32 protein-coding genes and 2 pseudogenes are annotated in these 43,438 nt (G+C 45.4%); 16 read left to right on the top strand and 18 right to left on the bottom strand.

Annotated elements, in window-relative coordinates; genetic code table 11:
* The coding region (gene srfAA, locus MOF34_RS16330; RefSeq protein ID WP_268400872.1) for a surfactin non-ribosomal peptide synthetase SrfAA at window positions 1-7,576 on the bottom strand (7,576 nt) is incomplete at its 3' end.
* Between the two features lie 582 nt (window positions 7,577-8,158).
* A complete protein-coding gene (gene hxlR, locus MOF34_RS16325) occupies window positions 8,159-8,521 on the bottom strand; it encodes a transcriptional activator HxlR (protein ID WP_019713283.1) in 363 nt (120 codons plus the stop codon).
* A gap of 232 nt (window positions 8,522-8,753) precedes the next feature.
* Here hxlR and hxlA point away from each other — a divergent pair, with 232 nt between their 5' ends.
* From hxlA to MOF34_RS16300, 5 genes are all read left to right on the top strand, one after another.
* Entirely contained in the window at window positions 8,754-9,386 is a 633-nt protein-coding gene (gene hxlA, locus MOF34_RS16320) for a 3-hexulose-6-phosphate synthase (protein ID WP_019713282.1), read from the top strand.
* Window positions 9,387-9,390: 4 nt separating this feature from the next.
* A complete protein-coding gene (gene hxlB / locus MOF34_RS16315; RefSeq protein ID WP_019713281.1) occupies window positions 9,391-9,948 on the top strand; it encodes a 6-phospho-3-hexuloisomerase in 558 nt (185 codons plus the stop codon).
* A 111-nt stretch (window positions 9,949-10,059) separates the two neighbouring features.
* Window positions 10,060-11,781 (top strand): methyl-accepting chemotaxis protein TlpC, encoded by a 1,722-nt coding sequence (gene tlpC / locus MOF34_RS16310; RefSeq protein WP_268400871.1) that lies wholly within the window; start codon window positions 10,060-10,062, stop codon window positions 11,779-11,781.
* 176 nt (window positions 11,782-11,957) lie between these two features.
* Entirely contained in the window at window positions 11,958-12,407 is a 450-nt protein-coding gene (nucA, locus tag MOF34_RS16305) for a DNA-entry nuclease (protein WP_019713279.1), read from the top strand.
* A gap of 22 nt (window positions 12,408-12,429) precedes the next feature.
* On the top strand, window positions 12,430-12,828 hold the full coding sequence (locus tag MOF34_RS16300; protein WP_019713278.1) for a competence protein ComJ: 399 nt from the start codon (window positions 12,430-12,432) through the stop codon (window positions 12,826-12,828).
* Window positions 12,829-12,864: 36 nt separating this feature from the next.
* Here the strand turns inward: MOF34_RS16300 and bglC are convergent, their stop codons facing one another.
* From bglC to MOF34_RS16270, 6 genes and pseudogenes are all read right to left on the bottom strand, one after another.
* On the bottom strand, window positions 12,865-14,298 hold the full coding sequence (gene bglC, locus MOF34_RS16295) for a 6-phospho-beta-glucosidase (RefSeq protein ID WP_268400868.1): 1,434 nt from the start codon (window positions 14,296-14,298) through the stop codon (window positions 12,865-12,867).
* Between the two features lie 72 nt (window positions 14,299-14,370).
* Window positions 14,371-15,098: pseudogene (locus MOF34_RS16290) on the bottom strand (ATP-binding cassette domain-containing protein).
* Between the two features lie 19 nt (window positions 15,099-15,117).
* The gene (locus tag MOF34_RS16285; RefSeq protein WP_268400867.1) at window positions 15,118-15,459 is read right to left on the bottom strand and encodes a DUF3147 family protein; all 342 of its coding nucleotides are present in this window, start codon (window positions 15,457-15,459) and stop codon (window positions 15,118-15,120) included.
* Window positions 15,447-15,869, bottom strand: coding sequence for a transcriptional regulator, SarA/Rot family (locus MOF34_RS16280; RefSeq protein ID WP_268400866.1), 423 nt, complete (start codon window positions 15,867-15,869; stop codon window positions 15,447-15,449). The genes MOF34_RS16285 and MOF34_RS16280 overlap by 13 nt, the downstream gene beginning before the upstream one ends.
* Before the next feature lie 130 nt (window positions 15,870-15,999).
* The gene (locus MOF34_RS16275) at window positions 16,000-16,332 is read right to left on the bottom strand and encodes a YckD family protein (protein ID WP_268400865.1); all 333 of its coding nucleotides are present in this window, start codon (window positions 16,330-16,332) and stop codon (window positions 16,000-16,002) included.
* A gap of 82 nt (window positions 16,333-16,414) precedes the next feature.
* A pseudogene (locus tag MOF34_RS16270) lies at window positions 16,415-16,522 on the bottom strand (RDD family protein); the annotation flags it as partial.
* A 181-nt stretch (window positions 16,523-16,703) separates the two neighbouring features.
* Here MOF34_RS16270 and MOF34_RS16265 point away from each other — a divergent pair.
* Together MOF34_RS16265 and MOF34_RS16260 are read left to right on the top strand one after the other, a co-directional pair.
* Window positions 16,704-17,567: a transporter substrate-binding domain-containing protein gene (locus tag MOF34_RS16265; protein WP_268400864.1), complete on the top strand. Its 864-nt coding sequence runs from the start codon at window positions 16,704-16,706 to the stop codon at window positions 17,565-17,567.
* A gap of 9 nt (window positions 17,568-17,576) precedes the next feature.
* On the top strand, window positions 17,577-18,257 hold the full coding sequence (locus MOF34_RS16260) for an amino acid ABC transporter permease (RefSeq protein WP_019713271.1): 681 nt from the start codon (window positions 17,577-17,579) through the stop codon (window positions 18,255-18,257).
* A gap of 48 nt (window positions 18,258-18,305) precedes the next feature.
* Here the strand turns inward: MOF34_RS16260 and zinU are convergent, their stop codons facing one another.
* On the bottom strand, window positions 18,306-19,499 hold the full coding sequence (gene zinU / locus MOF34_RS16255; protein ID WP_268400862.1) for a zinc metallochaperone ZinU: 1,194 nt from the start codon (window positions 19,497-19,499) through the stop codon (window positions 18,306-18,308).
* Between the two features lie 325 nt (window positions 19,500-19,824).
* Window positions 19,825-21,030, bottom strand: a complete 1,206-nt coding sequence (locus MOF34_RS16250; protein ID WP_268400860.1) for an MFS transporter — start codon at window positions 21,028-21,030, stop codon at window positions 19,825-19,827.
* A gap of 180 nt (window positions 21,031-21,210) precedes the next feature.
* Here MOF34_RS16250 and nirB point away from each other — a divergent pair, with 180 nt between their 5' ends.
* The 5 genes from nirB (at window position 21,211) to cobA (ending at window position 30,067) form a co-directional block, all read left to right on the top strand.
* Window positions 21,211-23,526, top strand: coding sequence for a nitrite reductase large subunit NirB (gene nirB / locus MOF34_RS16245; protein ID WP_268400859.1), 2,316 nt, complete (start codon window positions 21,211-21,213; stop codon window positions 23,524-23,526).
* Window positions 23,527-23,532: 6 nt separating this feature from the next.
* Window positions 23,533-25,665: an assimilatory nitrate reductase catalytic subunit NasC gene (gene nasC / locus MOF34_RS16240; RefSeq protein WP_268400857.1), complete on the top strand. Its 2,133-nt coding sequence runs from the start codon at window positions 23,533-23,535 to the stop codon at window positions 25,663-25,665.
* A gap of 120 nt (window positions 25,666-25,785) precedes the next feature.
* The gene (gene nasD, locus MOF34_RS16235; RefSeq protein WP_268400855.1) at window positions 25,786-28,203 is read left to right on the top strand and encodes an NADPH-nitrite reductase; all 2,418 of its coding nucleotides are present in this window, start codon (window positions 25,786-25,788) and stop codon (window positions 28,201-28,203) included.
* Window positions 28,204-28,235: 32 nt separating this feature from the next.
* On the top strand, window positions 28,236-28,556 hold the full coding sequence (nirD, locus tag MOF34_RS16230; protein ID WP_268400853.1) for a nitrite reductase small subunit NirD: 321 nt from the start codon (window positions 28,236-28,238) through the stop codon (window positions 28,554-28,556).
* Between the two features lie 59 nt (window positions 28,557-28,615).
* A complete protein-coding gene (cobA, locus tag MOF34_RS16225; protein WP_268400852.1) occupies window positions 28,616-30,067 on the top strand; it encodes a uroporphyrinogen-III C-methyltransferase in 1,452 nt (483 codons plus the stop codon).
* A gap of 30 nt (window positions 30,068-30,097) precedes the next feature.
* Here the strand turns inward: cobA and MOF34_RS16220 are convergent, their stop codons facing one another.
* Window positions 30,098-31,108, bottom strand: a complete 1,011-nt coding sequence (locus MOF34_RS16220; protein ID WP_268400850.1) for an NAD(P)/FAD-dependent oxidoreductase — start codon at window positions 31,106-31,108, stop codon at window positions 30,098-30,100.
* 161 nt (window positions 31,109-31,269) lie between these two features.
* Here MOF34_RS16220 and MOF34_RS16215 point away from each other — a divergent pair, with 161 nt between their 5' ends.
* The 3 genes from MOF34_RS16215 to MOF34_RS16205 all read left to right on the top strand — a co-directional run bounded on the left by MOF34_RS16215 (window position 31,270) and on the right by MOF34_RS16205 (window position 33,970).
* On the top strand, window positions 31,270-32,124 hold the full coding sequence (locus tag MOF34_RS16215; protein ID WP_268400849.1) for an alpha/beta fold hydrolase: 855 nt from the start codon (window positions 31,270-31,272) through the stop codon (window positions 32,122-32,124).
* 96 nt (window positions 32,125-32,220) lie between these two features.
* Window positions 32,221-33,108 (top strand): permease, encoded by an 888-nt coding sequence (locus MOF34_RS16210; protein WP_268400874.1) that lies wholly within the window; start codon window positions 32,221-32,223, stop codon window positions 33,106-33,108.
* Between the two features lie 4 nt (window positions 33,109-33,112).
* A complete protein-coding gene (locus tag MOF34_RS16205; RefSeq protein ID WP_019713259.1) occupies window positions 33,113-33,970 on the top strand; it encodes a TIGR03943 family putative permease subunit in 858 nt (285 codons plus the stop codon).
* Window positions 33,971-34,006: 36 nt separating this feature from the next.
* Here the strand turns inward: MOF34_RS16205 and putR are convergent, their stop codons facing one another.
* The 7 genes from putR to MOF34_RS16170 form a co-directional block, all read right to left on the bottom strand.
* Window positions 34,007-35,242: a proline utilization transcriptional regulator PutR gene (gene putR / locus MOF34_RS16200; RefSeq protein WP_268400847.1), complete on the bottom strand. Its 1,236-nt coding sequence runs from the start codon at window positions 35,240-35,242 to the stop codon at window positions 34,007-34,009.
* A 152-nt stretch (window positions 35,243-35,394) separates the two neighbouring features.
* Window positions 35,395-36,849 (bottom strand): sodium/proline symporter PutP, encoded by a 1,455-nt coding sequence (putP, locus tag MOF34_RS16195; RefSeq protein ID WP_419901035.1) that lies wholly within the window; start codon window positions 36,847-36,849, stop codon window positions 35,395-35,397.
* Between the two features lie 91 nt (window positions 36,850-36,940).
* Window positions 36,941-38,488, bottom strand: a complete 1,548-nt coding sequence (gene pruA, locus MOF34_RS16190) for an L-glutamate gamma-semialdehyde dehydrogenase (protein ID WP_019713256.1) — start codon at window positions 38,486-38,488, stop codon at window positions 36,941-36,943.
* Window positions 38,489-38,505: 17 nt separating this feature from the next.
* Window positions 38,506-39,417 carry a proline dehydrogenase PutB gene (gene putB / locus MOF34_RS16185; protein ID WP_080010228.1) on the bottom strand — a complete coding sequence of 304 codons (912 nt, stop codon included), beginning with the start codon at window positions 39,415-39,417 and terminating at the stop codon, window positions 38,506-38,508.
* A gap of 186 nt (window positions 39,418-39,603) precedes the next feature.
* The gene (locus MOF34_RS16180) at window positions 39,604-40,386 is read right to left on the bottom strand and encodes a nucleotidyltransferase domain-containing protein (protein WP_268400846.1); all 783 of its coding nucleotides are present in this window, start codon (window positions 40,384-40,386) and stop codon (window positions 39,604-39,606) included.
* Between the two features lie 83 nt (window positions 40,387-40,469).
* The gene (gene cah, locus MOF34_RS16175) at window positions 40,470-41,426 is read right to left on the bottom strand and encodes a cephalosporin C deacetylase (RefSeq protein ID WP_019713253.1); all 957 of its coding nucleotides are present in this window, start codon (window positions 41,424-41,426) and stop codon (window positions 40,470-40,472) included.
* Window positions 41,427-41,497: 71 nt separating this feature from the next.
* Window positions 41,498-42,472 (bottom strand): LysR family transcriptional regulator, encoded by a 975-nt coding sequence (locus tag MOF34_RS16170; protein WP_268400845.1) that lies wholly within the window; start codon window positions 42,470-42,472, stop codon window positions 41,498-41,500.
* A 116-nt stretch (window positions 42,473-42,588) separates the two neighbouring features.
* Between MOF34_RS16170 and MOF34_RS16165 the strand changes: the two genes are divergently transcribed.
* Entirely contained in the window at window positions 42,589-43,353 is a 765-nt protein-coding gene (locus MOF34_RS16165; RefSeq protein ID WP_268400844.1) for a class I SAM-dependent methyltransferase, read from the top strand.
* The last annotated feature ends 85 nt before the right edge of the window (window positions 43,354-43,438 follow it).

Raw genomic sequence — 43,438 nt, 5'->3', positions numbered from 1 at the left:
CTGGTTCAGTGACGAGTGACAGTCTGGAAAGCGGCTGGTTCGGATTTCCGGTAACTGCATCTAGGAATTGCACCCAGTATTGCTTCCATCGTTCGATTGTTTCAGGTTTAAACAGCGCAGTATTGTATTCAAGTACGAACGTAAGCCCTCCGTCCGTTTCGTCAGCCGTCAGCGTGATATCAAACTTAGCCGTTTTATGTTCAAAAGGATGCTGCTCCAGCTGAATTCCTTTCATCATTAGATCCTTGATGTTCGCATTTTGCATCGAAAATACAGCATCGAATAACGGGTTTCTGCTCGTGTCACGCTGAACCTGTACGTTTCCGATCAGGTCCTCAAGCGGATAATCCTGCGCATCAAAAGCATTGAGCGCGGTTTCTTTCACTTCGCTAAGATAGTCAGCAAATGTTTTTTCACCTTTTGGATACGTGCGCAGCGCCAACGTATTGACGAACATTCCGATGACGCGGCTGACGTCCGCTTGGGATCGTCCGGCTACCGGTGAACCGACGATGATATCGTTTTGCCCACTCAGTTTCGATAAAAACGCACTGTATGAAGCCAGAAGCACCATGTACAGTGTGGAATCCGTCTCTTTTGCAAGTCTGCGCAGAGCTTCAGCTTTGCCTGCTTCTAATGAAAAGGCAATACGGTCCCCTTCAAATGTTTGAACGGCAGGCCGGCTATAGTCAGTCGGTAGCGTCAGCACCGGCAGCTCTCCGTCCAGCTCCTTCAGCCAATGCTCCTCTTGTTTCTTGTAAAGTTCAGACTGAATAAACTGCTGCTGCCACACGGCATAATCCTTATATTGAATGCGGAGCGGCTCAAGGGTTTCTCCGTCGTACAGCTTCGAAAGTTCCTCAATCAGCACACCAACAGACGCACCATCAGAAATAATATGATGCATATCAAACAGCAGCACATGCTCAGTGTCTGAATGCTTGATCAGGCCCATTCTGAACAGCGGGAGCCGATCGATTTTGAAAGGCTTGATAAACTCAGAAACGATCCGCTCTGTCTCTTCTTCTGCGGCTTCGAAATATGCCATCTCACACTCAGCTTCTTCCCAGATCCGCTGCACAGTTTCTCCATCTTTTATTTCAAACGTGGTTCTAAAGGCTTCATGACGCTGCATTAACTGCTGCATGACGCTGTTAAGCCTTTTAACATCAAGCTCACCTGTAAGGCGCAGAACCGCTGGCATGTTATAGCTCGTTTGCGCTCCTTCAAGCTGCTGGAGCACATACATCCGTTTTTGCGGTGAGGAAACAGGATACGTATCTTGTTTCTTTGCCGGGCTGATACTGATGGCTGTCCCTTTTTCAGAGGAGGCAATTACCTGTGCTAAGCCCTCAACCGTAGGTGACTGGAAGAGATCTTTAAGTGACAGCTCAACACCCAGTTCCTGATGAACTAAGGCAAGCATCTTCATACCAGCTAATGAATGTCCGCCGATGTCAAAAAAGTGATCATAAACGCCAACCTGTTGAACCTGAAGCACCTGCGCCCAAATGTCTGCGAGTTTTTGTTCCGTTTCATTGCGAGGCGCAACATATGAAACACCTCTTGAGACGCTGGCATCAGGAAGCGGCAGCGCTCTCCTGTCGATTTTTCCGTTCCCGGTCAGCGGCAGCTCGTCCATTTGAATAAACACTGCGGGAATCATGTAAGCCGGCAGATCCTTTGCCGCATGTTCTCTCAGCTCTTGAGATGAGATTTCTCCCTCTCCAACAAAGTACGCGCAGAGCAGCTTGTCACCCGCTCCTTGATCAACAGCAAGCACGACAGTCTCCTGCACGCGGTCATGGGTTTGCAGCTGATGTTCGATTTCTCCAAGCTCGATGCGCTGTCCGCGGATTTTCACCTGGTGGTCGATCCGCCCGATAAATTCGATGTCGCCATTCGGCAGCCATCTGGCGAGGTCACCCGTTTTATACATGCGTTCGCCGGACGTAAACGGATGCGGAACGAACTTCTCTTCAGTCAGTTCTGGACGGTTGTAATAGCCTTTCACCAGTCCTTCGCCGCTCACGCAAAGCTCCCCGGCGATCCCGGCAGGCTGCACGTGTCCCGCCCGGTCAAGGATGTATACTTCCGTATTGCTGACCGGTTTTCCAATCGGAACAGTCAGTGTGTCCTCCTCCAATTCATCTACCGGATAATACGTTGCGAAAACCGTGCTTTCAGACGGCCCATACATGTGAAGGAGCTTGCCTTTTCCAACCGTTTGCAAAGCTTTTCTGACATGTTCAACCGAAGCCCGCTCCCCGCCGAACATAATCTTGCGCAGCGTTGATAAGCACGCCGGATTCAAGTCCACAAGCAGGTGGAATAAAGCAGTTGTAATCATTAGAATGCTGATGTTCTCCCGCTCAATAACACGAGACAGGCGAGCCATATCCAAAACTGTTTCTTTCGGTATCAGTACAAGCTTGGCACCGTTTAACAAAGAACCGAACATATCAAACATAAACGCGTCAAACACGTAATTGGAAAGGCCGAGAATCGTGTCCTGTTCCGTAATGCTGAGATAATTCGTTTCCTTCACCGTACGCAGAATATTGGCATGTGTCACGATATTTCCCTTTGGTGTTCCTGTTGTTCCGGAAGTATACGTCAGGTTGGCCATCGCCGAAGAATCAAGAGGCAGTGCGAGATTTTGCGCATCAGCATGATAGCTTTCTTCCTCATCTGCAAGCACGATAACGCCTTCGAACTCCGCTTCCTCTGCTAAAGCCTTTAATTTTTTCTGAGTGAGAAGCAATTTCGCTCCACTGTCACGGAAGAAATGCTGCATCCGCTGAATCGGATGTTCCGGATCAATCGGAACATACGCCGATCCAGCTTTTAAAACTGCGAGGATCGACACAATCATGTCCATTGACCGCTCGCACAAGACAGCAGCTGTTCTGCCTTCACCTGCCCCGAGAGAAAGAATGCCGCGCGCTAAACGATTGGCACGTTCATTCAACTCACGATAGGTAAGTGACTTGCCTTCATATTGAAGCGCCGGATGGTCTGGCGTCTTCGCCGCTTGTTCTTCAAACAGCTGAACAATCGTTTTTTCTTTCGGATAAGGTGTTCTGCCAGGGTTAAACTGCTGAATTTGCGAAGCAGCCTCCTCTTCAGCAAGAAGCTTGTAATCAGAAATCTGTTTCTCAGGCTCAGCCGCAGCATCTTCAAGCAAACGCGCAAAATGGTTGAGCAGCCTGTCAGCCGTGCTTTGCTTAAACAGCTTCGTGCTGTAGTCCAAATCAAGCTCAATGCCTTCATCGGTTTCTCTCGCCTGCATTGTCAAATCAAACTTTGCAATCTTGAAGTTGGTCTCATGAACAGACAAGACCAGATCACCGACAGCAGGAATACCCTCTGTCGCATTTTGAAGACTGAACATCGTGTCAAACAGCGGGTGTCTGCTTACATCACGAGGGATATTCAAATCTTCAACAAGCCATTCAAACGGATAGTCCTGATGAGAAAAGGCATCCAGCACATGTTTGCGGACACGCGAAATCAATTGTGTAAACGTCTCGTCCTGCTTCACTTCACTGCGAATCGCGAGTGTATTAACGAACATCCCCACAATCCCCTCTGTATCGGAGTGGTTTCTGCCCGCTGACGGCGTTCCGACAATGATGTCATCCTGTCCCGTATACTTTGACAAAAGCGTATAGTAAGCGGACAGCATCACCATATACAGCGTGGCGCCATTTTGTTCAGCCACACGATTTAAGCGATCCTTTAATCCCACATCCAGCTTGATTGACACCCGATCCCCTTCAAAATTTTGAACAGGTGGTCTCGGATAATCAGACAAGAGCTGAAGCACCGGAAGCTCTCCCGCAAAGACTTCCTTCCAATACGCCCGGTCCTTCTGGTACCCTTCAGCAGCCTGGCCGCCTTGCCACACAGCGTAATCCTTATACTGAAGAAGAAGCTCAGGAAGCTGTTCGCCTTTGTATATCCGTGCTAACTCCTCCAAAATAATGCCGATGGACACACCGTCAGAAATCAAATGATGCATGTCAAACAGAAGCATATGGCGGTTCTCTTCAAGCTTCATCAAGCCGATTCTGAACAGCGGTGCTTTTTCCAAATCAAATCTCCGAACGAATGAAGTCATAATTGCCTCATCTGAGCGGCCGCGTCTTTCAATCATCTCGATACTGAAATCGACGCTGTCATGAATTTTCTGTCTCGGCGTGCTGTTTTCAAGAATAAATGACGTTCTCAAAGACTCATGTCGGCGGATTAACCCTTGAAATGCGTGCTCCAGCTTTTGGATCTCTAAAGCCCCTTCCAAAATCGCTGCAGCCGGCATGTTGTATCCAACCCCCGCATCCTCAAACTGGCTGACGATATATGTTCGCTGCTGTGCCAAAGAAAGCGGGTAATGCTCCTGTTTTTCAGCAGGTTCAATCGCAGCAAATTCCCGGTTTTCTCTGTGTTTGGCTTTCTCTGCAAGTGCCGCAATCGTCGGATGCTCAAACAAGTATTGAAGCGAAATGTCAGCGCCTGTTTCCTTATGAATTTTTGTTAAAAGCGTCATAGCCTTTAATGAATGACCGCCCGTTTCAAAGAAATTGTCAAAGATCCCCGCCTTCTCAACATTCAGTACGTCCTGCCAAATGGATGCGATTGCTTTTTCCGTATCATTGCGCGGCGCCGTATAGGCTGTTCCGCTTACCGCCTTCACCTCTAGTGCAAACAGCTTCCGGCGGTCCACTTTACCGCTAGGCGTGAGCGGGATTTCTGTCACTTCTGTGTAGTAAGTCGGGACCATGTAGTCAGGAAGCTTTCTAGCCGCATGCTCCCGCAGGCTGGCCGGAGCAAAATTACTGCCAGACTTCTGTACAACATATGCGGAAACCTCCAAATTCCCCTGTTCGTCGGGACGAGCCAAAACAACGGCTTTCTCAACGTCCGGCGCCTGCTGAATCACAGCTTCAATTTCACCCAGCTCAATCCGATAGCCGCGGACTTTGACCTGGTCATCTTCTCTTCCTAAATATTCAATTGTTCCGTCTGAAAGCCAGCGAACCACATCTCCCGTCCGGTACATCCGATCGCCTGGCACGAATGGATCTTGTGAAAACTTTTCAGCCGTCAAATCAGGCAGATGCAAATAGCCGCGGCCAACACCATCGCCAGCGATATAAAGCTCGCCCGCCACGCCTTCAGGCTGCAACTGGCCTTTTTGGTCTAAAATATATAAACGGTTATTTCCCAACGCTTTCCCGATCGGCACATACGCTGAATGACCAGCACTCTCCGGAATAACCGGATGGACGGACGCGTCGACACACGTTTCAGTCGGACCATAAACATTGGTTAAATGCGGTACTGTCCCTGCTTCTTTAAACTTCTTCATTAGCTTGTCCACAACAACAGAAGAGAGGGCCTCTCCTCCGATCAGCATATGCTTCAGTTTGATGCCGTCGAGATCGCCCGCCGCTATTAGCATCTGCAGATGGGCAGGTGTCCCGTCCGTCGCCTCAATTGAGTACCTGCGATAATACGAAGCAAGGGCCGATCCGTTCGTCACTGTTTTCTTCGGCACGATATAAAGGGTTTGTCCCAAAAGAAGAGAAGCAAAGATCTGCTGTACTGACGCATCGAAGTGGAACGGCGCAAGCAATGCCATCCGCAGTGTTTGATTTCCACTTTGGTAAATCGTGTGCTGCAAAGATTCAACCAAGTGATGAACCTGGCGATGCTCGATCATCACACCTTTCGGACGCCCGGTTGTTCCCGATGTGTAAATAATGTAGGCAAGGTTCCGTGCGTTCACATCTACATTCAGGCTTTCGTCTGGACCTTCGGCAATCGCCTGATCAAAATCAATCAGCTCGGCATCAGCTGCAGGAGCTGCAACCTTCGATTCAGTTAGAATGAAGTCCGCGCCGCAGTCCTCCAAAATATATTGAATGCGCTCCGCCGGAAAAGCAGGATCAATCGGCACATAGGCTCCGCCGGCTTTTAAAATCCCCATGATAGACGTAATCATCCGTTCAGAGCGTTCAAGCAGAACCGCAACAGGACTGTCCGGGCCAACCCCTTTCTGTTTCAGCACATTGGCGATGCGTGCAGATTGTTCATGTAACGTTCGATAGGACAATGTGCGATCTTCAAATACAACCGCTGGATGATCAGAAAGCAGCTCAGCCTGTTCTTGGAACAGCTCTGGAATCGTCATATCCTTACGATAGCTGACTGATTCACCGCTGGCCCTCGCAAGCAGCTTCTCTTTCTCCGCTTCAGAAATCAGCGTTAATTCATCAATTGCATCATCTGGATGAGATAATGCACTCTCCAGCATCGTCATCATGCGTTCACAAATCATTTTGATTTCTTCACGTGAAAATAAATCAGTGCGGTAATCAAAATCAATGGTGAGTTTCCCTGTATCCCATCGATCCTTTACATGAATCGAGATATCATTTAACCCGCTGCCGCTGAAAATCGGCTCAGTCAAAAAGGAAAGATCCTTTTCTTTCTCCCACTGCATCACTTGATATTCAAGAGAAATCGTAAACAGCTGCGTCAGAGAGCTCTTTGTTTCACGCAAATCATTGATTAGAAGGTTATACGGATACTTTTGGTGACGCAGCGTCTTCATGAGATCCTTCATACGGTCTTTGACAAAATCTAAAAACGACTGACCGCCGTCTACGTTTGTCCGAAGCGGAACTGTCGAAACAAACATGCCAAGCATCTGCTTCTCTTTGGCATTTGTTCGGTTGCCCATAAAGGTTCCTGTCACGACATCATTCTGGCCGCTGACTCTGTACAAATAGGCAGCAAGCACCGATTGAAACACCGAAAGAACACTAACCTTGTTTGACTCACAAAACGATACGATCTGCTGATAAAGCGCTTCAGGCACATCTTTAGAGAACCTCTCAGCATCTAAACTTCCTCCTGCGGAAGCATCTCGTTTCAGGGAAACAAGCTCAGGCACTAATTCGAATTGCTTGTTCCAAAACGCCTTGTCCTTTTCAAACCGCTTTGATTGAGCATAGTCCTGTTCAGATAAAACATGATCGATAAATGAATGCGAGATGCCTTCTTTTGTTTCTGAGCCGCCGGCTAATTCTAAATAAATATGCATAATCGCATTTCCGAGAATATTCATAGAGATTCCATCAGAAATCACGTGATGAACATTTGCGTAAAACCACACTTCATTTTCCTTTATGGTGAACAAGGAAAAACGAAACAAATCACAATCGTAAAGCGGTAAAGGTTTTTTCGTTTCCTCCCGGCTCCATTGTGAAATAGACTCCATCGCATTCGGATCTCCAGTGGTGTCAGTATGTTTTATATCAACAGGCCGATACTCGCTTATATATTGAACAGGCTCCCCGTTTTCATCGAGCCGCAAACGAAGGCGCATGGCGTCATTTCTGCGGATAAACTCTTGAATCGCCTGCTCAACAAGCACCCAGTCAACCTTATCAGTTGAAACCAGCTTACCTATCCCCGCAAGATTCGAAATACTTGTGTGAGGATAAAATTTTTCTGTATACCAAATTCGTTTTTGTGCATTCGTTAAAGGATAAAAAGTTATTTCCATATTTTCATACCTCCCCTAATCTTCAATAACTAGTGAACATGTGCAGCGTGTTTTCCCTTTCTTATCCATACAAGCTTTTAAACCTTATGAACTAACAGATGAAAAAGCCAAAAGTACTACACTTGAAAAGCAGTGCATCCAAACAAACAAAACCATTCTGCCGCTATCAAAACCGGCTGCCATCATCATCATTGCGGTGTTTCACACAAACGGATAAAACCGCAATATCCCTTATCCCAACAGGAAACAATTTTGGCTATTTATTCATTGTTTTCAGTATATTTTTACATTACTACACTACCGTTCACTTTAAATGAAAAAAATGTTTTTATCACCGAAAAATGGGTGAAAAGTTTCATGCGGGATACCGAAAGATTCCACTTTATTCACTGGGATATTTTTGCGGGATACCGCAACAATTTCCACTAAATATTTTTTACAGAAAAATAAAAATTTTACAACTTGTCTATCTTATTTAATCCCCTTATTGTTGAAAGTCTTTACATTTCTTTACATGATATCTATTTACCGCGCAAAAACCGAAAAACAAGCAAAAAAAAAGACACCCTTACGAAGAGCGCCTTACAACGATTCCTTTATGACGTTTTTGTCAATATCAATCAGTTCCATATAGCCTTTCCCCCACTCATACATAGCATCAAGAATCGGCATGAGGCTTTCTCCTTGCGGGGTCAAGGAATATTCAACCTTCGGCGGGACAACCGGATACACTTCCCTGTGAACAATCATATCCTGTTCAAGCTCTCTCAGCTGATTCACGAGGATCTTCTGCGTAATATCAGGAATCAACGTTTTTAATTCATTGAACCGTTTTGTGCCTTCTTTTCCTAAATGCCACAAAATGAGCATTTTCCATTTACCGCCGATCACTGCAAGCGTTAATTCCTTCTCACAATTAAACCTTTTGTCGTCCATCCGGCTCAAAAGAATTCTCCCCCTTCGTGTACTTTTTGTATGTTAGATACGTATCATTATTTACTTACTTTTTTTACATACTCCTTTTTATTATACTCACTCATAAAACCAAGCGAAAGAAATCTGATTGCCTCTCCTCACAGTATCCTCCAAGTAACTAGTTGACTTCAAAGTGCCTACTTCTCATCAAAAGAGGGAAGCTATAGAATGAAAAATAATTCGAAAAAGGAGTGGATCAACAATGGAATTACAGCTAGCATTAGACCTCGTGAACATCCCCGAAGCCATCGAGCTCGTCAAAGAAGTGGAACAATATATCGACGTGGTTGAAATCGGAACACCGGTTGTCATTAATGAAGGACTCAGAGCCGTTAAAGAAATAAAAGAAACATTTCCGCAATTGAAGGTTCTAGCAGACCTGAAAATTATGGACGCCGGCGGATACGAAATCATGAAAGCATCGGAAGCGGGCGCTGACATCATCACCGTTTTAGGCGCTACAGACGACGCAACGATTAAAGGCGCAGTAGAAGAAGCCAAAAAACAGAAGAAGAAAATCTTAGTTGACATGATTAACGTGAAAGATATTGAATCCCGTGCGAAAGAAATTGACGCACTCGGTGTTGACTACATCTGCGTCCACACAGGATATGATCTTCAAGCAGAGGGCAAAAACTCTTTCGAAGAATTAACGACAATCAAAAATGCCGTAAAAAACGCAAAAACGGCTATTGCGGGGGGCATCAAACTTGATACTCTTCCTGAAGTGATCAAACAAAAGCCTGACCTTGTCATAGTTGGGGGCGGAATTACAAGCGCAGCCGATAAAGCAGAAACGGCTTCAAAAATGAAACAGCTGATTGCCCAAGGATAACGTTATGAAAACGACTGAATACGTAACGGAAATTCTCAATGAGTTACACCGTTCAGCGGCTTTTATTTCTGATGAAGAAGCTGATCAGCTTGCCGATCACATTCTCTCATCCAACCAAATTTTCACTGCGGGTGCGGGTCGGTCTGGCCTGATGGCAAAATCCTTCGCGATGCGATTGATGCACATGGGCTTCAACGCTCATATTGTTGGTGAGATTCTCACTCCGCCGCTCAGAGCAGGAGATCTCGTCATCATCGGCTCAGGATCAGGCGAGACAAAGAGCCTGATCCACACAGCAGTAAAAGCAAATAGCTTAGACGGGGTTGTTGCCGCTTTAACCATCAATCCCGAATCTAGCATCGGAAAACAGGCGGATCTCATCGTCAAAATGCCCGGTTCTCCTAAAGACCAGTCAAACGGAAGCTATAAAACCATACAGCCAATGGGATCATTATTTGAGCAAACTTTGCTGCTGTTTTATGATGCAGTCATTTTAAAACTCATGGAGAAACAAGGGCTCGATTCTGATACCATGTTCACCCAACACGCAAATCTTGAATAGTGTCACACAACCGGCCTGAACATCAGGCCGGTTTTATTATTTCTAAAATAAAACTTTAGACTTAAAAACCCGATAAGTAATATGACCTACAAATCATTAAAAGGAGGAATTATGGTGATAAAACAACTAAAGCTTAAGCTAGGAACAAAAATTCTCTGCCTCGTTTTCGTAATTGTTCTTTTGTTTTCGGTATCAACCGGCACTGTGATGCTTAAGGAAATTACAGACAGCATGAAACAAATGGCGACTGAAAAAGCGAAAGGCGATCTGGCTTTAAGCAGTGCTTATATTGATGATGTCATTTCAGGGGAGTGGCAGATAAAGAACAATAAGCTTTATAAAGGTCAAACACAAATCAACGAAAATGAGGATATCGTTGATCTGCTTGGCGAAAAAACAGGTGATACCGTTACGATTTTCCAAGGAGATACTCGTGTAGCAACCAATGTCATGAAGAATGGCGAAAGAGCTGTTGGCACTCAGGCTTCTCCAAAAATTACCGACACCGTTTTAAAGAAGGGAGAACCATTCAACGGACAAGCAGACGTGGCGGGCTCTTCTTATCAGACGGCATACATGCCTTTAAAGGATCAAAATGGGAATATCATCGGCATGTTGTATACCGGAGCCAATCAAAGCATTTTAGCATCACTTACGCAATCACTTTTCACTCAATTCGCTATCGTTCTTGTTATCGTCATTATTGCATCAGTCATCCTTGTCCTGCTTTTCACAAGAAGAATTAATAAGCGGCTGAACGCTTTAAAATGCGCCTTTGAAAGTGCCGGAAACGGAGATATGACAAAAGAGGTGTCAGACAAATCCGGTGACGAGCTATCAGAACTGAGCGTCTATTACAATAAGATGAGAATGAAACTGAACGATACCATCCAAACCGTACAGCAATCAGCCCTTCAGCTTGCGTCTGCCTCTCAGCAGCTCTCAGCCGGAGCAGAGGAAACAAATCAAGCTTCAGAAAAGATTACAGAAGCTGTACAGCAGATTTCAAATGGAGCCCAGCATCAGATCACGCGAATTGAGACCAGTGAAAGTTCATTAAGACAAGCTTCAGCAGATATCCGGGATATTTCTTCAAATACTGCTGCTATTGCCGACAAAGGGCAGCTTGCGCAATCCAAAGCCTCCATTGGCCAAAAGGAAATTTCTAATGTGCAGGCACAAATGGATGCAATTCACAATTCGATCCAGAAAAGCGGGGAAATCATACACCAGCTGGACGGCCGCTCTAAACAAATTGAGCAAATTTTATCCGTCATCACCAAAATTGCCGATCAAACAAACCTGCTCGCGCTGAATGCAGCGATTGAAGCTGCCAGAGCCGGTGAGCAAGGCAAAGGTTTTGCTGTTGTTGCCGATGAAGTGCGTAAATTAGCGGAAGAATCTCAACAGTCTGCGGGACAGATTTCAAAACTGATCACAGAAATCCAAAAAGATATGAGCCAATCTGCAAGCTCTATTGAGCATGTGAAAACGGAGGCTGCAGAAGGCGTCACGATGATCCAGCGCACTAGAGATGCATTTAAGGAAATTGCAGCTGCAACAGGTGAAATCAGCGCTGAGATTAGTGATTTATCAGCATCTGTATCAAACATTTCAACTACTGCACATAACATAAACGAATCCTTTGCAGCCAATACGGCTGATATTAAAAATGCTACAGAAAATACCCGGCAGGCGGCTGCACTAACAGAAGAACAATTTGCTGCAATGGAAGAGATTACCGCAGCTTCTGAAACGCTGTCTCAATTAGCTGAGGAGCTTACCGGTATCATAAGCCAATTTAAAATGATTGATCAACCCAAAAACGGCTGATGACTTACTATTATTATTGTAAATTGGCAAACGTATTTTACTGAAAACAAATATTTCGACCTGCTAAAATTACGTTTTCAGCAATAAACTGATTGAAAAATTAAAAATTTTGACCTTTACACCAAACGCTTTCTGGATTACTCTTGGAGCAGTTTTAAAGTTGCTAAAAGCGGGAGGTGAACATCACGATGGACATCATAAAAACGATACTTCTCGTCATCGTCGTCATAGCAGCTGCAGCTGTCGGCCTGATCAAGGGAGACTTTTTCTCAGCTGATCAAAAAACGTCTCAAACTGAAGAATATGACGAAACAATCGCCCTCCCTTCTGACCGTTATCCCGAAACGGCCAAACATATTAAGGATGCGATAAATGAGGGGCACTCAGATGTGTGCACCATCGACAGAGACGGAGCTGAGGAACGCCGCGAGCAATCATTAAAAGACGTACCGCCAAAAACGGGGTATGACAGAGATGAATGGCCAATGGCCATGTGCAAAGAAGGCGGTGAGGGAGCTTCTGTAAGATACATTTCTCCTGCTGACAACCGCGGTGCAGGTTCTTGGGTCGGGCATCAGCTTACAGATTTTCCAGACGGCACAAAGGTTTTATTCACGATTCAGTAAACAATAGAGGAGGAACAGCACATTGATCAAATCATGGAAGCCGCAAGAACTTTCGATTTCATATCATCAATTTACTGTATTTCAAAAGGATTCAGCACCTCCTGTTATGGATTGGACTGACGAAGCGATCGAAAAAGGATTTGCTTCGGCGGACGGTGCGATTTCATTTGAAGCACAGAGAAATACAAAGGCCTTTATTCTTTTGCGCCTGAACAGTTCAGAAACTGTAAAATCCTACGAAAAGAAAGTGACTGTTCCTTTTCAAGTCACAGAAAACGGAATTGAAATTGAAAGCATTATGTCTAAAAGGCTGTCCTTTGATATTCCTAGAGGAGACTATCAATTGACATGCTGGACTGTGCCGGCTGAGATGTCAGATTTGCACGCCGATACTTATATTATTGATGCTGTTTCTATGTAATGAAAAAGCCCTGAGAGAATGACTCTCAGGGACTCTTTATAAACTTTCTCCGTTCGTCTTGATTACATCCTGATACCAATAGAAGCTTTTTTTCTTCAAGCGTTTTAAATCATGTGTATTTTCTTCATCGCGATTAACATAAACGAATCCGTATCTTTTTTGATAGCCATTCAGCCAGCTTAATAAATCAGTAAACGACCAGCTGCAATAGCCGATCAAATCGACACCGTCACTGATGGCTTGTCTGCATTGCTCAAGGTGCGCACGCAAATAATCAATTCGATAATCATCCTGTACAGTCCCGTCCTCAACTTTATCAAATTCACCCAAACCATTCTCTGTGATAAACACTGGTAGCTGATAGCGGCTTGTAATTCGGCGAAGACCGATACGCAATCCGATTGGGTCAATTGTCCAATCCCAGTTGCTCGTTGTCAGGTGCGGATTTTTTTTCGTTTTAAACACTCCGGGTATCCCTGTTTCCTGGTTGGTCCCCTTTCGGCCTGTCGTATTCATTTTCCCTTCCGACACACCATTAAGCGGATTTCGTTCGTAGGTGATGGTCTGATAATAATTGACACCTACAAAATCAGGCTTTCCTTTAGCAAGCAGCTCCATATCTCCTGTTTCGATTGTCGGTGCCCAGCCTTGTTTTTCTAAATAGCGGAAAGGAATTTGTGGGTAAGTTCCCCAGCAATACATGTCCAGCCACCAATTGTTCATAAATTCTTCAGCGTTTTCAAATGCCAGTATATCCTCTGGATGGCTTGACAAAGGGTAGGCCGGAGAATAAGCAAAGCTTGGACCGATTTTGCCATCAGGCACATATTCCCTAAAAGATTCAATGGCTTTCGCATTAGCCAGAAACGCAATATGGTTTGCTTCATAAAATCGTTTTCTGTCTTTCACTCCAGGCGGGTGCATGGCTGTAATAAAGCCGTGATTAAAATTGTAGTTCTGTTCGTTTAATGATACCCAATATTTCACTCTGTCTCCAAAACGTTTATAAAGAGTAATACAGTAGTTATTAAAATCTTCTATGATCTTTCTTGATTCAAAACCGCCATATTCGTCCATAAGCGCCTGAGGCAAATCCCAGTGATATAAAGTCAGAACCGGCTCGATGTTATGAGCAAGCAACTCGTCAATCAAGTTATCGTAAAACGCTAAGCCTGCTTCATTGATCTCTCCTTTTCCATTTGGAAAAATCCGCGGCCAGCTGACGGAAAATCGATACGCTTTTAAGCCCATCTCAGCCATCAAAGCGACATCTTCTTTATAACGGTGATAATGGTCAACCGCAATATCGCCATTGGTTCCTTTAAACGTTTTGCCCGGTATTTTCGTAAATACGTCCCATACAGAAGGCCCTTTGCCATCTTCGTTCCAAGCGCCTTCAATCTGGTACGCTGCTGAAGCAGAGCCCCACAAAAAATATTTCGGAAAAGATTCTGGATGCTGGTGGATCATAGTGTTTATCACTCCTGGAAGATTTGATAAACCTATCATAGGTTATGAAACGCGTTTCATATCAACTCGATATTAATCGCGGAAAAGCTCAGCCAATATTTTTTCTCTATGTTCAAGAAAATATCGTGTTAATTGAACATGTTCTGTATTCTCATATTCTGTAGAATGTATTCTTCCACCATCAAAGCTTAAAATATTAGCATCGGGATAGCCCAGCAAGATCGGTGAGTAGTCGCAATGATCATCTGAACATTTCCACCTTTAACCAAATCATGTATTACTCTCAAAAAAGCCAGTTGCCTAGCTGGAGAAAGTGCAGCTTCTGGCTCATCTAAAAGATAAATCGCTTTTTCTTTAAAACGATGACGGAAAAGAGACATAAAGGACTCTCCATGTGATTGCTTGTGCAGCGGCCTCCCTCCATAAGAACGGTATGGCTGCGGAGCTTCTAATTCCATCTCATCCAGATGAAGAGAAAGATGATAAAACGATTCAGCTCTTAAAAAGAAGCCATTTGTTACCTTTGGCAGCCAAGATAAACGTATGTAATCACCTAAATGAGAATCTGACTCCTGTAATTCATAAACATTATTTCGGCTTCCACCCGCTGTATTGAATTCACACTTATTTGCTATTGCTTCAAGCAGAGTGGATTTGCCAGATCCATTTTCTCCTACAAAAAAAGTCACTTGGCTAGTAAATATAACTTCATTTAATTGATTGATAGCCGGGATAGTAAAAGGAAATTTGTCAAAGTCCGCAATCTTATCACGAAGAAGAGTAACTTTTTTTAAAAACATAGCATCTCCTTTCTCTCACTCAGTTACACAATATATTGAGAAAAATTTTCTGCATCCATAAAAATACAGACCATCCTAGTATTCCGACGCATAAGGCTAACCAGAACGGCACATGAATTTTCAGCAAAAACGCCAAAATAGCGAGTAAACAAACTGTAGCAGGGATCCCTGTAAGCACACCTGTAGCAAATTGACTTAATTGAGCTGTTTTTTCCCCCTGTATTTGCATCCAAAAAAGGCTTAATAAACTGACCAAGGGTAAAGCCGCAATAATCCCCCCATAGGTTGGATATCTTTTTGATATTTCAGTAACAAAACCGATAATCAACGCTGAGATGATCACTTTGCTTAAAACTGCCATTGTTTAGCTTCCTTACTTAAAAGTTCAAAGGCCTGTTCAAGTAATTCCTTTTCTGAAGTACTCATTCGTTTCATTATTTCCGCTAATTTCTCTTTATCTAGCTGTGTGTGCTGTTCAAGTACAGATCTTCCTTCTTGCGTTAAGAAAACTATAACCTTTCGTTCATCTTGCTGACTTCGCCGTTTAGCTACTAATCCCTTTTGAATTAATCGTTTAGCATGCTCTGACGCAGTATTGTGAGAGACAGACAAGTATTCAGCCAAGGCCCCTATTGTGGCCTCGCCTTGCTTTTCAATGTGCTGCATAAGCCGTATTGCCTGGTGAGATATATTGTCTTTATGTTTGTAATGTAATAAATAATAAATATCTGTCCATTGCTGATTTAGTTTAGCTATGTAATCCATTTCCATCATGACACCCCTTTATATCTTATTATACGATATAACTGACTATTGCGATATTAATTTCTAATGCACTCATTTATTACAGCAACTTTTTCACAATAAAAAAGCACCCAATTCTCATTGGATGCTTACTGTCTTAATGTTTTTTTTCAAATTTATGCTGATGAGGGTGGGGCTTCGGAACAAAGCCGTGTTGTTTCATCATTTCAAAGTGTTTGTCCATGTGATTTTTGATGTGTTCTCCTCTTTCTTTAGGCAGGACACCGTATTGCACATACTTTGAGATCACGTCTTTGCGCTTTTTTAGTATGTCTGCTTCCAGCTGTTCAATTTCTGTCTTTTGCTGATCTGTCAGTGTGACATGCGCGGGAGGCTGCTGCTGTTTTTCAGCGGCTTCAGCTATGCCGGTCAGAGAAATGACAGCTGCGGCTATGAACATTGTGATGATATTGATTGTCATTCGTTTCATCCAATTTATTCCTCCAATCCTATTTTTCATATGTTTTGCTGCATTTTATTTTTTATACATGCAAAAGAAAAAGAGCGAACCATTATTCGCTCTTTCTGATTGATTCGTCAGTATAAAGTTCTTCTTCACCCGGGGACGCGTAAGTGACATACGTTCCCGCGATAAAATCATGCAGTGTCCGTTTGTCTTCTCAGGTATGTCAGTGCATTCATCTTTTACAAATCCTTTATGATCACTCCATCCCTTCATAGCCTTAAATGCACACTATTTGTATACACAATTCGGACTTTTTGAAAACGTCATCAACATATTGCAACCCCTTATGTTCAGTGCTATCTTTTTAGTTGATTAACAGATTGGGGGAAACAAAGGTGAAATCATTCATGTCATCGAAAGCCGTTATATTCAGTTTCACAATGGCTTTCTTTCTTATATTGGCAGCCTGTTCCGGCAAAAATGAAGCCGATTCCAAGGATACAGGCTGGGAACAGATCAAAGACAAAGGGAAAATTGTTATTGCCACATCTGGCACGCTTTATCCCACTTCTTATCACGATACCGAATCAGGTTCTGATAAGCTGACGGGCTATGAGGTTGAAGTCGTTCGTGAAGCGGCAAAACGCCTGGGCCTGAAGATTGAGTTCAAGGAGATGGGCATTGACGGGATGCTGACAGCGGTGAACAGCGGCCAGGTTGACGCAGCCGCAAATGACATCGATGTGACAAAGGACCGCGAGAACAAGTTCGCGTTTTCCACTCCATATAAATATTCATACGGCACTGCAATCGTCCGAAAAGACGATTTATCAGGGATTAAAACGCTTAAGGATTTAAAAGGGAAAAAAGCCGCTGGTGCAGCTACGACAGTCTACATGGATGTAGCGAGAAAATATGGCGCTCAAGAAGTGATTTATGATAATGCGACCAATGAGCAGTATTTAAAAGATGTCGCCAACGGACGCACTGATGTCATTTTAAACGACTATTACCTGCAGACACTTGCGCTCGCAGCATTCTCGGATCTTAACATTACGATCCATCCTGACATTAAGTACATGCCGAACAAACAGGCGCTTGTCATGAAAAAAAGCAATGCAGCACTTCAGAAAAAGATGAACGAAACATTGAAGGAAATGAGCAAGGATGGCACTTTGACAAAGCTGTCGAAACAATTCTTCAATCAAGCAGATGTATCAAAGAAACTGGATGTCGACGTTCAAGACGTTGGTTTGTAATCGGACGCCATGATCAATAGCATTCAGTGGGAATATATTTTCAACACAAAGCTGGCCATTGAATCGTTTCCTTATGTCATAAAAGGCATTGGGTATACGCTGCTCATCTCTTTTGTGAGCATGTTTGCGGGAACGGTGATCGGCCTGTTCATATCACTCGCCAGAATGTCTCAGCTTGTCTTGTTAAGATGGCCGGCCAAGCTCTATATCTCTTTTATGCGGGGCGTTCCGATTTTGGTGATCTTGTTTATCCTTTATTTTGGATTTCCTTATATCGGCATTGAGTTTTCCGCTGTCACAGCCGCTTTAATTGGCTTTAGTCTTAACAGCGCTGCATACATTGCGGAAATTAACCGTTCAGCCATTTCATCCGTTGAAAAAGGACAGTGGGAAGCCGCATCCTCTCTCGGTCTTTCCTATTGGCAGACGATGAGGGGGATCATTTTGCCGCAATCAATCCGTATTGCGCTGCCTCCGCTTGCCAATGTATTGCTCGACTTAATCAAAGCGTCCTCTCTCGCTGCAATGATTACAGTGCCGGAATTGCTCCAGCATGCGAAAATCATCGGCGGCAGAGAGTTTGATTACATGACCATGTATATTCTGACCGCTCTCATTTATTGGGCCATCTGCTCAGCAGCGGCAGCTTTTCAGAATATCCTTGAGAAAAAATACGCTCATTATGTTTAAACAAACGTTTCATTAAAAAAAGCCGCTCCTCAGGAGACGGCTTTTTTCCTATTGATTCAGCTTCCACTTGAACGGATTCTCAAACAGCGACCAGTCGGAATCAAATTCATACTCTGTCAGCAGGCATTGATCAAGCTCTTTCGTGATCGCTTCTTCATCCAAATCTGTTCCGATAACCACCAGCTGCGTCAGTCGGTCGCCGAATTCCGGATCCCACTCCTCCAAGATTTCCGGCTCCTGCTGTCTGACTTGCTCCTGCTCAAGCTTCGGCAGCGCCGCCACCCAATACGAAACAGGCTCAATTGTAACCGACGGACCTGCTTGCGACATCAGCAAAGCGAGATTGTTATGCGAGGCGCACCAGACAATTCCTTTGGCACGAACCACATTCTTTGGCATTTGATCCATCCAATGATAAAACCGTGTAGAATGAAACGGCAGGCGTCTTTTATACACAAAAGAAGAGATGCCGTATTCTTCTGTTTCCGGGGTGTGTTCCGTATGGCCTGCTGTCAGTTCTTGAATCCAGCCGGCTGACCCGCTCGCTTCCTCGAAGTTAAATAACCCTGTATGCAAAATTTCTTGCGGTTTTACATTTCCTTTGACGGAACGAATGAATTTGGCTCTTGGCTGCAGTGTGCGAAGCACTTTTTCAAGCTGTTCAAGCTCTTGCTCACTGACCAAGTCACATTTATTCAAGATCAGAACATCACAAAACTCGATTTGATCGATCAAGAGGTCGGCAATGTCTCTTTCATCCTCTTCCCCCAACGCTTCTTTGCGATCCAGAAGACTATCGCCTGACTGATAATCATGCCAAAAACGGTTGGCATCAACCACTGTCACCATCGTATCCAGCTGACAGAATTTTGTTAGGTCGATCCCCATCTCTTCATCGATATAAGAAAAAGTCTGAGCCACCGGGATTGGTTCACTAATTCCTGTCGATTCGATGACGATATAATCAAACCGTCCGTCTTTTGCCAGCTTCTCGACTTCAATTAATAAGTCTTCACGAAGCGTGCAGCAAATACAGCCGTTTGACATTTCCACAAGCTTTTCATCTGTTCTGGAAAGGCCTCCTTCCTGTTTAACTAAGCCTGCGTCAATGTTCACCTCACTCATATCGTTGACGATGACCGCTATTTTTAAGCCTTCACGATTTTGCAGAATGCTGTTCAGCAATGTTGTTTTTCCCGCGCCAAGATAACCGCTCAGTACGGTAACCGGTATTTTTTTCATATTAATGCCCCCTCATAAAATAGAATCATTACGATTTAATTTGTATGCTTCGCCGTATATGCAATGGTGTAAGCAGCTTTTCGTGCTCCGGAAATATTTCTCGCTGTCAGCCCGATTTCTCATTCAGCAAAGGCTCCCATCACATATAAGCCTTTTCCTCATTGTAAATCCTTGCCAACAAACGAAAAACCGCAGCGTGTATTGATTCAATCAGAAAACTCCTCTCATCTATAAATCGTAACGATTACTATTTATTTTGAACGCTTCACCGATTAAAATCAAGAGAAAATAAAAAAGACACGCACAAAGACGTGTCCGTCAAAACCTAAGCATCAGCCGGGCTGCTTTCCGCGCTCCAGCTTTTTCTCCAGTAATAGCCTGCGGCAAGCACGAGTGCAAACGCCAGCAGCGCGATAAAGGAAAACGTGACAAAACCGATGGCATATGTGCCTGTCATCTGCTTTAACGATCCTAAGATGTTCGGCAGGAAAAACCCTCCGATGCCGCCGGCCGCGCCGACAATCCCCGTCACCATGCCGATTTCTTTGCGGAAGCGCTGCGGAACGAGCTGAAATACGGCTCCATTACCCATTCCAAGCCCCATCATTCCGACAAACAAAAGAACGATGACCATTGAGAGAGACGGCAGGCTGCTGACCCCGGCCATACATAGGGCCACGATGACAAACAATACAGAAAGCACTTTTGTGCCGCCGACACGATCGGAAATCCAGCCCCCGACAGGCCGGAAAAAGCTTCCCGCCGCCACACATAATGTAACGAAATCGCCCGCATGAATTTTTGACAGCTGGTATTGATCGACAAAGAAAATAGATAAAAAGCTTGATAGCCCGACAAATCCACCGAAAGTGACACTGTACAGCAGGCAGAAGAACCATGTTTCCTTTTTCCCGAACACATGCAGATAGTTTTTAAGCGGCTGAGGCGCAGGCTGTGCAGGAGAATCCTTTGCCATGGACACAAAAAGAATATAGACGATTAATAAAGGAATAAGCGCAATTCCCATGACAATGTGCCAGCCGAACTGCTCTGCAAGACGCGGGCCAAACAGGGTTGCAAATAAAGTGCCGCTGTTCCCCGCGCCGGCAATGCCCATCGCAAGCCCCTGCAAATGAGGCGGATACCACCGGCTTGCCATAGGCAGCGCAACGGCAAAGCTTGCCCCCGCCACGCCTAGCAGAATCCCGATGGCATACAGCTCAGAAAGTGAGCGGCCGCCAAATGTCACCCACAGCAGGGGAATCATTGTCACCAGCATCCCGATCATTGCCGTTTTTTTCGGTCCGATTCTGTCCGTTAAAATACCTAAAATGATACGAAACACAGATCCTGATAAAATCGGCACAGCCACGACAAGCCCTTTCTCAAAAGGAGATAAGCCAAAATCCTGAGAAATATAAACACCCAGCGCCCCAAGCATAACCCATATCATAAAACTCACATCAAAGTATAAAAAGGAACAGAGCAAAGTGAGTGGATGACCGCTAGTTTTCAGTTCCGACAGCTTCATAAGATTCCCCTTTCTTGACCCTCTATTATTTTGAATTTTCTCAATCAAGAATATATGACCATTTTTTTCTGGAAAAGACATGTGTAAGTTTTTGTGACACGTTTAATGCGTTAACAGAGCATTGTGACATAATTTTTAATAGGAGAACACTTACACGCTGTGTCAAAGGAGGTCTGGTACATGAAGAAACAAAGATTAGTGTTAGCAGGGAATGGAATGGCCGGAATTCGCTGTATTGAAGAAGTTTTAAAGCTGAATCGCCAAATGTTCGAAATTGTCATTTTCGGAAGCGAACCGCATCCCAACTATAATCGCATTCTCCTATCCTCTGTATTGCAAGGTGAGGCGTTACTCGAGGACATTACACTGAACAGCGAGGATTGGTACGACAAGCACGGGATTACTCTTTACACAGGCGAAACGGTTGTTCAAATTGATACAGATCAGCAGCGGGTCATCACGGATCGGAAACGCAACCTGTCTTATGACAAATTAATAGTGGCAACAGGCTCCTCCCCTCATATTCTCCCCATTCCCGGGGCGGACAAAGAAGGCGTCTACGGATTTCGAACAATAGAAGACTGCCAAGCGTTGATGAACATGGCCAAACACTATCAAAAGGCAGCGGTAATCGGAGGCGGCTTATTAGGGCTGGAAGCCGCAGTCGGTTTACAGCATCTCGGCATGGATGTCAGCGTCATTCATCACTCAGCAGGCATTATGCAAAAACAGCTCGATCAAACGGCGTCGCGGCTGCTGCAGTCGGAGCTGGAGCGGAAAGGCTTAACCTTTCTCTTGGAAAAAGACACCGTATCCATTTCTGGCACCTCGCGGGCAGACGGCATCCGTTTTAAAGACGGCTCTTCATTGAAAGCAGACTTGATTGTGATGGCGGCTGGCGTAAGGCCGAATATTCAATTGGCTGTGTCAGCCCGAATCGCAGTAAACCGCGGGATCATCGTGAATGACTATATGCAGACGAGCGAACCGAATGTGTATGCCGTCGGGGAATGCGCCGAGCATAACGGAACGGTGTATGGTTTGGCAGCCCCGCTTTATGAACAGGGAAAAGCTCTCGCCAAACATATTTGCGGTGTTCCATGTGAGGGGTATCAAGGGTCAGCACCATCTGCAGCTTTAAAAATAGCTGGAATGGATGTGTGGTCAGCTGGAAAGGTTCACGAGGATGAACGCACGACGAGTATTAAAATCTACGATGAACAAACAGGCATTTATAAAAAAGCACTTTTTGAGGATGACAAACTGGCCGGCGTTATTTTATTCGGAGATACACGCGACAAGCAGCGATGTCTCGACAGCCTGCGCAAACAAAGAGACATTTCCATTGTCAAAAAGCAGATCTTTGAACCGGAGAAAACCGGCACTTTATTTGATTCCATGCCTTCCAGCGAAACGATTTGCCAATGCAACTCAGTGACGAAAGGCGCGATTGAAGAAGCGGTGCACACGAAAGGCCTCACAACTGTTGAGGAACTCAAGCACTGCACCAAAGCATCTGGGTCCTGCGGAGGGTGCAAGCCGCTCGTTGAAGACCTTTTGACATATTTGACCAGCAGCGAATATACAGAGCCCGCTGGCACTCCTTCGTTTTGCGGCTGTACTGATTTTACAGAAGACGATATCATTGCCGAACTTCAGCGCAGGCCTTTCACTCATCCGGGAGAAGCGATGAGCCGGCTTGGCTGGAAAACGAAGGATGGATGCGGCAAATGTGTTCCGGCGATTCAATACTACCTGGAAATGCTTCATCCCGGTTTTGTTCAGCCTGAGTCAGCCGCCGAAGATACATGCATCCTCATTCCGCAAATGTACGGCGGGCGAACAAACGCGGAGCAGCTAAGAAACATCGCCAATATCATCGAGGCATACAGCATCTCTGACGTATCCATCACTCACGGCCAAAGACTGAAGCTTTCAGGGATCAAACCTGCGGATCTCCCAAACATCAAAAAAGACCTGAAAATGCCCGTACACTCAAACGAGCACCACCGCGCGCTGCAAAGTGTCAAAGCATGTACATGCGGACAAAACCGATCGATTCAACAGCTGGCAGCCCATATCGAGAGACATCTTGAGATGCTTTCCATGCCCGCTTATATTTCTATCAGCTTATCATGCGAAACAGACTGCACCGATGCCGCCATACAAGATTTTGGCGCGATTCAGACCCAAGCTGGCTGGGACATTTACATCGGCGGCGTCCGGGGAACTCATGCCCGTTCCGGAGCTCTGTTTTGCGTTACAGACAACGCTGACAGCACGGCCGGCATGATCAAAGGACTGATCCAGTATTACCGTGAGACAGCTCATTACTTAGAAGCCGTTCACCAGTGGATGGACCGTCTCGGGATCGTGCATATCAGAGAAGTGCTATTTGAGGATGACCTTAGGACACAGCTGCTGCATAGCCTCCAAACAGACCTGGTACTGATTCAAAAACCGCCTGTACAGGCTGGCGCACATAAGAAAGGATGAGACATTTTGACTGAACGACTGCTTAGATATTTCCGAGATAAACAGCAAGACATCCAATCAGAAAAAACGTATGACACCCAATGCCCGTTTTGCAGCATGCAGTGCAAAATGCAGCTCGTGGAACAAACCATCATCACTCGGAAAAAGTACACAGCGATCGGGATTGATAATCCTACGACACAGGGCCGGTTATGCATGAAGGGCATGAACGCCCACCAGCATGCCCTGAACTCCTCCCGCATCACCCGGCCGCTGCTGAAGAAGGACGGTGAATTCATGCCTGTTTCCTGGGAAGAAGCACTGAATCATATCAAAGACCAAGTGACTGTGATTCAACACGAACACGGCCATGATGCCATGGCTGTATACGGAAGCGCTTCGATTACGAATGAAGAAGCGTATTTGTTAGGGAAGTTCGCACGGGTTGGCTTACAGACAAAATACATCGACTACAACGGGAGGCTTTGTATGTCCGCCGCAGCAACCGCAGCTAACCAAACATTCGGTGCGGACAGAGGCTTAACGAATCCCTTATCAGACATTCCCCACACCCGTGTGATCATTCTGGCCGGGACCAATATTGCGGAATGCCAGCCAACAATTATGCCGTATTTTGAAAAAGCGAAAGAAAACGGCACTTACATCATTGCCATTGATCCGCGTGAAACAGCAACAACGAAAATCGCTGATCTTCATCTGAAAATCAAACCCGGCACAGACGCTGCCCTTGCGAACGCCCTCGTCAAAATCATAATCGACGAACAGCTCGTAAACGAAGATTTCATTCGATCACGAACAAATGGATTCGCAGAGCTGAAACAGCATATTGACGCGCTGAGCCTGAATGATATCTCCGAAAAGACGAGTGTCCCGATAGCGCACATGCGAAAAGCCGCAGTGAAGTTTGCCAAGGAAACCTCCGGCATGCTGTTTACAGCACGCGGGATCGAACAGCAAACCGATGGAACAGCGGCTGTAAAGGGTTTCTTAAACATGGTGCTCATCACAGGAAAAATCGGCAAACCTTACTCGGGCTATGGGGCGATCACCGGACAAGGCAACGGGCAAGGCGCCAGAGAGCATGGCCAAAAAGCCGATCAGCTCCCGGGCTACCGTTCGATTGAAAATGAAGAACATCGGTCGCATATTGCGAAAGTGTGGGGAATCCATCAGAATGATCTGCCGCGAAAAGGTGTCTCAGCCTATGAAATGATAGAAAAAATTAATGACGGTGACATCAAAGGGCTGTTCCTCATGTGCTCAAACCCTGCGGTCTCCAGCCCAAATGCAAATCTCGTGAAAAAAGCTCTGAGAAAACTGACATTCTTTGTCGCGATCGATTTGTTTATTTCTGAGACTGCGAAATACGCAGATGTGATTTTGCCCGCCTCCTCTTATTTAGAAGATGAGGGCACCATGACAAATGTCGAAGGCCGCGTGACTTTGAGAGAAGCAAGCCGGCCGTGTCCCGGTGAAGCAAAGCATGATTGGCAGATCATTTGTGAGATCGCATCCGCTCTCGGGAAGGGCCGTTATTTTTCTTACACGTCAGCAGAGGATATTTTTAATGAATTGAGAGAAGCAAGCCGAGGCGGGATTGCTGATTATTCAGGCATCACATACGACAGGCTCAGACGTGAAGGCGGCATTCATTGGCCATGTCCGGAACCTGATCATCCCGGAACAGGGCGTTTGTTTGCGGACTCATTTGCACACCCGGATCAAAAAGCAGCACTAAGTGTGATTCCAATCGAACCGGCTGTTCCAAAAGAAAATCCGACAGCCGATTATCCGCTGTATTTAACGACAGGCAGGGTCATGGCCCATTACTTAACAGGCGTCCAAACGAGAAAAAGCGCCGCCCTTGCCGCGAGACACTTTGAATCATTTATGGAAATTCATCCACAAACAGCAGAGACCTACAATATCAAGGACCGTGTACTGGTAAAAATAGAATCCCCTCGGGGAAGCATCATCGTCCGCAGCAAATTATCAGAACAAATCAGAAAAGACACCATTTTTGTTCCCATCCACTGGGCAGATGCTCAAAATGTGAATTATTTAATCGGCGAAGCTTTAGATCCAGACTGTAAAATGCCCGGTTTTAAGGTATGCGCCGTCCGAATCAGACCTATTTAAATTTTTCATAAATTTTTTAGAACTTTTCGTATATTTTGTTACATTTTATAACATGTATCTTAAATATTCCTTTTTGCTGTGCTACGCTGAAAAAAACATTGATAAGGAGCGGATCATCTGATGGGAAAAAAACAGCTAGTTCTTGTTGGAAATGGAATGGCCGGGGTAAGGGCCATTGAAGAAATATTGAGTGTTGCAAAAGACGAGTTTCAGATCACAATTTTCGGTGCCGAACCGCATCCCAACTACAACCGAATCCTTTTGTCAAAAGTGCTTCAAGGCGATACAGATATTAAAGATATTACGTTAAACGATTGGGACTGGTACGAAGAAAACAATATTCAATTGTATACAAATGAAACAGTCATCAAAGTGGACACGGAAAACAAAACAGTCATCACAGATACAGACAGAATCCAGCCTTACGATGAGTTGATCCTGGCAACAGGCTCTGTCCCTTTTATCCTTCCGATCCCGGGCGCAGACAAAAAAGGGGTAACAGCTTTCCGGGACATAAAAGATACAGACACGATGCTCGCCGCGTCAAAACAATATAAAAAAGCGGCCGTCATCGGCGGTGGCCTCCTTGGTTTGGAAGCCGCACGCGGACTATTGAATCTAGGTATGGACGTGTCTGTCATCCACCTCGCGCCATTCCTCATGGAACGCCAGCTTGATGCAACGGCAGGACGCCTGCTGCAAAACGAGTTAGAAAAACAAGGCATGACCTTTTTACTTGAAAAGCAAACCGAAGAAATTGTCGGGGATGGCCGTGTTGAAGGTCTCCGCTTCAAAGACGGCACTAGCATTGAAGCTGATTTAGTCGTGATGGCTGTCGGCATTCGCCCGAATACACAGCTTGGCGCAGAAAGCGGCGTTCCGGTTAACCGCGGAATCATTGTCAACGATTATATGCAAACTGAAATCCCGCACATTTATGCGGTCGGCGAATGCGCTGAGCACCGGGGAATCGCATATGGGCTCGTGGCGCCGCTCTATGAACAGGCAAAAGTGCTGGCGAAGCATATTTGCGGCATTGAAACAAAACCGTATGAAGGCTCCGTTCTCTCCACTCAGTTAAAGGTTTCAGGTGTCGAGGTCTTCTCTGCCGGTGACTTTAACGAATCAGATGAGAAAAAAGCGATTAAGGTTTTCGATGAACAGGACGGCATCTATAAAAAAATTGTTCTGAAAGGCAATCAAATTGTCGGTGCTGTTTTATTTGGCGACAGCAGCGAGGGCAATCGCTTACTTTCTATGATTCAAAAAGAAGCCGATATTACTGAAACCTCTAAAATATCAATCTTACAGCCTCTCAACCAAGAAGCAGGCACGAGCATTACCGCAGCGATGAGCGACGATGAAATCATCTGCGGCTGTAACGGCGTGTCAAAAGGTGCAATTATTCAATCCATACAGGAAAAAGGCTGCTCGTCAACGGATGAGATCAAAGCATGCACCGGTGCATCCCGCTCATGCGGAGGCTGTAAGCCGCTCGTAGAAGAAATCCTCCAGCATACGCTCGGATCAGACTTTGATGCGTCAGCGCAAAAAGAAGCGATTTGCGGCTGCACCACATTGTCGAGAGACGAAGTCGTAGAAGAAATCAAAGCCAAAGGGCTGTCACATACAAGAGAAATCATGAACGTGCTCGGCTGGACAACGCCAGAAGGCTGTTCCAAATGCCGGCCGGCCCTGAACTACTACTTAGGCATGATCAATCCAACCAAATATGAGGATGACCGGACATCCCGCTTTGTTAACGAACGAATGCACGCCAATATTCAAAAAGACGGAACATATTCAGTCGTTCCCCGGATGTACGGCGGCGTGACCAACTCCACAGATTTGCGCAAGATCGCCGATGTCGTCGACAAATATGAGATCCCGCTCGTGAAAATGACAGGCGGCCAGCGAATTGATCTTATCGGCGTGAAAAAAGAAGACCTTCCGAAGGTATGGGAAGATCTTGATATGCCGTCAGGCTACGCGTACGGAAAGACACTGCGCACAGTCAAAACATGCGTAGGCGAGCAATTCTGCCGCTTCGGCACGCAAGACTCCATGGCACTGGGCATTGCGCTTGAAAAAAAATTTGAAGGACTGAATACACCTCATAAAGTGAAAATGGCCGTGTCTGCCTGCCCGCGGAACTGTGCGGAATCCGGCATTAAGGACCTTGGTGTTGTCGGGATTGACGGAGGCTGGGAGCTTTATGTCGGCGGAAACGGCGGAACTCATTTACGTGCCGGTGATTTGCTGATGAAGGTGAAAACAGATGAAGAAGTCTTAGAATACGCAGGCGCTTACCTGCAATATTACCGGGAAACCGCGAACTATCTGGAGCGTACTTCCGCATGGCTTGAGCGCGTCGGTTTATCCCATGTCCAATCCGTGCTAAACGATCCGGAAAAGCGGCAGGAGCTGAACGACAGAATGAATGAAACACTCTCTGTCCACAAGGATCCTTGGAAGAACTTCCTGGAAAACAAACAAACCTCTAAAGAGTTATTTGAAAATGTCGTGACCACATCATAATGACAAAAAACAATCATTGAGGAGGAATGGACATGGTAAACAAAGACGGAACAAAAGTATGTATCGGGAAAATTGAAGAATTGCCTGAACAATTAGGCAAAACAGTGTATATTGAAGATAAGGAGCTTGCGGTTTTCAAGCTTTCAAACGGAAGCATCCGCGCCATCGAAAACCGCTGCCCGCATAAGGGCGGCGTCCTGGCGGAAGGGATCGTCAGCGGAGGATATGTTTTCTGCCCAATGCACGACTGGAAAATCTCCTTAGAAGACGGAATTGTCCAAGAACCAGATCACGGATGCGTCAAAACATACGAAACGCTGATCGAGGGAGACCATGTTTATCTCGTATATTGATCAAAAGACCGGATCACTTTTAAGTGATCCTTCATTTTTTACAGTGACGGAAGGATGACATGATCATGAAGAACGGAATCGTATATTTCGTGGGAGCGGGTCCCGGCGATCCAGGGCTCCTCACCATCAAAGGAAAACAGGCGTTGGAGGAAGCAGATGTTATTTTATATGACCGCCTCGCCAACCCGAAGCTGCTCGAATTCGCATCACCGGACTGCCAGTTTATTTATTGCGGAAAACTGCCAGACCGCCACTTTATGAAACAAAGAGAAATCAACGCCCTGCTGGTTGAAAAAGCATCAATGGGGTTAACCGTTGTCCGTTTAAAAGGCGGAGATCCGAGTGTATTCGGCAGAGTCGGCGAGGAAGCAGATGCTCTTCATGAGCACGGCATCCGTTATGAAATAGTGCCGGGGATTACTTCTGGAATTGCAGCGCCGCTATATGCGGGCATCCCCGTTACACATCGGGATTTCGCATCGTCTTTTGCCATGATTACTGCGCATGATACATCTTTAAAAGGCACACCGAATCTCGACTGGGAAGGACTTGCCCGGAGCGTTCAAACCCTTGTCTTTTACATGGGCGTCAAGAATTTATCATATATTTGCCAGCAGCTCATCGCATACGGAAAATCGCCTTCTGTCCCTGTCATTGTGATCCAATGGGGTACGTGGGGCCGGCAGCGGAGCGTGAAAGGATCGCTTGAGAATATTCAGCAAAAAGTACAGGAACACCAAATCACAAACCCTGCGATTATCGTCATTGGAGATATCGTTCATTTTCAAACACACAGCTGGTTTGAAAGCCAACCACTCAACGGCCAGCACATAATGGTTGCCACTCATGGCGAGGATGAAGACCCGCTTGCAGACAAGCTGCGTGCTTCCGGTGCCGATGTCATCGAATGGCCGAAATGGCGGACTGAGAACATGCCTGTCAATGAAGAGATTCTTCGAAAGATCGGCACCTTTGAAGACATTTTCTTCACATCTCGCCGTGCGGTTTGTGAATTTTTCAAAGCACTGGCTTCTAAGAAAATCGACATCCGCCAGCTGACAGCCCGCCTAAGTGCGGCATCTGAACATGCAGAGACGGAGCTTAAAAACCGGGGGTTCCTCATCTCAGCCATTCAGCCTGATTCAGAAAAACGTCTTGTAGTCGGGAGTCGGCATGCAGTGGAAAACATGAAGAAGCATGAGTCCTGTTCGTTTTATATCACTCATGAAAACGTCATAGATGATCGATTCACCCACATGATTCAGCGAACCATCAGTGAATCTCCGCTGCACATGATCATATGCCCAAGCAAACCGTCCGTTCAGCAATTGATCAGCGCAGTCGAACAGATTGGCATTTCGCTGGAACCATCAGCAAGCCGGCCTCCTATCGTCTGCATAGGCGATAATCCAGCTGCCGGCACCTATGGATTCACAGCGGTCCAAGGACAGGATGAATTGTTTGAATTGATTCAGAATCAACAGGCGGAAAAAAAGCTTCTTCACAGCTGATTGCTCGCAGCCCTTTCCTTAAGGGCTGTTTTATTTATGCACCAATTTTTTGTGATGAGTTGAATACATCGCCATGTTCTCGGCCTTAGGGTCCAAATAAGCCTTCGCGCTGTTGACCGCTGTCGGGCCTTCCGTAAAGCCGCCGGCAATCAACCTCAGTTTACTTTCATAAAAAGCCGCGTCACCCGCAACAAACACACCCGGAAGATTCGTCCGCATATGTCTGTCAGCTTTCACCCTGCCTTCTTCAATCTCAAGCCCCCACTCCTTCATCGGTCCGAGATCAATTTTGAACCCATGGTTAATGATCAGGTCGTCAACCTCTATGTCTTTTCTATGGCCAGTCGCAGTATGACAAACAGCCACACTTTGGATGCGCTCTTCATCGCCGCTCAGCTGTTCCAGGCGATAAGGAGTGAGTACCCGCACCGATGATTGCTTCATCTTCGTCACGCTGCTTTCCATTCCGCCAAATTCCTCGCGCCGGTGAATGACAGTCACAGACGCCGCAATCGGTTCCAGCTCATTGGCCCAATCGACTGCAGTATCACCGCCGCCTGATATTACGACCCGCTTTCCTTTAAATGCATCAAGCTTCTCCACTCCATAATGAAGATTTTTGCCCGCATACCGGGTCGCATCCTCACTGTCAAACTCATTGACCTCAAGGGTTCCCATGCCGACAGCTAAAATCACGGTACGTGTATAATGCTTTTCTCCTTCAGAACTTGTTAGCACAATGGTGTCGTCTTCCAAGCGTTCAAATCCGGTTACACGCTGATTCAGCACGATATCAGGATCAAACGTCGCCGCCTGCTCCATCAGCTGCTTGACAAGCTGCTTCCCTGCAATTCCCGGTATTCCGCTGATATCGCGAATGATTTTCTCAGGAAAGAATAAAGACACCTTCCCTCCAAGCCGCGGCAAAAATTCGATTACTTTCGTTTTCAGCTCCCGCATTCCGCAGTAAAAAGCTGTAAACAGCCCGATCGGCCCCCCGCCTATAATCGTAACGTCATATACCTCTTGATACTCAGCCATCCGTCCTGCCTCCGTTCACCTCTATATCTAAACCGTTTTAATTGAGAATGAATATCAATGCAAAGTATATCATATTTCCCGAGCCTTTGTTTATTCATTTCTTCCCTTGTGGTCAATTGTTGAAAACTCTATAATAGGCAGAAAACAAATGGGAGAAACAGATGAAAAGACGAGTCGAAACAATCACTCTCGAAGGACACAAAATGGAATATTCTGTAATAGGCAGTGGAGCCCCCATTCTTGTCATGCATGGCGGGCATTCAAATTGTTACGAGGAATTCGGATACACGGCGCTGATTGAGCATGGGTATTCCATCATCACGCCTTCAAGGCCAGGCTATGGACGGACGTCAAAAGAGATTGGAAAAAGTCTGGCCGACGCCTGCCGTCTCTATGTGAATATATTAGATCATTTACAAATCGACAGTGTCCATGTGGTGGCCATCTCAGCAGGAGGGCCGAGCGGCATAAGCTTTGCCTCACATTATCCGGAAAGGGTAAACACTCTGACCCTGCAATCCGCGGTCACCAAAGAATGGCTCACCCCCAAAGATACTGAATATAAAATGGGGAAAATCCTCTTCCGCCCGCCGTTGGAAAAATGGATGTGGAAGCTGATTTCTTATCTAAATAACGCCTTCCCGCGTTTGATGTTTCAAGCCATGAGCCCACAATTCAGCACACTATCGTTTCAGCGAATCAAGTCTATGATGGATGAAAAAGACATAGAAGCATTTCGGAAAATGAACAGCCGGCAGCGCTCAGGTGAAGGATTTCTGCTTGACTTGTCACAAACAGCCGCTATCTCTTCAAAAGAGCTGCAGGCCATCTCATGCCCCGTACTGATTATGCAAAGTGTTTATGATGGGTTTATCGACAAGTCACATGCACATTATGCAAAAGAACATATTCCTGACGCTGTTCTCTGTCTGCTTCACTCATGGGGACACCTGATTTGGCTCGGGAAAGAAGCTGCCGAAACAGATAGAATCATACTTGAATTTTTGGAATCCTAAACAAAGTGAAACAATCCTTCCCCCTCCTCCGTCAAACAAGCAGTGCCCTTTTTCTGGTATGATAAGAGGCAGCTTACCATGAGCGGAGGTTTTATTGTGACAGCACAATCATCTTTTCTTCAGCTGAATTCTATTTTTATCAGCATTTTAATAGAAGCCATTCCGTTTATTCTGATTGGCGTCATACTTTCCGGAATCATTCAAATGTTTGTTTCTGAAGAAATGATTGCAAGGATCATGCCAAAGAACCGCTTTCTCGCCGTTTTATTCGGTGCGCTAGCCGGCGTATTATTTCCCGCCTGCGAATGCGGTATTATCCCGATTACAAGGCGGCTTCTGCTAAAGGGGGTTCCTCTGCATGCGGGCGTTGCGTTCATGCTGACCGCGCCGATCATCAATCCTATCGTCTTATTTTCTACTTTTATTGCGTTCGGGAATAGATGGAGCGTTGTCTTTTATCGGGGCGGACTGGCGCTCGCCGTTTCGGTGATCATTGGGATCATCTTATCCTATCAATTTAAAGATAACCAGCTTTTAAAGCCTCATGAACCCGGGCAACACCATCATCATCATCACCACACCCTGTTACAAAAGCTGGGTGGGACGTTGCGTCATGCCATTGATGAATTTTTCTCCGTGGGGAAATATTTAATTATCGGCGCCTTTATCGCAGCCGCTATGCAGACGTATGTCAAAACATCCACACTGCTTGCGATCGGGCAGAATGATGTATCCTCTTCCCTTGTGATGATGGGGCTGGCGTTTGTCTTATCGCTTTGTTCAGAAGTTGATGCGTTCATCGCATCTTCCTTCAGCAGCACATTTTCATTAGGATCGTTAATTGCCTTTCTCGTGTTTGGTGCGATGGTGGATATTAAGAATCTATTGATGATGCTTGCGGCCTTCAAAAAACGATTTGTTTTCCTGCTGATTACGTACATTGTCGTGCTCGTCTTGGCGGGATCACTATTGGTAAAGGGGTGATTGAGTGTTTCGTCTATTGGTGCTGATGGGATTTACGTTTTTCTTTTATCATCTGCACGCCTCAGGAAATCTTACAAAATATATCAATATGAAATATGCCTATCTTTCCTTTATTGCGATCTTCCTGTTGGCCATTTTGACAGCCGTTCAAGCATATGTGTTTATCAAATCGCCGGATAAAGGCGGGCATCACAATGATCATGATTGCGGGTGCGGCCATGATCACGAGCATGACCATGAACAAAACAAGCCATTTTATCAGCGTTATTTGATTTATCTTGTTTTTCTTTTTCCTTTGGTGTCGGGAATCTTCTTCCCGATTGCGACGCTTGACTCATCCATTGTCAAAACAAAGGGGTTCTCGTTTAAAGCGATGGAAAGTGGAGATCATTACTCCCAAACACAGTATTTGCGGCCTGACGCCAGTCTTTATTATGCGCAAGACAGCTACGACAAACAGATGAAACAGCTGTTTAATAAGTATTCCAGCAAGAAAGAGATTTCTCTGACCGATGATGACTTCCTAAAAGGAATGGAAACCATTTATAACTATCCGGGTGAATTTCTCGGTCGGACGATTGAATTTCATGGATTTGCGTATAAAGGAAATGCGATTAACAAAAACCAGCTGTTCGTATTGAGGTTTGGCATCATTCACTGTATCGCTGATTCCGGCGTATACGGGATGCTTGTGGAGTTTCCAGAGGACATGAACATCAAGGATGATGAATGGATTCAAATTAAGGGCACGCTGACCTCAGAATATTACCAGCCATTCAAGTCGACTCTCCCTGTCGTGAAAGTAACCGACTGGAATACCATAAAAAAACCTGATGATCCGTACGTTTACAGAGGATTTTAAGTGAAGACGAAACCAGTACAAGTACTGGTTTCTTTTTTATTTCTTTTTCATCAGCATCAAATCAAGATACAGCTGGCACCGCGTCCTGAAATCGTTCAAATCGATCGACGTCATTTCGGTAATCTGTTTGATGCGGTAATTCAGTGTATTTTGGTGAATAAACAGCTGTTCAGCTGCAGGTTTTGTTTTGCAGTTATTGAGGAGGTAGATTTCCAAGGTTTTAAGCAGCTCGGTGCTGCTTTCTTGGTCTTTCGCTTTTAATAAAGCCAAATCCTTATTCTCGTATTCTAAAAATTCGTTTTTCTGTTCGATGCTTTCTAAATAGCGGTAAATGCCGAGTTTGGCATATTCATATGGAATGTTTTCCTGATTGCCGGTGATTTCTGCGGCTTTGATGACTTCAAGTGCTTCTGTATAACTCTTGCCGAGTTTTAAAAGGTGATCATATTCATTTCCGATACCGATATAAATAGGGGTAGGTATTTTCTGAAAGTGAAAATGTGTTAACAGCTTGTTAATAAATTCTGAAGCTGCCGAGGAGACGGAGCTTTTTGGGGAAAAACTCGCAACGACGATGACAATATTTGATTCGATCGTTAAGACATGACTGACTTTATCCCGTAAATTCAGGTATGACCTGATATTTTCCTTTAAATCCTCAACCGCTTCCCCATCTCCATTCGCTGCGTGCAGGATCACAACTGAAAACATGGAAGGCAGCACGGTGTTGATTCTTTCGGCTTCCCGTCTGAGTTCCTTCTCAGTGGTAAATTGCTGATAAATCGCCCGTTTAATGAGATCTTCTGCTTTTTCTTCCTTTTCCTGTTTCAGCTTATTCGTTTTATAAATGATTTTCCCGACATGGAAAGAGGTCTCATACAAAAAGTCGAGTTCTTCTTCAGTCAGATTTTGGTCCAGCTCTTGAACCCAGATGTAGCCCATGACTTCCCCTTTGTGCTTTGCACTCACGACCACCCTCTGGTTTAACCCAATGCTTTCAATTTTATTGACGCGAAAAGGCTCAGGTTCGGTTTTCAGTTTTTCAATGATTCCATCCTTCAGGAACCTCTCGAAAATCTGCACCGGACATTTTTTTGAAAAAATAGTCTGCTGGTTGGCAGAATCAAAATGGTTAATATAGTAAGAATTATAGGCTAACAAAAAGAAATCCGCGCTTTCCAGTATGACTGGTTTTTGCAGTTCATAACTGATAAAATCAATCAGCTTATCAACATCTGAAAATGAAAAAACTCTCTCTAAAAGCTCTTCCATACCTTTTTCTCCTATACTTTTTTTACTTTAATCATATCCATACGGGGGCTTTTTGTATAGAAAAAAATACGTTTGTTTCCAAAAGAAAAAAACATCTGCTTAAAAGGAGAAAAGAGGAAAAAGGGACAATCCCTTCCTCCTCCTTTCCCTGTTTATTGTGACATTGTATCTTGGTAGTCTTTAAACTGGTCTGCGACAGCTTGTGACGGAGCCTGCGTCAATACACTGACGATAAAGACAGATAATAGACTCGCAGCAAAACCAGGTATGATTTCATACAGAACGTCCGAAAGACCGGCATTCGCCCAAATGATTACAGTTGCTGCTCCCACAATCATGCCGGCGAGTGCCCCCCATTTGGTCATTCGTTTCCAAAACAGACTGAGCAGTACAACCGGCCCGAATGATGCACCGAAGCCCGCCCAAGCATAGCTTACCAATCCAAGGATTGTATTATTTTTCTCCCAAGCAAGGAATAATGCGATGACAGAAATCACAAGCACAGCCATACGGCCCAAAAACACCAGCTCTTTATCAGATGCTGAGCGTCTGAACATCGACTTATACAAATCTTCTACCAGAGAGCTTGATGTCACAAGCAGCTGGGAAGAAATTGTACTCATAATTGCGGCCAAAATAGCTGAAATCAGAAAACCTGTGATAATCGGATGGAACAAAATATTCCCTAATTGAATAAAAATCGTCTCAGGGTCCTTCAGTGTCAAGCCATTCTTATGGTAATAAGCGATTCCGGCCAAACCGGTCAGCACAGCGCCAACTGCCGACAAAATCATCCAGCCCATCCCGATTCTGCGCGCTCTTTTGATCTCTTTGACAGACGTTATCGCCATAAAACGCACAATGATATGCGGCTGGCCAAAGTATCCCAAACCCCAGGCAAACAAAGAAATAATGCCAAGGACGCTTGTTCCTTTGAGCATATTAAACATATCTGGGTCAACAGAGCGGATTTCAGTAACGGTTTCACTTGCTCCCCCCGTGTGGAAAAACGTAACGATCGGAACAAGGATAAGTGCGGCAAACATAATGATTCCCTGAACAAAATCTGTCCAGCTGACTGCCAAAAAGCCGCCAAACAGGGTATATACCACAACCACACCAGTCACAACCCACAAGCCTGTATGATATTCCATCCCCAAAATACTGTTGAATAAAACCCCGCCGGATACCATTCCAGACGAAACATAAAATGTGAAAAAGACTAAGATCACAATCCCTGAAAACAGTCTCAGCAGCTTCGAATGGTCTCCGAAGCGATTCTCTAGGAACCCGGGAATTGTGATGGAATTCCCCGCTTGTTCAGTGTAGGTTCTCAGGCGTGGCGCAACATAGAGCCAGTTCGCCCATGCTCCAAGGCAAAGTCCGAATACAATCCAAACACCGCTCAGACCTGTTGAAAACATGGCACCCGGGAGCCCCATCAGCAGCCAGCCGCTCATATCGGCAGCACCGGCACTGAGAGCGGTTACCGCTGGACCCAAAGAGCGTCCTCCAAGCATGTAATCCGTCAGGTTTGACGTGCGCTTGTAAGCAAAGTAGCCGATCAGCAGCATCCCCGCCATATAAATACAAATCGAAATAATCAGCTGTGTGTTTTCTATGGCACTTCCTCCTCTTTTTTATGGTATATGGATGAAATGGACATCCCCGCAGGGAGGATGCCCATTTAGTCCCGCTTTAGAACATTTCACTGATTGTTTTAGCCTGCATGTGCAGTGCCAAGTAATCCGGTCCGCCTGCTTTTGAATCCGTTCCGGACATTTTGAAGCCGCCAAACGGATGGTACCCGACGATAGCGCCTGTACAGTTGCGGTTGAAGTACAGATTTCCGACATGGAATTCCTGTTTCGCACGCTCGATGTGCTTACGGTTATTAGTGATAACTGCGCCTGTCAAACCGTATTCAGTATTGTTTGCGACTTCTAAAGCTTCATCAAAGTTTGACACTTTAGAAAATGCAACGACAGGTCCAAAAATTTCTTCCTGCATGAGTCGTGCTTTCGGATCAAGGTCAGCGAAGATCGTCGGTTTGATGAAGTATCCTTTCGAATCGTCACCAGTGCCGCCGCTTACTAAACGCCCTTCCTGTTTTCCGATCTCAATATAGCTCATAATTTTATCATAAGAACCTTGGTCAATGACAGGTCCCATATAAACATCCGCACTGTCAGGTTTTGCTGTTACTTTAGATTCCGTAATTTCAATGACACGCTTCAATACCTGATCATACACTTTTTCATGGACTACTGCACGTGAACCTGCAGAACATTTTTGTCCCGCAAAGCCGAACGCTGATGTAAAGATGGATTGAGCTGCCAATTCAATGTCCGCATCCTCATCGACAACAACCGTATCCTTACCGCCCATTTCAGCGATAACACGCTTTAAGTGCTGCTGTCCAGGCTGAACCTTCGCCGCACGTTCAAAAATTCTCGTACCCACTTCTCTTGACCCCGTAAATGTGATAAGGCTTGTTTTCGGATGGTCCACAAGGTAGTCACCGACTTCCGCTCCGCTGCCAGGAACAAAGTTGACTACGCCTTTTGGCAATCCGGACTCTTCTAGGACCTCAACGAATTTTGCAGCAATGACAGGTGTAGCACTCGCAGGTTTTAGAACTACTGTGTTTCCAGTAACGATCGGCGCCACTGTTGTTCCTGCCATGATCGCAAACAAGAAGTTCCAAGGCGGAATAACAACTGTTACACCAGTTGGTGTGTACACATATTGGTTTTTCTCGCCTTCACGGCTGTTGACCGGTTTGCCTTTTGCCAGTTCGATCATTTGGCGCGCATAATACTCCATGAAGTCAATCGCTTCAGCTGTATCAGCGTCCGCTTCGTTCCAAGGCTTTCCTGCCTCTTTTACAAGCAAAGCGGAAAATTCATGTTTTCTTCTGCGGACTTTAGCAGCAGCGCGGAACAGGACAGCTGCTCTTTCTTCAGGAGACGTGTATCTCCACTCTTCGAACGCTTTCGCAGCCGCTTCAATTGCTTGCTCAGCGTGCTCTTGAGTAGCTTTTGACACTCGGCCGACGATTTCTTCTTTATCTGCCGGGTTGATCGAAACGATTTTCGCTTCTGTTTCCACTCTCTCGCCGTTAATGACTAGCGGATAGTCTTTACCTAAATATTCGCTTACTGTCGCAAGCGCTTTTTTAAACGCTTCCACGTTGTTTGGATCCTGGAAATTTGTGAATGGTTCGTGTTTGTAAGGTGTTGTCATATTAATCTCTCCTTTTTTTACTTCTTTGTCATTCCTTTGAAAGCGAATGCAATGTTTGACGGACGTTCTGCAAGGCGTCTCATAAAGTAGCCGTACCAATCTTCGCCGTATGGCAGGTAGACTCTCATGTTATAACCTTCTTTTACGAGGCTGAGCTGGGTTTGCGACCGCATGCCGTACAGCATCTGAAATTCAAACTGGTCATTGGCGATGCCATTTTCTTTGGCAAGCTGCTTTGTATAATCGATCATTTTGTCGTCATGTGTGGCAATCGCTGTATAGTGACCGTTTAAGAGCTGCTTTCGGATGATTTTTTTGTAATTTTCATCGACATCGCTTTTCTCCGGATAAGCTACTTTTTCTGACTCTTTATAAGCTCCTTTTACAAGGCGAAGGAACGGGTTTAAAGAATCTAAATCGTCAATATCTTTTTCCGTCCGATACAGATAGGCTTGCAGCACTGTGCTAACATATTCGTATTTCTTTCTGAAATCTTTGAAAATATCAAGCGTTTTCTGGCATCTGACTTCATCTTCCATGTCGATGGTGACCATAATTTTATGCTTCTCGGCCGTCTGGAGGATTTTCGTCATATTTTCATACACCAGATCCATATCTATATCCAGACCTAGAGACGTCATTTTTAAAGAAACGTGTGAGTTCAGCTGCTGATCCGCAATCGTCGCAATGGTTTGAATACATTCTTCCGTACGCTCCCGAGCGACCGCAGCGCTGTTTACAAACTCGCCTAAATGATCGACAGTAACTGACAAACCTTGGCTGTTAAGCTGTCGAATGGTCGGGATTGAACTGTTAAAATCATTCCCTCCGATAATTTTACCCGCTGCTACTCTGCTTCCCCAGTTCTTTGCCATTTTATTGAGAAAGCCGCTTTTGGATAAAAATAAGAAAAAATCTCTTGTGATCACTTCCAACCTCAACACCCCGCAATCTAAGAAGTATTTGTATGAGTTTATTGTAAATGGACAAAACCAACGTTCACAATATTCTCGAAATACAAAGAATCTGATTATTTTTGTGGTTTTGCCACAATCAGATAGTTAGAAAGTCGGGGAATCCTGTCGAATAATAGAGAAAGGAAGCGACAAAAATCATCAGCTTCCTCCATCCTTCCACACTTCTTCAACCGTATTCAAAAACAAACGATTCAATTTAGGTGTCATATCCTTGTGTTCTGCTTTCAGCGTTTTTGCCGCTTCCATGATTCTTTCAATTTCCGTTTCAATGAATTGGTGAATGACTTGAATTCTTGCTTCGAGATCAAGCTCTTCACCTCTTTTTTTCCTTTCAAGCAAGGTTTCCATTTCTGCCTTCAGCTCTGCGTCAGTAACAAGTTCATTCATCAGAACAGTAAAATCCATTGGCGGAATGGTTCCGTGCTTTTCAATCCATTTGCAAGCCAGAATAGGCCGAAGCACGTAGAAATACTTTTTGATTTTAACCTCTTGCCCTTGAAGGTAATCTTTGACGTTCCTTCTCGCCATATTGATATAGTGGTACACGCTTGCTTCAGGCTTAAATGCCTCCGTGCGCAGTTTTCTTAACTGCTCTGCAGTCGTAAATGCTTCGTAGTACACAATGTCTGAGGACAGCCATTCAAGGAGCGGCGGGTTTGATTTTTTGAAGAGGCGCAGCGTCTTTCTCAGCTCCCAGCCGCTGATATCCAGCAAATCGTGAATCGGTTCCTCAATGACATCACGCTCCTGCTCAATTGAAAAATACCATTCCTTTTTCGGCACATAAATAAAGCGGACATCGTAATCACTGTCCTGCGACGGGAATCCCCATGCGCGGCTTCCTGACTCAACGGCATATACGATTTTGACTCCGTATGAAAGCTCAATTCGTTTTAATTCATCAATGATCCTTTGTTTCATTTCTATTCGTCTCCAGTCTGTTCTCATTCCTGCAGTTTGCAGAAAAAAACCGCCAGATGTTGTGCGGCGGCTATTCACGTTTATCAGCCTTTAAGATGCTGCTTAAAGAAAGCAAGTTTTTCTGTTTGAAAGGCAGGGATATACTCATGCCCGAAGTAGCGGTACACTTTGAGCTCTTTCTCTGTCTCCAAGTGGTTGTATGCGGCAAACACGGTGGACGGCGGCGTGACCTTGTCAATCAGACCGATCGACATCAGAACAGGGACCTTCACTCGGTCAGCGAGATTCATAATATCGAAATATGAAAGTGTCTTCATCGCCTTCTTTTCCGTTTCCGGGCTGCCATTTCTTCTAAAGAAGGAATTGATTTCAAGGTACGGCTGTTCAAGCGCGACATCAATGGCCCGTTCAAAGTTGCTTAAATAAGGATAATCGGCAACCGCGGCTTTCGGAATGTCTGACAGAGCCGCTGCGGCAATGGTTAAGCCGCCTCCTTGGCTTCCGCCTGTCACACCGATTCTTGTTTCGTCAACATCGTCAAAGCTGCTGATGACTTCAAGCGCGCGGACAGCGTCCAAATAAACGCCCCGGTAATAGTATGTATCTTTATCAAGGATTCCTTTCGTCATCCAGCCCAAAGCATGACCATGCGGAGAAATACTCGTATCCTCGCTGCTCTGCTGGCCGCGGACAAGCATGCCGAATGCGGCGTAACCGTGGAGCGCCCAGTTTACCATCTCATGAATCTCACCGTCATAGCTAGCGTTGTAGCCATGATATTTGACGATCGCCGGATGCGGCCCTTCCTTGTCAGGCACTGCGTACCATCCGGCAATGCTGGCGTTCCCGAAGCTTTTATATGTGAGGCGGTACACCTTGACTCCATCAGCAGGATAATCAACCAGCTGTAAATGAGGTGCTGCTTGGACTTTTGCAAGTTCATCCAAAGACGATTTCCAAAACTCAGAAAAATCGTTCGGTGCTGTTTTTTCAGGCTTATACGTTTGCAATTGGTCGAGCGGCAGATCGAAAAGTTGCATTTCCGATTATTCCCCTTTGTTTTATAAGATTTAGTTTGTATTCCTATATTACCATTTTCAAGACCTGTTTTCTAAATATTTTCGCTTTTGTTTTCCAAACAGCCTTCATCAAACGTTTGTTTAAGACTATCCCGGCTCAGTTCCATAAAGGCCTGGGCTGTCAGGCTGATGTAGCGATTCTTTAAAAATACAAAGACGAGGGTTCGTGATGGCGCGGATTCAATAGATAAATAGATCACACCCGGATCTTTATCCCTTCTGACCATATTCGGCGCCATTGTCACACCTAAGCCGTTGGCCACAAGAGATTGGGCAGTTTCAATATGGCTCGTTTTAAAGGCAGTATTCGGCTTAAAGCCGCTTTTCGCACAGAGATCGAGAACTGTCCTGCGAAATCCGAAACCTTCTTTTAACAGAATAAATGGCACGTGCCTTACCATTTCCAGAGGCACGCACGGCTGGCGGCCCTCCTCACCTTCCAGCGCTTTCTCAATCAGCGCGGTCATTTCAGGCGGCATCCACCTTTGCTTTTCCTTCGGCACTGCGAGAACAATCGGTTCCGTGAGCAAGGGTATAATGGAGAGCCGCTCATCCTCGATCGGCAAGGATAAGACAGAAAGGTCAACCTCTCCCTTTGCTGTCATCTCCTCTAAACAAACCGGATCTTTTTCAACAAGCTGAACCTCCACATGAGGATAACGCGCCAAAAACTGCTTCAGCAGAGGCGGAAAGAGATATCTCCCCGTTACTGCGGGAATTCCAATGGAGAGCTTGTGCCCGAGCCCCTGCGACCTCTCCTGCATCTCCCGGAGCAAGTCATCTCTAGAACGAATGATGTCCTCGGCTTTTTCAATGAAACGCCTGCCGTGGGGTGTCAGCGTAACAGAGCCGTGGGATCTATGAAAGAGAGTGAGCCCAAGCTCAGCCTCAAGCTTTTTGATTTGCTGGCTGAGTGACGGCTGAGCGATATGAAGATGCTCCGCTGCCTTTGTAAAGCTTTGTTGCTTGGCAATTTCCGCTGCATATTCCATCACTTTAATATCCATACCAGCCTCCATAGGTTGAACCTATCGTTTTTATCATTTTTATATCTTGGACGAATCGTAACAGAAATTGCTAACATAATCCATAATAACATTTGCAAAAAAAGGAGATGGCTTTGATGACAAATGAAACACCGTTTTCTAAAAACGCTGAGATGTACCGGGATGAGAAGGTATTTGCCCAGGGGGAAGATTTAGGGGTAATGATCAAAATGGCGGAATGCCGGGCTGAGCAGCGGGTGCTGGATATCGGAGCGGGTGCTGGCCATACAGCGCTGGCATTTTCCCCATATGTACAGGAGTGCATCATCGGTATTGATGCGACAAAAGAGATGGTAGAGATTGCGTCCTCCTTTGCGCAAGATAAAGGAGCAGGAAACGTACGCTTTCAGCTAGGAACCGCAGAGTCACTCCCCTTCCCCGACAATTCATTTAATCTCATCACCTGCCGATACGCGGCCCACCATTTTTTAGATGTCCGCAAAGCCGTCAGCGAAGTTGCACGCGTGCTGAAAAAGGACGGACGTTTTCTCTTGGTCGATCATTACGCGCCTGAAGATTCCGTTCTTGATGAATTTATCAATCAGCTGAACCGGCTCCGAGACCCTTCCCATGTCCGCGAAAGCTCATTATCAGAATGGCAGTCGATGTTCACCGCTAATCAGCTGGGCTATCAAGAAGTCCAAAAGTGGAATTTGCCGATTCAATACGAAAGCTGGATCAAGCGGAGCGGAACTCCCGCCGACCGGGAAAAGCAAATCATCACCCACCTGAATGACGCCTCAGACGAAGCACGTGACATGTTCCACATCAAAATGAATCAGAACGGACAGCCCGGCTCGTTTTGCTTAAAAGCGATTTTGATACAGGGCATAAAACGATAAAAAAAGCCGTGCGCACTGATATTATCCCCTCTAAGTAGACAGTGTAAAAAGCCCACTTTTCAAAAGTGGCTGTTACACTATACTT

The organism is Bacillus sp. T17B1 (genome assembly GCF_026796395.1).
In the GTDB taxonomy this organism is placed as follows: Bacteria; Bacillota; Bacilli; order Bacillales; family Bacillaceae; genus Bacillus; species Bacillus spizizenii_A.
Note: the sequence above shows the minus strand (reverse complement) of the source record. Positions and strands in the feature narration are given on the sequence as shown.

What these genes read in the sequence shown, in the direction of transcription:
- hxlA (WP_019713282.1), top strand. Translation starts at nt 8,754, where the DNA reads ATGGAATTACAGCTAGCATTAGACCTCGTGAACATCCCCGAAGCCATC.
- hxlB (WP_019713281.1), top strand. Translation starts at nt 9,391, where the DNA reads ATGAAAACGACTGAATACGTAACGGAAATTCTCAATGAGTTACACCGT.
- tlpC (WP_268400871.1), top strand. Translation starts at nt 10,060, where the DNA reads ATGGTGATAAAACAACTAAAGCTTAAGCTAGGAACAAAAATTCTCTGC.
- bglC (WP_268400868.1), bottom strand. Translation starts at nt 14,298, where the DNA reads ATGATCCACCAGCATCCAGAATCTTTTCCGAAATATTTTTTGTGGGGC.
- MOF34_RS16285 (WP_268400867.1), bottom strand. Translation starts at nt 15,459, where the DNA reads ATGGCAGTTTTAAGCAAAGTGATCATCTCAGCGTTGATTATCGGTTTT.
- MOF34_RS16280 (WP_268400866.1), bottom strand. Translation starts at nt 15,869, where the DNA reads ATGGAAATGGATTACATAGCTAAACTAAATCAGCAATGGACAGATATT.
- MOF34_RS16275 (WP_268400865.1), bottom strand. Translation starts at nt 16,332, where the DNA reads ATGAAACGAATGACAATCAATATCATCACAATGTTCATAGCCGCAGCT.
- MOF34_RS16260 (WP_019713271.1), top strand. Translation starts at nt 17,577, where the DNA reads ATGATCAATAGCATTCAGTGGGAATATATTTTCAACACAAAGCTGGCC.
- zinU (WP_268400862.1), bottom strand. Translation starts at nt 19,499, where the DNA reads ATGAAAAAAATACCGGTTACCGTACTGAGCGGTTATCTTGGCGCGGGA.
- MOF34_RS16250 (WP_268400860.1), bottom strand. Translation starts at nt 21,030, where the DNA reads ATGAAGCTGTCGGAACTGAAAACTAGCGGTCATCCACTCACTTTGCTC.
- nirB (WP_268400859.1), top strand. Translation starts at nt 21,211, where the DNA reads ATGAAGAAACAAAGATTAGTGTTAGCAGGGAATGGAATGGCCGGAATT.
- nasD (WP_268400855.1), top strand. Translation starts at nt 25,786, where the DNA reads ATGGGAAAAAAACAGCTAGTTCTTGTTGGAAATGGAATGGCCGGGGTA.
- nirD (WP_268400853.1), top strand. Translation starts at nt 28,236, where the DNA reads ATGGTAAACAAAGACGGAACAAAAGTATGTATCGGGAAAATTGAAGAA.
- cobA (WP_268400852.1), top strand. Translation starts at nt 28,616, where the DNA reads ATGATCATGAAGAACGGAATCGTATATTTCGTGGGAGCGGGTCCCGGC.
- MOF34_RS16220 (WP_268400850.1), bottom strand. Translation starts at nt 31,108, where the DNA reads ATGGCTGAGTATCAAGAGGTATATGACGTTACGATTATAGGCGGGGGG.
- MOF34_RS16215 (WP_268400849.1), top strand. Translation starts at nt 31,270, where the DNA reads ATGAAAAGACGAGTCGAAACAATCACTCTCGAAGGACACAAAATGGAA.
- putR (WP_268400847.1), bottom strand. Translation starts at nt 35,242, where the DNA reads ATGGAAGAGCTTTTAGAGAGAGTTTTTTCATTTTCAGATGTTGATAAG.
- pruA (WP_019713256.1), bottom strand. Translation starts at nt 38,488, where the DNA reads ATGACAACACCTTACAAACACGAACCATTCACAAATTTCCAGGATCCA.
- MOF34_RS16180 (WP_268400846.1), bottom strand. Translation starts at nt 40,386, where the DNA reads ATGAAACAAAGGATCATTGATGAATTAAAACGAATTGAGCTTTCATAC.
- cah (WP_019713253.1), bottom strand. Translation starts at nt 41,426, where the DNA reads ATGCAACTTTTCGATCTGCCGCTCGACCAATTGCAAACGTATAAGCCT.
- MOF34_RS16170 (WP_268400845.1), bottom strand. Translation starts at nt 42,472, where the DNA reads ATGGATATTAAAGTGATGGAATATGCAGCGGAAATTGCCAAGCAACAA.
- MOF34_RS16165 (WP_268400844.1), top strand. Translation starts at nt 42,589, where the DNA reads ATGACAAATGAAACACCGTTTTCTAAAAACGCTGAGATGTACCGGGAT.